This is a genomic window from Ciceribacter lividus, assembly GCF_003337715.1.
Classification (GTDB): Bacteria; Pseudomonadota; Alphaproteobacteria; order Rhizobiales; family Rhizobiaceae; genus Allorhizobium; species Allorhizobium lividum.
Genome location: NZ_QPIX01000015.1, coordinates 1 through 53,867 on the forward strand (window position 1 = coordinate 1; position 53,867 = coordinate 53,867).

The window sequence follows — 53,867 nt, forward strand, 5'->3', positions numbered from 1 at the left end:
CATCGAAGGCCACATCGCCGACGGCACCGCATCGCTGATGCTCAACACCACCACCCAGGGCGATACCCCGAGCCACTGGCTGGAGGTCAGGTGGCGACAGACCTTCTGAATACGGTCACTTCTTCATCCGAGGGGCACGGTGCACGGCCGTGCCCCCAGAACCGTCCGTCCTCATTCGCAACAAGGGCGGTGCCGACGGACTGCGGGACAATGTCCGCGGCGGCGGCGGCGTTCGACCCACCCTTCCCGCCTTGCGGCACGCAACCTAAGCTCTTCTCAAAGGAGTTCAGAGATGGAGTACCTGGAAATCGCAGCGGCGGCGTTTGTCTGCCTGCTGGCTCTCCTGACCATGGTCGGCGGCATCCTGCTTGCCATCAGTTTCGCGACGAAGCCTTGTCCGGCGACGCGTTATTCCAAAGGCCGCGAACGCCAGAAGCATTAGGGTCGTCCTGAACGACGCCTGTCGACGATTGCAGCTGGTCCGCCGGCCGAGACAGCCACATCCCCTCACCCCTTCACGACCGCCTGGAACACCTTTCTCACCGCCCTGGAAAGCCGCTTGATCTCGGCCTCCAGCGTCTTGATGTCCGGGCAGTCGCCGGCGCGGCAGACGAGGTCGATCAGCCCCGCCGGCACCGCGTCGGGCTTGAACGGCCCGTCGATGCAGAGCCGCGTCACCTGCGAGATCTCGCTGTAGAGCCTGATCGCCTCGAGGCAGAGATCAAGGTCGTTGACGTCCATCAGCGCGCCGCCCGCCGCCTTCAGCGCCTCCTCCGTGGTGAGGCCGTTCACCTTCACCGCGATGCCGCGCGCGGGCGCGACAAGCGTCAGGTATTGCGCGATGAACTCGATATCGATCAGCCCGCCGGGAATGAGCTTCAGGTCCCAGATGTCGCGCGGCGGCTTCTCCTCGTCGATCATCTTGCGCATCTCGGCGACGTCGCGGGCGGTCTTCGCCTCCTCGCGCGGTCGCTCCAGCACCTCGGCGATGATCCGTTCGGCATCGGCGATCAGCTCGGTGTCGCCGCAGATCAGCCGTGCGCGGGTGAGCGCCATGTGCTCCCAGGTCCAGGCCTCCTCCTTCTGGTACTTCTCGAAGGAGCGCAGTCTGGTCGCCACCGGCCCCTTGTTGCCGGAGGGGCGAAGCCGCATGTCGACCTCGTAGAGCACGCCTTCCGCCGTCGGGGCCGAGAGCGCCGAGATCAGCCGCTGCGTGAGCCGGGTGAAGTAGCGCACCGGATCGAGCGGCTTCGGCCCGTCGGATTCGCCCGCCTCGTCGTCGTAGTCATAGAGCAGGATCAGGTCGATGTCGGAGCCCGCCGTCAGCTCGAAGCTGCCGAGCTTGCCCATGCCGGCAATCGCCACCCTGCCGCCGGGGAAGCGGCCGTGATGGGCCTCGATCTCGCGCAGCACGGCGGCGAGCGCGGCCTCGAGGATGAGGGTCGCGAGATCGGTGAAGGCGCGCCCCGCCTGCATGCCGCCGATCGTTCCCGTCAGCAGCCGGATGCCGATCAGGAAGCGGTGCTCGGCGGCAAAGATGCGCAGCCGGTCGAGCAGGTCCTCGTAGTGTCGTGCACCGGCGAGGAAGCTTTCGAGACGGTCGGAAAGATAGTCGCGGGTCGGCAGTTCCACCATCAGCGACGGGTCGAGCATGCCGTCGAAGACGTGCGGCCTGGAGGCGATGATGTCGGCGAGCCGGGGCGCCGAGGACATGATGTTGACGATGAGTTCGAGCAGCGCCGGGTTCTGGCCGAGCAGCGAGAAGAGCTGGATGCCCGCCGGAAGCCCGGAGAGGAAGTTGTCGAAACGCAGCAGCGCCTCGTCGGCGCGGCGGCTCTCGCCGAAGGTCTTCAGGAGCTGCGGCATCAGCTCGGTCAGCCGCTCGCGCGCCTCGACGGACTGTGTCGCACGGTAGCGGCCGTAATGCCAGGTGCGGATGACGCGCGAGATGTCCTCCGGCCGTTCGAAGCCGAGCGCGACAAGCGTCTTCAGCGTATCCGGATCGTCGCGCTGGCCGGTGAAGACGAGGTTGCCGTGGGCGCCGGACAACTCTCCTTCGTGCTCGAAGAGCTTGGCATAGCGCCGCTCGACCGACTTCAGCACGCTTTCCAGCCGCGCGGAGAAGCTCGCCGTGTCGGCAAACCCGGCCATCAGCGCGATGCGCCTCAGCTCCGCCTCGGTTTGCGGCAGCACATGCGTCTGCTCGTCGTAGACCATCTGGATCCGGTGCTCGATATCGCGCAGGATCCAGTAGCACTCGGTGAGTTCGCTCCGTGTCGTCTCGTCGATCCAGCTGGCGTCGGTCAGCGCCTGCAGCGCTTCCTCGGTCGCCCTCACGCGCAGCTGCGGCATGCGGCCGCCGGCGATCAGCTGCTGGGTCTGGGCGAAGAATTCGATCTCGCGGATGCCGCCGCGGCCGAGCTTGACGTTGTGGCCCTTGACCGCGATCGCGCCGAAGCCCTTGTGGGCGTGGATCTGCCGCTTGATCGAGTGGATGTCGGCGATCGCCGCATAGTCGAGATATTTCCGGTAGACGAAGGGCACCAGCTCGCGCAGGAACCCCTCGCCGGCCGCCAGATCACCGCCGACCGGCCGCGCCTTGATGAAGGCGGCCCGCTCCCAGTTCTGCCCGCGTCCCTCGTAATAGAGGATCGCCGCCTCGACCGGCACGGCAAGCGGGGTCGAGCCGGGGTCGGGCCGCAGCCTGAGGTCGGTGCGGAAGACATAGCCGTCTGCGGTGCGCTCCTGCATGATCCGCACCAGCCTCCGCATCATCCGCCCGAAGGTCTCGGTCGCATCCTCGGGCGAGACGAGGATGCCGGCGAGCGGCTCGAAGAAGACGACGAGGTCGATGTCGGAGGAATAGTTGAGCTCGCGGGCGCCGAGCTTGCCCATGCCGAGCACGATGAGGCCACTGCCGGCCGACGGCGCCGAGCGGTCGGGAAGCTTCAGCTTGCCGGCATCCTCGCCCGCAAGCAGCAGGTGGTCGACGGCGGCCGCGACCGCCGCCTCCGCCATGGCGGTCAGCCAGCCCGTCGTCTGCCGGCCGTCGAAGAGGCGGGAGAGATCGGCGAGCGCCACCAGGAAGGAAAGCCTGCGCTTGGCGATCCGCAGCCGCGACATCACCTCGGCCTCGGTCGGCACCGCTCCGTCGCCATTGCCCTTCCAGGCGTCGCGGGCGCTCGCCACCAGCCCTTCGAGGAGCGGCTCCAGTGGCTCCGAAACCGCGCTTGCGAGCAGCGCCGGTTTCAGCGTGGCGGTTTCGCGCAGATAGGGCGAGAGGCTGATCACCGCCGTCACGAAGGATTTGAGCGGCGTCTCCTCCGCCATCAGTGCGGCAATCGCCGGCTCCTGCCGGCCGATCTCCTTCAGCGCCGCAACAGCCGCCTTGAGTTCGGTCTGGTTGAGCGGGCGGATGACGTCCGGCGCGACCGCGCGGAGCCAGGTGTTCGACTGATCAGCCATGGGGCCTCCTCCCTCGACCGCGGCGGTATCCGCGATTCTCGCCTTTGCCGGCGCAGATTAGAGGAGCGGAGGGGCAAAGGGAATCACATCCCTCGCTTCAGATCTTCTGTCCCGGAAAGACCATCGTCGCCGTCAGGCCGGGCTGTTCCCTGCCCGGCGCGGTATCGGAGAGTTCGAGCCGCCCGCCATGCAGCGCCATGATCGCCTCGACCAGGGACAAGCCCAGCCCGGTGCCGGGCTTCGAACGGCTTTCGTCGAGCCGCATGAAGCGCTTGACGACATCGGCGCGCTTTTCGGCGGGAACGCCCGGCCCGTGGTCGGAGACCGAGAGGCACAATTCGCCGCCGGCTTTCGCCACCGTGAGCGTGATCGTGCCGTCGCCGTCGCTTTCGGTTCCATACTTGATGGCGTTGTCGACGAGGTTCGAGATCGCCTGGCCGATCAGCTCGCGGTTGCCGCGCACCGAAAGCCCCGGCGCAATCTCGGTCGCAAGCTTCTGACCCGCCTCTTCGGCCACCGGCTCGTAGAGTTCGGCCGCGTCGGCGGCGATCGCCGACAGGTCGACGTCGGAAAGCTCGGCGGCGATCGAACCCGCCTCGACACGGCTGATCATCAGGAGCGCGTTGAAGGTGCGGATCAGCTGGTCGGATTCGGAGATGATGCCTTCGAGCGCGGCCCGCCTTGCCCCGTCGTCGTCCTCGGCGAGCGCATCCGCCGCCTTGTTGCGCAGCCGCGTCAGCGGCGTCTTCAGATCGTGCGCGATGTTGTCGGAAACCTGCCGCAGCCCCTCGTTCAGCCGCTCGATCCGCCCCAGCATGTCGTTCAGCGATTGCGACAGGCGGTCGAATTCGTCGCCCGAACCGCCGACCGGCAGGCGCTGGGAAAGGTCGCCCGCCATGATCTTGGTGCTTGCCGCCGACATCCGGTCGATCCGCTTCAGCGCGTTGCGGCCGATCGCAAACCAGATGATCAGCGCCCCGAAGCCCATGATTGCCAGCGCCACCATCAGCGCCTTGCGGACGAGAAGGCGGAATTTCGCCGGCTCGCCGAGGTCGCGGCCGATCAGCACGCGCAGCCCGTTGTCGAGAATGAAGACATGGGCGGTGGCGATGTGCTTTTTGCCGTCGCCGGTCTCGGAATAGCGCTCGTAGACGAAGGGGAAGTCGGTCCAGCCCTCCTTGTCGAATATGCCCGGCTGCAGCGAGCCGACATTGCCGGCGAGGATCTCGCCGTTCGGCCCGGCGATCACATAGAGGTTGGCGCCCGGCTGGCGGGCCCGTTGCTCCATGATCTTCAGCATCTGGTTCATGCCGCCGCTGCTGTAGGCGCGCTCGATGTCGGTCACTTCCTGCTGCAGGCTGTCGCGGGTCTGCTGGTTGAGCAGCCGCTCGGAAAGCGCCGTCACGTAGAAGACGAGGAAGGCCGCGCAGAGCGCAAAGAGCACGATATAGAGGGCGGAGAGCCGGACTGCCGTCGACTTGAAGAGCACACCGATGCGGGACATGGACGGGTTACCCTTCGTCCTTGATCATGTAGCCGGCGCCGCGCACCGTCTTCAGCAGCGGCTTGTCGAAATCCTTCTCGATCTTCGAGCGCAGCCGCGACACATGCACGTCGATGACGTTGGTCTGCGGGTCGAAGTGATAGTCCCAGACGTTTTCGAGCAGCATGGTGCGCGTCACCACCTGGCCTGCATTCTTCATCAGGTATTCGAGCAGGCGGTATTCCCGCGGCTGCAGCAGGAGTTCCCTGCCACCGCGGCGAACCTCGTGGGAGAGCCGGTCGAGTTCGAGGTCGCCGACGCGGTAGACCATGTCCTGCTCCGGCTTGCCCTTGCGGCGGCCGAGCACTTCGACGCGGGCGAGAAGCTCGCTGAAGGCGTAGGGTTTCGGAAGGTAGTCGTCACCACCGGCGCGAAGCCCCGTCACGCGGTCGTCCACCTGCCCGAGCGCGGAGAGGATCAGCACCGGCGTGTCGACGCCGCGCTTCCTCAGCTCGCTGATCACCGACAGGCCGTCGCGGCGCGGCAGCATCCGGTCGACGATGAGCACGTCGTAGCCGTTCTCGCTCGCCATGAAGAGGCCGCTCTCGCCGTCGCTCGCGTGGTCCGCGACGATACCCGCCTCGCGAAAACCCTTGACCATGTAGGCCGCGGCCTCGAGGTCGTCTTCGATCACCAGTATTTTCATGCGCGGGACATTAGCGCCGGCCGCGGCCTCCGCACAACCGGTTTCGCCCGTGCCAGGCGCTGTCTGCTGTGGGGAATTCATGCTGGCCTCCTTGCCTGAAAGGAAAGGGCGCCGCGCGGCCCGAAGCCGGTCCCGCGCGGCGCCCTGGATGTCGGCCTTCGGCCGGATCAGCCCTGGTCGATCGGCAGGGCGACGAAGCGGCTGCCGTTCTGCGATTCGACCTGGAACAGCGCCTTGGTGCGGCCGTCCTTCTTCGCCTGCTCGATCACCTTCATGACCTCGTCGGCGGTGGAGACGGCCTGGTTGTTGACCGAGACGATCTTCTCGCCGGCCTGCAGGCCCTTGTCGGCGGCATCCGAGTCCGGATCGACGTCAACGATGGTCAGGCCCTTGCCGTCTTCGGCCGGCTTGACGCTGATGCCCATGTTGGCGAGCGCCTGTTCGGTCGAGGGTGCGGCCTTGTCCGGCGTCGTTTCGCCGGCCGAGGCCTGCTGGTCCTTCGGCAGTTCGCCGAGTTCGACCTTCATCGCCATCGACTTGCCTTCGCGCCAGATCGAGACGTCGACGGTGGTTCCGGGCGCGAAGGCGGCAATGCGCCGGGCGAGGTCGCGCGGGTCCTTGACCGGCTCGCCATTGACGGCCGTCACGACGTCACCCTGCTTGATGCCCGCCTTCTCGCCCGGAGAACCGGCCTGCGGGGCGACGACGAGCGCGCCGCTTGCTTCCGAAAGGCCGAGCGAGTCGGCGATGTCCTTCGTCACCGGCTGGATCTGCACGCCGAGCCAGCCGCGTTCGACGGTGCCCGACTTGATGAGTTCGTCGACGACGCCCTTGGCGACGGAGGCCGGAATTGCGAACGCAATGCCGACATTGCCACCCGACGGCGAGAAGATCGCGGTGTTGATGCCCACCACTTCGCCGTTCAGGTTGAAGTCCGGACCACCGGAATTGCCGCGGTTCACCGCCGCGTCGATCTGGATGTAGTCGTCATAGGGGCCGGAGCCGATGTCGCGGCCGCGGGCCGAGATGATGCCGGCCGTCACCGTGCCACCGAGGCCGAAGGGGTTGCCGACGGCGACGACCCAGTCGCCCACGCGCATGTTCTCGTCAGCCGCGAACTGCACGTAGGTGAACTTCTGCTTCGGGTTCTCGACCTTCAGAACAGCGAGGTCGGTGCGCCGGTCGGTGCCGACGAGCTTCGCGTCGAGCTCGGTGCCGTCGTTCATGACGACCGTGTAGGCGGCGCCGTCCTCGACGACATGGTTGTTGGTGACGATGTAACCGTCGTCGGAAATGAAGAAGCCGGAGCCCTGCGAGGTCGGACGAAGGCGGCCTTCACCGCGCGGGCGGTTCGGCTTCTTGTCCGGACGGGCATCCGGGCCGGGCATGCCGAATTCCTTGAAGAAGCGCTTCAGCGGGTGGTCGTCCGGGAGATCTTCGAAACCGCGACCGCCGAAGCCGAACTGGAAGTTGCTTTCGTCCTGCGCCGTCTGGACGTTCGACTGAACGCGGACCGAAACGACGGCCGGGGAAACGGCCGAAACGACATCGGCGAAGCTCGGCACCTGCGGGGCTTCGACGCGGACGGCCTCGGCATAGGCCGGAACGATCATCGCCGGCACGGAGCCCGCAACGATCACCGCGGCAAGACCTGCCGCCGTCGAGTTGCGGAGCATCGTCTTGAGCTTGGAGCGTCCATTGCTGTTGAACATGTGACCTACCTTTTCTCTTTTCATCTGACTGTTGGCCGGGAAGCCGGCGTGAAGCGGTGGATGAGGAGAGATATAGGACGGCCCACGTTACTGCGAACTGTACGGCAGATGAAATCTTGGTAATCTTCGGGAAGGACCGGAGCGATCGGCCGCAGGACCACGCAGCCGCCGATCCGCCGCTCTCACGGACGGGAACGCGCAAAAGCCGGGAAATACCATCAAAACAAGATGATACGACGCCCTGCTCCGGCTGATGCGGAGGTGCAGCGGCTCAGTCCTCGATCAGCGCCTTCAGCCGCGCCTCTTCCTCGGGCGAAAGCCTTTCCGGTGCGGGACGATGGCGGCCGCGCGCGTAGACGAGCGCCGCAAACGCGCCGATCACCAGCAGCACGGCGGGTGCGCCCCACAACACGTAGGTCTTGGCCGAGACGCGCGGTTTCAGGAGCACGAACTCGCCGTAGCGCGACACCACGTAATCGATGACTTGCTCGTCGCTGTCGCCGTCAACGATGCGCTGGCGCACGATGAGCCTCAGGTCGCGGGCGAGATCGGCGTTCGAATCGTCGATCGACTGGTTCTGGCAGACGAGGCAGCGCAGCTGCGCGGACAGATTGCGCGCGCGCTGTTCCAGCGCCGGATCGGCCAGCACTTCGTCCGGATTGACGGCGAAGGCGGGCAGCGGCGCGAACACCGACAGTGCCAGGATGACGGCCATCAGCAAGCGTCGGAGCGTGTTGACGGGATACCCCCCTCTGTCACTTCGTGACATCTCCCCCACAAGAGGGGAGATCGCCGGGGCTCCAGCCTCGGCGTTCGCAGAAAAGGACGTGACGGCGCCGTCTGGCCGATCTCCCCCCTTGTGGGGGTTGAGGAGCGGCCGGCGGAGCCGGGCAATCGATCCAGTGAATCGATTGCAGCGACGAACGCCGGCAGGGCAGAGGGGGGTGAACCTCACAACAGGCTGATCCCTCATTCCGCCGCCTCCAGCGCCACCTTGACCGGCTTTGTCCGCCGGGTCGGGGCGCCGACGCGCAGCCGCCGGTCGGAGAGCGAGACGAAGCCGCCGGCCATCATGATGAGCCCGCCGATCCAGATGCAGAGGATGAAGGGTTTCCACCAGACGCGCACGACGATGCCGCCCTCGGCCATCGGGTCGCCGAGCGAGACATAGAGCTGGCTGACGCCGAAGCTGCGGATGCCCGCCTCGGTCGTCGGCATCCGCCGCGCCGTATAGAGGCGCTTGGACGACCACACCTCGCCCATGGCGACGCCACCCTTGCTCAGCGTGAAATGCGCCCGGTCTTCGGTGAAGTTCGGGCCCTTCGCCGCCATCATCCGGTCGAAGGTGACGGTATAGCCGCCCGCCTCGACCGTCATGCCGGGCTTCATCTCGGTGACCGTCTCCGTCTCGAAGGTCGTCACCGCGACGATGCCGAGCACCGTCACACCGAAGCCGAGATGGGCGAGCGCCGTGCCGAAGGCCGAGCGCGGCAGGCCGGCGAGCCGCTGGAAGGCCACCGACGCCGAGACCTTGTTGAAGCCGGCGCGGTACCAGAGGTCGGCGAGCGCGCCGAAGACGATGAAGAAGCCGGCGGCGAGCCCGAAGACGGCGAGCACCGGGCCGCCGTGCTGGACGTAGAAGAGGATGACGGCCGCGACGAGGGCAAGCCCCGCAGCCACGTAGAGGCGCTGGAACGCGCCGAGCAGGTCGCCGCGCTTCCAGGCGAGCATCGGCCCGAAGGGCACGGCGACGAGGAGCGGCGCCATCAGGAGACCGAAGGTCAGGTTGAAGAACGGCGGCCCGACCGAGATCTTGTCGCCGGTCAGCGTCTCGAGGAGCAGCGGATAGAGCGTGCCGACGAGCACGGTCGCGGCGGACACGGTCAGGATCAGGTTGTTGAGGACGAGCGCCCCTTCCCGCGAGATCGGCGCAAAGAGCCCGCCCGATTTCAGCGCCGGCGCCCGGAAGGCAAAGAGCGTGAACGCCCCGCCGATGAAGAGCGTCAGGATGCCGAGGATGAAGATGCCGCGGCTCGGGTCGGTCGCAAACGCATGCACCGAGGTCAGCACGCCGGAGCGTACGAGGAAGGTGCCGAGCAGCGACAGCGAGAAGGCGAGGATCGCAAGCAGAACCGTCCAGATCTTCAGCGCCTCGCGCTTTTCCATGACCAGCGCGGAATGCAGCAGCGCCGTGCCGGCGAGCCAGGGCATGAAGGAGGCATTCTCGACCGGGTCCCAGAACCACCAGCCGCCCCAGCCGAGCTCGTAATAGGCCCAGTAGGAGCCCATGGCGATGCCGGCGGTCAGGAAGGTCCAGGCGGCGAGCGTCCAGGGCCGCACCCAGCGGGCCCAAGCGGCGTCGATGCGCCCGTCAATGAGGGCTGCGATCGCGAAGGAGAAGCAGACGGAGAAGCCGACATAGCCGAGATAGAGGAGCGGCGGATGGATGGCGAGGCCGACGTCCTGCAGCACCGGATTGAGGTCCTTGCCCTCCGCCGGCGCCGGCGAGAGCCGGATGAACGGATTGGAGGTGAGCAGGATGAAGAGCGCGAAGGCGGTGGCGATCCAGGCCTGCACGGCGAGCACGTTCGCTTTGAGCCGCTGCGGCAGGTTGGCGCCGAAGAAGGCGACCATGGCGCTGAAGAACGTGAGGATCAGGAGCCACAGCATCATCGAGCCCTCGTGGTTCCCCCAGACGGCCGCGAAGCGGTAAACGTCGGGAAGCAGCGAGTGCGAGTTCTGCCAGACGTTCTGCACGGAGAAGTCGGAGACCATGTAGGCGTAGCTCAGCGCGCCGAACGAGAGCGAGACGAGTCCGAACATCGCAAGCGTGCCCGTCGTGGCGACGCCCATCAGCGCGGTGTCACCGCGCCTCGCGCCGATCACCGGCAGCACGGAGACGACGATCGCCGTCGCAAGCGTCAGCACCAGCGCGTAGTGTCCGAGTTCGATGATCATTTCACCGTCTCCTTGCCGCTCAGTTCGACGCCTTGGGCCTTCAGGCGGTCGGCGACGTCCTTTGGCATGTAGGTCTCGTCGTGCTTGGCGAGCACGGTGTCGGCGGCAAAAACCGGATCGCCGGCGACGAAGGCACCTTCGGCGACCACGCCCTGCCCTTCGCGGAAGAGGTCGGGCAGGATGCCGGTATAGGTGACGGGCACGGTGCCGATCGTGTCGGTGATGGTGAAGGTCACGGTCGATCCCTCGCCGCGCTTGACCGAACCCGCCTCGACGAGGCCGCCGAGCCGGATGCGCGTTCCCGGCGGCACCTTGACGGTGGCGAGATCGCCCGGCACGTAGAAATAGGCGACCGACTGGCTGAAGGCGAACATCACCAGCAGAACGGCGGCGATGATGAAGCTCACGCCGCCGGCAATCACGGCCAGTCTCTTCTGTTTGCGGGTCATTTCAGTGCTTCCTCCACCGGCAGGCCGAGCTCGCGGGCCATCGCGATCAGTTGCTGGCCTTCCTGCCCCTCCGCCGGGAAGGCCGCGAGCCCGGATTTCAGCGCCGCGACGGCGTTTTCCGGCTCCTTCAGCATCGCGTAGGACCGGACGAGACGCATCCAGCCTTCAAAATTGTTCGGGTTTTCCTTGAGCTTGGCATCGAGCCCGGCGACCATGCCGCGGATCATCTCCATGCGGTCGCCCGTCGACATGCCCTGGGCTGCGGCGACATCGGCCGCCGTCGGGTTGCCGGGCGCTTCCGGCTTCGCCGCGCCGCTGTTTGCCGCGATGTGCTCGTTGACGAGCGGCAGCCAGGGTGCGTCGGCCGGCGAGGCCTTGGCGAGCGCCTCGAAGGCCGCACGGGCCTCCTCGCGCTTGCCTTCCTGCTCGAGCGACAGCGCGATGTAGAAGGAGGCGCGCGGATTGGCGCTGCCGAGCTTCACCGCCTGTTCGAAGGCCGAGCGGGCATCTGCGGTGACGATACCGTCACTTTCCGCCGTCATTGTTTCGCCCAGCCCGATCATCCGCTCCGGGCTCTGCCCGAGCAGGCGGATCGCATTCCGATAGGCGAGCTCGGCATCGCCGTAGCGCGACATCTTGAAATAGATCGGTGCGAGCACGTCCCAGCCGGCGCCGTCGTCGGGGTTCTGGGCGAGGTGCCGTTCCACCTTGGCGACCAGCAGTTCGAGATTGTTGCCGGGGTTTTCGAGCCGCGCGGCGAGCGGCTCGGAGGGCATGCCGGGGCTGCCGGTCAGCATGTAGAGCCCGAGGCCGACTGCGGGAAGCGAGACGACGATGAAGGCCTGCGCCAAGAGGTGCCTGCCGGATTTCGGTTCCTTCGTGCCCTTCGCCTCGGCGGAGACGGCAAGGAGGCGCCGGCCGATCTCGGCGCGGGCGTAATCCGCTTCCTCGCCGCCGATCAGACCGAGCGTCTTGTCGCGTTCGAGTTCGCGCAGCTGGTCGCGGTAGACGGCGGCCTCCCCGACCGCGTCCTCGACAAGGACGGTACGGCCGCGAAAGAGCGGCCCGAGAAGGACGACGGCCGTGGCGGCCGTCAGCAAGGCAGTGGCGATCCAGAACAACATGAGAACCCAATTAATGTATGCCGGGAGACATTCCAACCGGCAAACGGTCGATGACGCGCTTTTGAGGCGTTTCGCCGCAAGGAATGCTCTACGGGATCGGAGGCGCTCCAGCCTTGACTTATGTCAAGGGCGTCCAGGTGCCGTTCGGGTTGCGGCAGGCCGCGCCGCGCACTTCCGTCTCGCTGCCCTTCACCCTCAGCTTGTGGGTGTACTGGCGACAGTTCTGCTGTCCGACCTGATAGGGTGCCGCAGCAACCACCTGGCCGGAGATATCGTTACCGTTCCAGGCCACCGGCTGGCCGCCGGGAGCGGCCTCCAGCGCGCGGTATTCGGCTTCGAGGGCACGCTGCGTCTGGCTGTCCGAAAGTTCGACGCCCGAGCGGGCGACGATGCCGCCCTGCAGCGCGGAGATATAGAGGGCGGATGCGGAGCTCTTGCCGCTCGTGGTTACGCAGGACGACAGCGCGAACACCGCAAGCGTCGCCGTCACCGCGATACGAAAGCGCGTATTTCCCATGTCCCCTGCCCGACCTCTTTCGACCACCCTCGATATGCTCCTTCTTAGCTGCGGCAGACACGTGGCATCATTGTGACAGCCTTCTTTTTTCACGGAAATTTGCCTCACGCAATGTCTCTCGTGACGGCCGGCAGCACCAATCGCGCCCGCAATCCGCCGCGCGCACCGCGCGAAAGCCCGAACGCCCCCTGATATTCGGAGGATATCTCGTTGACGATCGAAAGCCCGAGCCCGGTGCCCGGCTTGCTCTCGTCGAGCCGGCGACCGCGCTTCAGCGCCTCGACGATCTCGCCGGGTTCCAGCCCCGGCCCGTCGTCCTCCACCGTCACCTCGACCCAGTCGCGGCGCGTCACGCCCTCGCCCGGCTCGTGGCCCTCGGCCGGACCGGCGGTGACGACGACGCCGGTGGCGGCGAAGCGGGCGGCGTTTTCAAGGAGGTTGCCGACCGTCTCCTCGACATCCTGCTGCTCCATGGCGAGGACCAGCCCCGGCGCAAGTTTCAGTTCGAAGTGCGTCTCGGGGTTCAGCCGCCGCATCACGCGGATCAGCCGTTCCAGCGTCGGTTCGAGCTCGGTGCGTGCCAGCACCGATTCGCGCTGGGCGGCGATGCGGGCGCGGTTCAGGTAGGAGGAAACCTGGCTCTGCATCGCCTCGGCTTGGGTGGTGACGACGCTCGCCTGCGATTTCGGCAGCGCCCGCGCCTCGTTGAGCAGCACGGCGATCGGCGTCTTCAGCGAATGGGCGAGATTGCCGACCTGCATGCGCGCACGCTCGACGATGCGCCGGTTGCTGTCGATCAGCGCGTTGATCTCGTTTGCGAGCGGCTGGATCTCGCGGGGGAAGACGCCCTCGATGCGCTCCGCCTCGCCGGCACGGATCCGCTCCAGCGCCCGGCGGGCGCGTTCCAGCGGCTTCAGCCCGTAGAGAATGGCAAGGCCGTTGACGATCAGGCCCCCGAGGCCGATCAGGGCAAGCCCGGTATAAAGTCTCGTGGTGAAGAAGCGGACATCCTCCTCGACGACGTCGAGGTTACCCGAAACGCGAAAGCGCGCCGCGCGACCGTTGGCGTCGAGCACGACCTCCGTCTCGGCGACCCTCAGATGGTTTCCGTAGGGGTCGGTCATCGGATAGAAGCGCTCGTAATGGTCGTCGAAGGGGACGGTATTGATGTCCGGCACCGGCAGGTCGGTGAGGCCGAGCGAGGTGGAGGCGAGCGGAGCGGTGCTGAAGTTGCCGAGTGGCTCGACCAGCCAGTACCAGCCGGTCTTCGGCTGCGAGAAGCGCAGGTCGCCGAGTTCGGGACTGCCGGCAAGGCTGTCGCCGTCGCCGATCGAGACGGAATTGATGACGTTGTAGAGCTGGGCGCGCAGCAGGTTGTTGAAGCCGCGCTCCGTGCCCTGCCGGTAGAGCGCCGAGATCACCACCGCCATGGTCACGAGTGCAACTGCCGACCACGCCGTGGCCAGCAGCAGCACTCTTGCCGTCAGCGATCTAGTGCGCATCTTTGGGCGCTTGCATCCGGTAGCCGAGACCGCGCACCGTCTCGATCAGGTCGAGGCCGATCTTCTTGCGCAGGCGCCCGACAAAGACCTCGATGGTGTTGGAATCGCGATCGAAATCCTGATCGTAGAGGTGCTCGACGAGCTCCGAGCGCGATACCACCTCGCCCATGTGGTGCATGAGGTAGGAAAGCAGCCGGTATTCGTGGGAGGTGAGCTTCAGCTGCGTGCCCGACACACTCGCCTTCGACGCCTTGGTGTCGAGCCGCACAGGACCGCAGACGATCTCGGAAGAGGCATGACCCGCCGCGCGGCGGATCAGCGCGCGGATGCGCGCGAGCACCTCTTCCACGTGGAAGGGCTTGGCGACATAGTCGTCGGCGCCGGCGTCGATACCGGCCACCTTGTCGCTCCAGCGGTCGCGGGCCGTCAGGATCAGCACGGGCATCACCCGACCGGCAGCACGCCACTTTTCGAGCACGGTCAGGCCGTCCATTTCCGGCAGGCCGATGTCGAGGATCACCGCGTCATAGGGCTCCGTGTCGCCGAGGAAATGTCCCTCCTCGCCGTCGAACGCCTTGTCGACCACATAGCCCGCCTCTTCCAGGGCTTCGACGAGCTGCCGATTGAGATTAACGTCGTCCTCGACGACCAGAATGCGCATGCTGCCAGTCCCTCTCCGTCTTGTCCGGCCGGCCGCGTCCCCCGCGCCCGGCTCACGCCGTCGCCTGCCTCGTGCGCCTTACTGTGAAACCCGCATCGTGACCTTGCGCGGGCGCTCGTTGCCACTGCCCGGGATCAGCACCGTCACCACGCATGTGCCGCCGGAACTGCGCACCGACAGCACCTGCCCGCCGAGTTCCGCCGCAGCCTGGGCCGCCGCCCCGTAGCAGTCGGCGCCACCACGGCTGCTGCCGTTGTTGCCGTCGTTGCCGTTGCCCTGCGCCTGGGCGAGAACCACCGGCGCCGGGGCGGTCGCGACCGCCGCCGCCGGCGCGGATGTCGCCGCAATGCCGGAGGCCAGGCTCGCTATGATCAGGAATGATGCCATGGACTACTACTTCCGAAAGATATTCGTTGTTGTGAAGTATCTACCCGATGGCATCTGAATGGCAAATGAATGCGGCCGACAACTTCCGTTTATCACCCGCCAATCACCTTCTTCGCCGAGAGCCGGCCGTAGATCGCCAGCAGCCCGCCGAAGGAGCCGACCAGCGAGACGATCGCGTCGGCGAGCTCGCCCTGTTCGGCAAGGCCGACATCCACGCCCTTGACGCGCAGCACCGAGGCGCCGATCGCGATCAGCGCGCCCCACACGGTCTTCGACTGATACCACGGTTTGTATTCGATAATCTCGGACATCGTCTTCTCTCCTTCTTCGATGGTGTCGTTCAAAGCGAAAGGACTGTCTCGGCGGCGATGCCGTCGACCACGCGCCGGCCGAGCTGGCGCACCCTGACCGCGAGACTTTCGACCGGGCCGCCGAAATCGGCGATCTCGTCCGCGGCCGTGTAGGTGTGGCCCGGCGCCACCGTCTCGACCGTGCGCTTCACCGCGCCGCCGGCGAGGATCTCCAGCCGGTAGCGCTCCTCCGCCTCGTCGAGCGGGATTTCCGCCGCCTCCCAGTCGTCGGCATCGATCCGCCCGCGGCGGACCCAGGTGATCTCGATACCCCCGCCCACAAGCCTGCGGCCGGCAAGATGCACCGGCGCGAGCGGCGTCAGCGCCCTGCGTCCGCCGGCAAAGGAAAACGGACCGGCCGGCGCCGCGGCCATGCCGACCGCCTCCGCGATATAGTTGAGCGGTCGCCCCGCCTCGTCAGAGGCAAGCCCGACCGGCGGCACCACCGCGTCGAGCGCCACCACCCGCGCGCCCGCCGGAGCACCGGCGGCCGTCGCATCCTCGCTGCCGCCGAGCCCGCGCAACAGGCGCGTCAGTCGCCAGCGGCCGGGGGCGATCTCTTCCGCGCCGGCAAAGCCGATCACTTCCCACGCGCCGGACGCGGAGCGGACGGCGAGCCGGTTGGCGCCGTTCAGCACCGCGAGCGTCGAGGCCGAGGCGAAGCTGCCGTAGGTAAGGTCGAGGGTGATCGCGCGCGTCCTGTCGAAGCGGCCGGCAACACCGGCCTCCAGCGGTTCGGCAAGCCGGCCGAGCGTCGCCGGACGGTCGAGCACCACCCGAAGGGCGTAGCCCTCGTTCTCGACAGAGGACGAGATCGCGATCCGCCGCCACGGCCGCGCGAAGGCCGCGACGCGGACGAAATCCTCGTCCCCGCCCGCCGTGTAGCGCGGCAGATCGAGGAATTCGACGGCCGGCGCAAAGCCGTCCGAGGCCGGATTGGGAACGTCGCGGCCCGAACCCACGGCGACCGGCACGGACAATCCACCGTCGGCGAGTTCGCTCAGCGTCAGGCGCCGGGCCGCCCCGTCCTCGCATTCGGAAATCACGAAGCGGCCGTCGGGTCCCTCCGCAAAGGCCAGCACGTCCCCCGGCATGAAGGCGAGCGCGTTCGGGCCGAGCGCCGTTTCCAGTGACCGACGTTCGGCGCGGTGCTGGCGCAGCAGCGCCTCGGCGGCGGCAAGTGCGGTCTCCTCGGAAAATGCGGCGGAAAGGTCGAGCGACAGCACCCGGCTGGTCGCCGCCGGCGCCCGTCGCGAGCGGGCGCTCGCCTCGGCATAGTCGGCCGCCGCGTCGTAGAAGGTCAGGATCGCCTCGCCGGCGAAATCGCTGTCATGGCCGCGCCGCTCGCGCCAGAGCGGCTCGTCGTCGAGATCGGCAAGCACGTCCACGCGCACCGCCGGCAGGCTCGCCTCGTCGCGCGAACGGAAGCGCAGCACCCCGCCGTCCTCGATCACGTCGACGCGGAAGGCCTCGGTGAGCGGCTCGATCAGGCTGCGGGCGGACGCAACGTCCGCCTGCACATAACCGCCGAGATCGCCCGTCACCGCCGAGACGTCGTAGTCGGCAAAGCCGTGGTCCTTACAGATCGCCCCGATCACGTCGGCGACCGTCCCGGCCCCGAGCCGCCCGTTCAGCCAATGCCCGGTCCGCCAGTTGCCGCCATCCGACCAGAGGGACAGATTGGCGGGAAAGGCCGGATAGGGCCGCGCGTCCCAGGCCCAGTGATAGATGCGGGCCGGATCGACCATTCCGGCCGGCGCCGCGGCACTCCCCCAGTGGTCGTAATGGGCGGAGAGGAACCGCCGCTGCACGGCGTCGGCGCGCAGTCCGCGGGAATGATAGGGCAACCCGCCCTCGGCCGATTTCGGATCGCCGAAGACGTTCGGCTGGTTGGCACCGCGGTCGATCGCCGGGCAGCCGAGTTCCGTGAACCAGACCGGTTTTTCCCGCGGCGTCCAGGCGGTCGGCGTGGTTTTCTCCACTCCCGCCACCCGGTCGAAATGCCGGTTCGACCACCAGCCCTCGATATCCTTCACCCGGAACACCCAGGGCTTTGCCGCGGCCCCGTCGGTGATCGGCGTGCGGAGACGCGCTGCCCGGTCGGCCGCACTCGCATAGTACCAGTCGTAGCCTTCGCCGCCGGCGATCTGGCGGGCCATCGCCGCTGCATCCGCCGCCAGCCGGAAGCCGTCGGGGTTTTGCGCTACGAGGTCCTCGTCCCGCCAGTCGGAGAGCGGCATGTAATTGTCGATCCCGACGGCGTCGATTTCGGGCGAGGCCCAGAGCGGGTCGAGATGGAAGAAATGATCGCCGGAACCGTCCGCCGGATGGTAGCCTGAATATTCGCTCCAGTCGGCGCCGTAGGTGATCTTCGTCGCCGGCCCGAGGATCGCGCGCACGTCGCCGGCAAGGGCCGCGAGCGCCTCGACGAAGGGAAACGCATCGCTCTCGTCGCGGATCGTCGTCAGCCCCTTGAGCTCCGAGCCGATCAGGAAGGCGTCGACACCGCCCGCGGCCTTCGCGAGCAGCGCACAGTGCAGCACCATGCGGCGATAGCCCTCGTCGGCGCCGTGCCAGGTGACACTATCCCCGGAGACGGTGAAATCCGCCGCGGTCGCCGCGCCGCAGAAGGCCTCGACCGCCGTTCGTGCCGCCACCGTCCGGTCCGTCGCCGGTTCGCAGATGATCCGCCCGCGCCAGGGATAGGCCGCCTGCTCCGCCCCGCCGTGCGGGTCCGGCAGGCCGTTGCCGGCCGGAATGTCCATCATCATCAGCGGATAGAGCGTCACCTTCAGCCCGCGCGCCGCAAGGTCGCGGATCGCCTCGACGACGCTCTCGTCGCTCGGCGTGCCGCCATAGGCCGGGCCGCCGTCGTGGAGCGAAACGACATGCGCCGCGCTGCGACCGATGCCTGCGACCCGCCAGGGCCGGCTCTCGCCGCTTCGCGCGGCGACTTCCACGCCCGGCACCACCCGGCATTCGCCTGCCCGGAGGTCCGTGCCGAACCAGGTGACGACCAGCGCCACGCTTTCGAGATTGGGACAGAGCGCCTGCAATTCGTCGATCGAGGCCTGCCAGTCGGTCTCCGCCGTCAGCGTGTTGCGATTGAGGATGCGGGCGCTGCCCTCGCCGGTCGCCTCGCGGACCGCCACCCCCGCATAGCCGTGCTCGGTCGCGCCGGGGATCACATTCACCGCCCGGATACGGGTTTCGAGCGTGCCGACCGGCCGCATCACCTCGAACTGCAGCAGCGGAATACGGTTGCCGAAATCGTCGAGCGGCAGCCGCTCGAAGACGACATAGGCGAGCCCGCGATAGGCCGGCGCCCTGCCCTCGCCCTGCTTCGCCTCGATCAGCGGATCGGCAAGCTGTGTCGCGCTTCCCGTGTGGACGCGCATCTCGACCTCGCCAAGGTCGAGTTCCTGCCCGTCCGCCCAGACCCGCCGGATACCCGCGACCGGCCCTTCGCAGAGCCCGACCGCGACATTGGCGAAATAGCGATAGGTCTTCACCCGCGTGCCGCCGGCCTTGCCACCGGTCCGCTCGGTCACCGCCTCCTCCTCGAAGCGGGTCGCCCAGATCAGCGTGCCGCCGATCCGCGTCGTACCGTAGACGCGCGGGATCGCCGTGCCCTCGCTCGCGCCGGGAAGCCTTGCGGCCGAAAGCCGCGCCCCGCTGACCGTGCTCGTCCCCGAAAGCAGCGCCCGGTCGAGCGCATTGCCGGCAAGGGCACCGGCCGCCCGCCCGAGGACCGCCCCGAGCGGCCCGAAAATACCGCCGACGGCGGCACCCGCCGCCTGGAACAGAAGTGTGGCCATGCCTCACCTTTCCGGAAAACGATAGATGCCGGCGATCCGCCGTGCCCACGCAGGCGCAAGCGGCGAGCGCACCACGCCCGCCTGTTCGTAGGCGTGGATGAACCGACCGGCTTCGCCGAGAATGCCGGCATGCTTTGCCGAGAACTGCGGCCGGAAGCGGAAGAGCACGAGGTCACCCGGCGCCGCGCCGCCCAGCTCCGTCACGCCGCGGAAATACCGTTCGGCCGCCGCCGTCAGCCGGTCCTCGCCGCTCCGCTCCGCCCAGTCTGGCGCATAGGGCGGCGGCACCTCCGGCTCGTCGCCGTAGAGCTCGCGCCACACCCCGCGCACCAGCCCGAGACAGTCGCAGCCGACGCCGCGGAGCGACGCCTGGTGCCGGTAGGGCGTGCCGATCCAGCCCTCGGCGCAGGCGAGCGCCGCGTCGGTGATCGAAGACATGGAGCCTCTCCTTTGGGCTACTCGAACAGCGGCCCGCCGTCGTGCAGGCTCTCGCCGCTCACATAGGAATAGGCGAAGTCGCTGCCGGGCATGTGCGGGAAGCCCTGAAAATTCAGCGCGTTGGAGAACTTTTCTCGACAGGTCGAGAAAGCCTTGTCGCAGCCGACCGAAACCGCCACCGCGTCTCCCGCCGCGGGCAGCGTCTCGAGCGGCAGCCAGAGCGAAAGCGCCGTGCCACCTGCTGCCGCCCGGCTCTCCTCGACGAGGACCGTCGTCCCGTCGGCGAGCGTCAGGCTGCCTTGCCGGAAATGCCCGTCGGCGAAGGCTTCGAGCCCGCTCACCAGCAGCCGGTCGCGGGCGGGCACCCCCGTCACCACCGCGTCCGCCCGCCGTCCGGGCGCCGAGAGATCGACGCCGCAGCGCCGGTCGCCGAGGGTCGCGTCGCAACGGCGGTTGTAGATCCGCCCCGTCTCCTGCGAGAGCCGATGGGCGAAGCTTCGGAGTTCCGCGGTAAACGCGCCCGCCGCCCGCGAGACCTCGCCGATCTCCTGCACTTTCAGGAGCAGCGCCCCCTCCGGCGCCTGCCAGTTCACCCTGAAGACCTCGACGCGCGCGCCGTCATAGCGCCCGGCGGCGAGATCCGCCTCCGTCACCGCCTCGCTCGAAAAGCCGCCGGTCACCTCGCTCGCGGGTGCCGCCAGCCCCTTTTCCTCGCGCATCTCGCTCGCCTCAAATCCGCTCGCCGCGCGGTATCGCGTGCCGCCGAAGTCGAGCGCCTCGTCATGGTCGGTGAAGCCGAGCACCACGCCGTCGCGCCGCGTCACCCGCCAGCAATGGCAGAGCGTCGTCGCGTCGCCTGCAAGATGCGCGGCAAGGGCCGGCGAAATCGTCCTCATGGCAGCACCTCGACCAGCGGGATCGCCGGAATGCGCCCGGCATTGAAGGCCTCGAGATTGACCTCGATCCGGTCGATGTCGAAGCGCACCGGCACGTCGAATTCGAAGCCGGCCGTCACCCGCACACCGGCGGCGGGCGCGGTCTCGAAAGTCACGATCCCGGTCGCCGCATCGCAGGCGACGCCCGCCTCCGCTTGCGCCCCGCCGATGCCCACGAGAACGGTGCCGGCGACCGGCTTTTCGATCCGCCGCCGCCATTCCCCGCCCGCGTCGCCATAGGTCTTCCGAAGCGGAAAGTCCCGTGTCTCGCCGTCGCCCGTGCCGATCTCCTGGTCGAAGGCGGTGACTACCGCACCCGGCGGGCCGGAGCGGTGGTCGAGCGGATCGCGGAAGCGGAAACCGTAGAGCGCACCGCTGCGTGCCTCGAAGAAGGCGAGCACGTCGTAGAGATCGCCGACCGAGCGTATGCCGGAGCCGGCGTCGTAGCGCCGTCGCGAATTGCGCCAGCGGGCGTTCCGCGCCTCGCGCCCGTTGGAAAGGCTGGTGATGTCGACGCGCCTCTCCGGCCCGCCGCTCGTCGAAAGCGAAAGCCGCATCGGGAAGCGCACCTCGTGAAATCCGCCGGCCATGCTCTCCTCCCTGTCATATCATCGAGACTTGGTATCAGAGGTTCCGCCGGCCGCGCGCCACACTGCGCGCCAGCATGGCGGTCACCTGTCCCTCGCTCTTGCGGAAGCTCTCGGCGTCGCTCGCCGTCACGTTGAAGACGATCTGCGTCGTGCCGCCGCCGCCCGAAACGCCGAGCGTGCCGTCGGCACCGCGTTTCAGCGGCAGCACCGCCTCCGTGCCCGCCTCGCCCATCAGCCCGAGGTCGCCGCCCATCCGAAAATAGGTCGGCGCCGAAACCACCCCGCCTGCGGCAAAGGGCGTCACCCGCCCCGGCACGCCGCCGTCGGCAAAGGCGAAGAGCGAGCCGAGCCCGTTTGCAAGCCCCGCCGTCAGCGACGACACGAGCGTGTCGAGCGGCTTCAGCCCGGCCGAAAGCGCGACCCCCGCCAGCCGTTCACCGACGGCCTTGAGCGTGTCCTCGAGCCCCTTGCCGCCGAGCGTCGCGCTCTTCAGCGCCCCGGTCAGCGCTGCGCCGAAACCCTGCGAGCGTCGCTCCAGCTCGTCCAGCACGCCGATCGCCGCCGACGCATCGAGCGAAAGCCCGAAGGTCACCGTCTCGTCCTCGTTCATCACCTGATCTCCTCATCGGGAAAGCGGCGCATCAGCGCCTCCAGCCCGGCGCGTACGAGCCGGGGTGCGGCCGGCGCGAAGGCGCCGGTCATGGCCGCGAACTCGCGGGGCGAGAGCCGCCAGAAACGGTCGGGATCGAGCCGCAGGAGGCCGAGGCCGGCATGCATCGCCGCCCGCCAGGGAAAGGCGGTGGTCGTCGCCGTTTCCGTCCCCTCGCCTGCAGCTCTCAGCGCTCCGGGCGGGTGTCCTCCTCGTCGAGGAAGGTCGCCGCCAGCAGGTCGCGGACAAGCGCCGCCGTCGCGCTCACACCGCCGTCGATCGCCATCTCGGCCACCTCCTCGTCGGAGAAGCGATTGCCGCCGCCGCGAAGCCCCGCGCCGATGATCCGGATCAGGTCCTCCGCCTTCAGTTTCCCCTCGGAAAACCGCCCGGCGAGGCCCGCGAGGCTCTCGGCCCTGAAGGCCGTCTCCAGCTCCGCGAGCGCGCCGAGCGTCAGGCAGAGAATGCGCCTTTCGCCGTCGATCGTCGCCTCGACCTCGCCACGCCGGCGGTTCGCCCGCCGGACCGTCACGCCCCCACCCATCGAAGCCCCCATCAGAGCGCCCCGAAGGAAAGCTGCCCCGCCGATTCGAGCGCCAGATCGAAGGTCAGCTCCCCGTCATGGGCGCCGGAATATTCGAGCGCGGTGATCTGGAAGGGGCCGGAAACCGTCCCGAAATCGGGGATCACCACCTGCCAGGCGAGGATCGTGCCGTCGAAGAAGGCCGTCCGCACCAGCGCGTCGGACGACTGGTCCTTGAAGAGCCCGCTGCCCGACAGCGACGCCCTCTGCACGCCCGCACCGCCGAGCAGCTCGCGCCAGCGCCCCGCACTCTCGGCATCGGTCACATCGACGGTCTCGGCGTTGAAGGCGAGCGTCTTCGACCGCAACCCCGCCACCGTCGCATACCCGCCGCCGTCCTGGACCTTCAGCAGCAGGTCCTTGCCCTTCTGTGCCACCATGGCCTCGTTCCTTTCGGTTGTTCGATTGTGCGGGGGGGCACCGCGGGTTGCCCCTCCTCTCCCCCGGTGGGAGAGGAAGCGATTTCGGCATCTTAGGCCGAAGGCGTAAGTGCCAGAAATCGCAGGTGAGGGGGAGACGCAGCGGCTCGACATCGCCCCCCTCACTTGGAATTTCTAACACTTAGCTTTCAGCTAAGATGTTGAAATTCCATTCTCCCCCACCAAGGGGGAGAAAAAACCTCGTCCGCCGTCATGCCGGGCCTGACCCGGCATCCAGTCGCTCGATGTCCATCGCGCGGGAAGACTCTTTCGATTTCAGCGGACATGCACTCTTTCGGCTCGCCGACGCTCGCCGGCTGGATGCCGGATCAGGTCCGGCATGACGGAGGCGATGTATGGGCCGCCCGATCTCCCCCTTGTGGGGGGGAGGAGCGGTCGGCGTAGCCGAGCAATCGATCCGGTGAATCGATTGCAGTGACGAACGCCTTGAGCTCGAGCGAAAGGCCGGCCGTCCCTCTCCCCCCTTGTGGGGGAGATGTCACGAAGTGACAGAGGGGGGTGACCTCCAATCTCGGCGCCTGAGATACCCCCTCTGCCCTGCCGGGCATCTCCCCCACAAGGGGGGAGATCGACCCGCGGCCAGTGCCCCGCCCGATCGGTCCTCGAGCGAGGACCCGTGGCGGCGGCTGCACCCTCCCCTTGAGGGGGAGGGTCGGACCGCAGGTCCGGGGTGGGGTGATCCGTGCAATGGTCAGGCCGTCCCCGGCGAGGACCAGGGCAAACCCCGCATCCCCCGCCAATTACATCTTCCGCTTGCACCGCCCGTCCTCTATGGTCGCGGCAGTCTTCCCGCCCTCCGGTTCTCCATGTCCCTTTCCGCCTCGCTCCGTTCGCCCCGCACCGGGCTCGTCGCCCTGCTGTCGGTCACCCAGATCGTCGGCTGGGGCACCAGTTTCGAAATGCCGGGCGTGCTCGGACGCCCGATCGCCGCGGGCCTCGGGCTTGCGAACGAGGTCGTCTTCCTCGGCCTCACCGTGATGATGCTGACCATGGCCGCCGCCGGGCCCTGGACGGGCCGGCTCATCGAGCGCCATGGCGCGGCGCGCATCCTTGCCGCCGGCTCCGCACTCCTCGGTCTCGGCCTCCTCGGCCTCAGCCTCTGCCAGGGTGTCACCGCCTATTTCGCCGCCTGGCTTGTGCTCGGTCTCGGTGGCGCCTTCGGCCTTTCGGTGCCGACCTATGCCGCCGTCGTCGAGCGGGAGGGCGCAAACGCCAAGCGCAGCATCGCCGTGCTGATGATCTTCACCGGCCTCTCGTCGGCCGTCTGCTGGCCGCTCCTCGGCCTCCTCGAACAGCAATACGGCTGGCGGATCACCCTGCAGCTTGCCGCCGCCTTCCATCTTCTCGTCTGCCTGCCGGCGCATCTCTTCCTGCTGCCACCCCCCGCCGCCCGCAGCGCTGCCGAGGCCGCCGCCGCGCGGGCCGAACCGCTGCCGCTCGGAGAGCGCGAGGCGCGGCTCGCCTTCCTGCTGATTGCGCTTGCAATCACCCTCGTTACCCTCGTCAGCTTCGGGGTGTCGCCGTCGCTGATCCGCATGCTCGAACTCTCCGGGGCCTCGCCGTTGCTCGCTTTGCAGCTCGGGTCGCTCCGCTCGGTCTTCGGCATCACCGCCCGCGTGGTCGATCTCCTGCTCGGGCAGCGCAGCTCGCCGCCTACGACCTTCCTCGCCGGCCTCGGCCTGATTGCCGTGTCCATGGTTGTCCTGCTTCTCTTCGGCGGTGCGGGTGCGGCGATCGTCTTCGTCGTCCTCTACGGCTTCGGCACCGGCGTCGTCACCGTCGCCCGGGCGCTGATGCCGCTCGTCTTCTTCTCGCCGGACCGCTTCGCCCGCCAGTCGGCCCGGCTGTCCCTGCCGCAGAACCTTGCGAGCGCCGCGGCCCCGGTGCTGATGACCGCCGTCCTCGACCGGCAGGGGCTCACCGCCGTCATCCTTCTCTGCCTCGGGCTCTCCGTCGCCGCCCTCCTCGCCGTCGCGCTGCTCGCCCGCATCGCCCACCGGGCACGTCAGGCAAGGTGAGGGACGTACCCCTCCCAACCGCCGTCATGCCGGGCCCGGCCCGGCATCCAGTCGCGCGATGTCCATCGCGCGGGGAGACTCTTTCGATTTCAGCGGACATGCACTCTTTCGGCTCGCCGACGCTCGCCGGCTGGATGCCGGATCAAGTCCGGCATGACGACGGGGCAGCCCTGTTAGGGACAGACGACGCCGGCCTCCCCCTCTCTCCCGCAAGCGGGGCGAGGGAACGGTCGCGGCAGTGCCACGAGTCCCTTCTCCCCGCCCGCGGGGAGAAGGTGGCGGCAGCCGGATGAGGGGCGCCCCCCTCACTCCAGCACGGCACGAAACCGCATCTCCGCGACGTAGAACCTTGTGCCCGCCGCCCGCCGGCTTGCCGTGCGGCGATGGGCGAGCGAGACGAGCCGCGCACTGGCAAGCGCGAGATCGGCGTCGTCGAGCAGTGCCCGCACATGAGCCGCGATTTCCTCCGCCTCGCGCCGGCCGGTCGCCGACCAGGCCTCGAAATCGAGGAGGCATTCGAGCCCGTCCTCGCTCGCCGTGCCGTAGGCGCGCGTCTCGACCGCACCCGTCACCAGACGGGGCAGCGTGCCCGCATCTCGTCGCCGGTCGACGATGCCGTCCGGTCCGAGAAGCGCGGCAAGCGCCGCGTCACCCGAAAGCCGCCCATGCACCGCCTGCAGCAGGTCATTGACCGGTGCCATCGCCGCCCTCCCCGTCCTTGCCGGCGTCCGCCGTCTCTCGCGCCTTCTCGGCCCGTGCGGCGATCGCCGCGGCGAGCGCCCGCGTCAGCGCCTCCCTGAAATCCCGGTGGGTCGTCTGCAGCGCGAGCTTCATCGCCCCTCCTCCCGGCAGCGGCAGAGGAGATAGCGGCCGCTCTCGTCCGGATCATGCGCCGTCTCCACGATAAAGACGCGCCCGCCCTTGACGAGCCGCATGCCGGCAGAAACGTCGCTGCGATAACGCATCCAGATCGCATGGGTGATGGTCACCCGGCCGCCGCCCGCCTCCTCGCCGGGCGAGGCCGTCACCGGCTCGATCCGCGCCCAGAGGCTCGCGACCGCGCTCCACGTGACGGTTGCGCCGCCCTGCCCGTCGGGGCTTTCCACGGGCGCTTCCAGCGTCAGCCGGGCCGTCAGCCCGCCGGGGTCGAAGGCCGCCGTCGCCATCAGAGCCTCCGTCGGGCAAACGGCGCCACCAGCCGGTCGTAGCCGGCCGGGATCGCCGCCGGCTGGTCGGCCGGGGCGACCGCGCCGCGATAGGAAAACATCAGCGCCACATGCATCAGCATGACGCGCTTCAGCGTGTCCGGCACCTCTGCCCCGGTGTCGCCGAAGCCGGCGGCAAAATCGATCTCGATGCCGTTGAGTGCGCGTCCCGGCGCCGGCGGATCGCGCAGCCAGAGCCGCGCCGGCCGGCTCTCGCCGTCGAGCAGGTGGTCTTGAAGCGATACGTGAAGCGGGTTCCCGTCGCCGTCGTAGACGGTCACGTTTTCAATGCGTTGCACCGGTCCCCTGTCAATCTGAATCACGCCGCCCGCCGGCCAGTCGTCGCGGTAGAGCCGGTGTGTCTGGGTGATCAGCATCAGGCCGGTCTGGCGTTCGAGATGCTCCCGCGCCACCGTCACGAGGTCGGCGAGCAGGCCGTCCTCGTCGGCGCCATCGAGGCGCAGATGCGCCTTCACCTCGGCAAGCGTCAGCGGCTCCGCCGCCGGCGGAGTGATCAGGGCATAGGTCATGGTGGCTCCGTTCTGGGGCGAATAGGGAATAGGCAGTGGGCAGTGGCGAATAGGCAGTAGGCGGGCCGCGGGCAGGACAGGGTGAAGGGTAAGGGCAAGTGATCGACGCACGATGCTAACCGCCGTCATGCCGGGCTCGACCCGGCATCCAGTTGCGCGATGTCCATCGCGCGGGGAGGCTCCTTCACCTTCATCAAAATGCATTCTTTCGGCTCGCCGACGCTCGCCGGCTGGATCCCGGATCAGGTCCGGCATGACGGAGACCTATTTGGCTGCGTCAGATCCGCCTGCGGCCCCTTCTTCTGCCCCTCATCCGCCTGCCGGCACCTTCTCCCCGCTCGCGGGGAGAAGGGACAAGCGGCACCGCGTTGGCCGTCCCTCTCCCCGTCCTTACGGGGAGAGGGTCAGGGTGAGGGGCAATCGTGAGAGAGGCACCGCCGCCGGCGTAATGACGACGCAGCTCACGGCGTCTTCGGGAAACAGCGAGTAGGGAATAGGCAGCGGGCAGTGGCGGAACGCGTCCGTCCGATCTCCCCCCTCGAGGGGGGAGATCGACCCGTGGCCCGCAGCCCGCCCACTGCCCACTGCCCACTGCCCTCATTCACTACCCGAACTTCACGAGCTTGATCGCCTCGAAATTCTGCACCCCGCCGCCGACGCGCTTGGTCGTGTAGAAGAGCACGTAGGGCTTGGCCGAATAGGGGTCGCGCAGGATGCGCACCCCGGTGCGGTCGACAACGAGGTAGCCGGCACGGAAGTCGCCGAAGGCGATCGAAAGCGCGTCCGCCGCGATGTCCGGCATGTCCTCGGCCTCCGTCACCGGAAAGCCCATCAGCGCCGCCGCCTGGCCGGCCGCCGCCGGCGGCTGCCAGAGATAGTTGCCGTCGGCGTCCTTGAACTTGCGGATCTCGCCCTGGGTGCGGCGGTTCATGACGAAATGGGCGTTCTGCCGGTGGCCGGCCTTCAGCGCGTAGATCGCCGTAATCAAGACGTCGGAGGCGCCGCTTGCGGCAAAGCCGCCCGCCACCCCGGTTCCGACATGGCCGAGGCTGCCCCAGGCCCAGTTCGCATCGGCGACGGTCGGGTAACTCAGGAATCCCTTCGGCCGGTTCACCCCGTCGCCGGAAACGAAGGCCGCGCCCTCCTGCTCGGCAAAGGCGATATCCACCTCGCCGGAGATCCAGGCCTCGATGTCGACTGCAGCGTCGTCGAGGAGCGCTTGCGTCGCCGCCGGCATGGCATAGAGCTCCATGGTCGGGAAGGTGAGTTCGGCGAGCTCCGGCGTCGCCGTCTGCGGTCGTGCCGCCGTCTCCGCCACCCAGCCGGACGCCATGCCCGCCGGCGCGAACGGCTTCTTCAGCACCGCGCCGGAGACCTGCCGGACGGTCGCAAGCGCCCGGATCGGCGAGACGGAGGCGAGCCGGCGGCCGATCTCGCTGTCGGTTTCCGGCGGCACCAGATAGCCGCCGTCACCCGGCACACCGGCGGAAAGCGCCTTGGCCTCCAGCTCGCGCAGCCCCGTCTCGTCGCCGCGGCGGATATAGCTCTCGAAGGCCGCCTTCAGCTCTGCCGCTTCCGCGCCGCCCATTCCACCGGCCGTACTACCGCCCGCCCTTTCGAGCGGCGGGCGCAGCTTCTTGATGGTGAGCTGGTCGAGAAGCCGTCCCTGCTCGTCCATCGCCCGGTTGATGCGCTCCACCTTGTCGCGGGTGACCGTGTCGGCGGCAAGCTTGCGCTCGACCTCCGAAAGCCGCTCGTCATTCGCTTCCTTGAAGGCCTCGAAGGCCTGCATGAAATCCTCGAAGGCCGCCGAGACCGTGTCCGGCACCGCCTTCACCTCCGGGGCCGCCCGCCCCGGCACGCCACCCGTCTCTTCCGCACCCGTCCCGTTCGCCTGGTTCTCGCTCATCGCCTCTCATCCTTCGTTCACGTTGCTGGATCTGAAATTGCCGGCCGCCATCCGCCGGGCCGCCCGCCGCATCAGGCGGACGAGTTCGGTTTCCCTGTCGCGGAAGAACCGCGCATTCTTGACGTTCGAAACCCGCGCCGAGGGCTGCATCGGAAAGGTCACGACGGAGATCTCCCAGAGGTCCGCCTCGAGGATGCGGCGGATGCCGCTTGCCCGGTCCGCCTTCGCCCGCACGGTGCGAAAGCCGATCGACAGCCCGTCGAGCGCCCCGCTCGTGAGCAGCGCATGCACCTCGCGGGCGCGCGCCACGCCCTTCGCCAGCTCGCCCTCGACATAGAGGCCGCGGGCGTCCTCGCGGATCACCCGCCAGGCGCCGATCGGCTCGGCCGGATCGTGCTGGTAGAGCATCCGCACGCCGCCCGGCCCCCGCGCCGCAAGCGAGTGGCCGAACGCGCCCGGCATCACCACGTCGCGGCCGAGGTCCACCTCGCCGAACACGCTGGCATAGCCGGAAAAGACGCCGTCGCCGGTCACGCCGGCCAGCGTCAGGCTCGCGAATTTCTGGGTGAGCGACACCGGGCCACGATAGGCCGGGCCGCGATAGGCCTGCCCGCGATAGGCACGCATCGGCATTCTCCTTCGATCGATGGAATGGGTAGGGAAGGTCCGGCCGCTACCGGTTCGGCCGGCCGTAGCGGTCGAGGAAGCGGACCAGCAGGCCGAGGCTCCACCAGGCGAGAAGGCTCGCGGCGGTTGCACCGGCCAGCACGATGTCCTCCGGCGAAAGGCTCGCCACCAGCCCGAGCTTCTGGGCGAGCCAGAGGCCCGCCGGATCGCCGAAGATCAGCCCGCAGGCGAGCCCGGTGAGAAAGCGGCCGGCCGCCTCCTGCCTGCCCTTCGGCAGCATGTAGACGAGCGAGATCGCCGACCCGGCGAAGGCGCCGAGCACCTTCGCGGTGAATTGCGCGCCGTCCTGGCTCCAGTCGGTCATTTTATTAACCTCTTCTAATTAAACTGAAATCCGCGTCGCCTCGGCCCCCCGCGGGCGCGAAAGCGCCCCTCGTGCGCGGCATGAAGCGAGCGCGAATTGCCGAGCCGGATGAATCCCTTGGCGGACGTTCCTGCGATTTCGATTCCGCTTCTTCAGAGACCGATTCAAGCTCTTCGCAGATCGCTGGAGGTCACTGCCCGAGACGCATCAGTCCGTCTCCGGTCCGTAGCCGACCTCCGCCCGCTTCTCCGCATCGGACAGGAAGTCCGCACCGCCGAGCCGCGCCCAGAGCGCGTCGCGTTCGGCGGCGAGCCCCGCCACCTGGTCGAGGTCGGGGGCAAGCGTCAGCGCCTCGCCGAAGAGGCCGGAGAGGAAGCCGGAGACGCTCTTCGCCGTGCGGTTGACGAGCGGCAGCACGGTCAGCCGGAAGAAGGCGCGGTTCGCCTCCTGGTAGTTGGCATAGGTGTTGTCGCCGGGAATGCCGAGCAGCATCGGCGGCACGCCGAAGGCGAGCGCCACGTCGCGCGCCGCCCCGTTCCGCGCCTCGACGAAATCCATGTCGCGGGGCGAGAGCCCCATCGATTTCCAGTCGAGCCCGCCTTCGAGCAGCAGCGGCCGCCCGGCCCGCATCGGCCCGGAATAGCCGTCGTCCAGCTCCCGCTTCAGCCGTTCGTACTGGTCGGGCGCGAGATTGCCGCCCTCCTTCGGTTGGTAGACGAGCGCGCCTGAGGGCCGCGCGGAATTGTCGAGCAGCGCCTTGTTCCAGCGCGCCGCGGCATTGTGGAGGTCGAGCGCGACCTGGGCGGCGGCAAGTGGCGGAAAGCCGAGATGGTCGTCGAGCGGATGGAAGAGCTTGAGATGCAGAAGCGCCCCCTCGCCTTCCGCCGCAATCCGCCGGACCGCGCTCCCGGCGCGGTATTCGTAGGCCTCCGGCCAGCCGTCGCGGCCGGCGACCACGCTTACCCGGTCGGGCCGGAGCAGATGCAGTTCGGCCACCCGCCCGCCGAGGATCAACGGTTCGACGAAGGCGTTGCCGGCAAGCAGGAGGTGGCCGTAGAGCGCTTCCAGAAAATCCGCCCCGCCGGTGCGCCCGTTCGGCCGCGCCATCAGCGTCAGCGCCGGATGCTCGCCGACCTCGCTCTCGCCGTCATAGAGCAGCCACGGCACGGCGGCGGCGGCTTCCGAAATCAGCCGCACCGTGCGGTGGGCGACCGGGTTTTTCATGAAGCCCTCGCGGGCGAGCGTGCCGTAGGAGCGCCCGCTCCACAGTGCCCGCCCCTCGCCGGCAACCAGCGCCAGCCCGCCGCCGGCGGCCTTCCGTTCGGCCACGGCTCCCTCACCCGCCGCGGCTCCCCACGGCAGTCGAAACGGCAATCTCATCGGATTTTTCCTGTTGTTTCGAGGTTGGCTCCACGCAGGGTGCGCCTCTTCTCCCTTGGAGGGAGAAGAAGCGAAATCCGCATCTTAGCGAAAGCTAAGTGCCAGATTTCGCAGATGAGGGGGTCCGGACCACCGCGAGCAATCTGCAACGTCCTTTGCACCGGTCGCATCCCCGGCTCTCCGGGAAGGAGCCATCGCATCGATTCACCCCCTCACCAACAAAATCTGAGGTTTAGCCTTCGGCTAAGCCCTCGATTTTGTATCCTCTCCCTCGTTGGGGAGAGGAGTGGCGCCGCCTTGCGTGGTCTGCGGTGAAACGGCATGATTTGGCGTTTTCCGGAGAGCCTCTATGGGCAGAGAGTTTCCCGAATTGGCCCGAAGGCGGGCAAGGCAAATGCGGGTCGATGCAACCGATCCAGAGGCGATCTTTTGGTCACATGTCCGCAACCGGTTGTTGAACGGCCACAAGTTCAGACGTCAGGTCCCGATTGGCCCATACATTGTCGATTTTCTTTGTGCGGACAGGAAACTGATCGTCGAGCTCGACGGCTTTCAGCATGCCGAAGACCCTCGCGACGAAAACCGCGACCGTTATCTGTCCTCGCTTGGTTATCGCATTCTCCGCTTCTGGAACCACGAGATCTACGCGGATGTCGGCCAGGTCCTCGTCCATGTCGTCGAGGTTCTGGAGGGCCGAGCGTGACGCCACTCCTCTCCCCTGCGAGGGAGAGGATACAAAATCGAGATCTTAGCTGAAGGCTAAGTCTCAGATTTTGTTGGTGAGGGGGACGACGCCTCCCGCACCGCATCCTCCACCACGTAATCCGCCGCAAAGCGCCTGCCGCGCAGCGGCTTCACCCTGTCGATCGAGGTCTGGTAGAGCGGATGCGCGTGGTAGGCGGCCAGCGCCGCCTCGTCCTCGAACTCGCCGTAGACCACGACGTCGATGCCGTCGTCGAAGCGGTCGGCCTTCATGTTGGTCGCGATCTCCAGCCGCGTCGCCGCCGGAATGCCGGTCAGGATCGACAGGCCGTCGAGCACGGCGTCGAGGTCTTCGTGCTTCGGCACGGTGAAGAGGACGATATGGCGGATCACGGGCCTTCGCTCCGGCTTGGTTGACGGCGGGCGCCTCTCTATTCGGGCAGCCGCCGGATAGCATGGCCGCCCGCCCCGCTCAATTGCCTTCCACCCACGTTCTCGACCAGCGTCAGGCGAGCGCCTTCATGAAGGCGCGGCCGTAGCCGGCAACGAGCGCCGCTCGGTCGAGGCCGTTGACGATGCGCCGCGCACCGATCCAGTCCTCTCTCGCCGCCGAAAAGACGTCGGCGAGCGCGACGCCGGTGAAGAGCCCGCGCATCATGCCGCTCACCAGCACGCTTGCCGCAACCTCCATCTCCATCGCCCGGGCCGGATCGCTCACGAGGTCGATGCCGAGCGCCTCGGAGAGCCGCCGGTAGTTCCGCCGGTGGGTGATCTGCACGAAGCCGCGGCCGAGAAAGCTCCGCCCCTCGGCGTCGCGCCGCCAGTAGGGGCGGCGAACCTGCGGCAGGCGGCCTGCGGCATAGGCCCGGTCGAGGATTTCGATCGCCCTGTCGTCGGTCGAGGCGAGCGTCTCGCGCACTGGCCGCATGGTCCGCGCCGTCTCGTGGAAGGCGGTCGCCAGCATGTAAGCGAGATGGCGCGGATCGCCGCCCGGCGCCGCCTTCATCCATTCGCCGCGGATCGCCGCAATCCCCCGCACCTGCCCGTCGGTCAGGCGCCCGCCGAAGGGGTCGGCCCGGATCGCCCGGTAGAAATCGCGTTCATCGGCCATCGTCGATTCGTCCCTCGTCTCCGCCTCCCTCGCTCACGGCAACAGCCGGCCGCCCCCGTTTTCGGTGGGTTCCGAAGGGGTGCGACAAAATTGCAGTGAGAAACCGGGAAACTCTAATCGTTTTAAAGAATTTCAATCGTTTAGAGCACCCGAAGGGAGTATTTACAAAGATTTAACACTGTGAAAATTGGACCCGTCCCATGTCGGACGCGCCCGCTCATTGAGGAGAGATCCGGATGCAAGTGAAGCCCACTCAGCCCCAGACCCCTGCCCAGATTCAGGCCCAGTCAATCCCGGCCCATGTTCTCGAACGCATGGAAAACGAATGGCGCCAGATGCGCCAGGGCGCCGGCCAGCCGTCCACCTCCACGAAGTAAGCCCATCACACATGCCTGACGCGCGGTTCGCCCGCGCGTTCCAGCATCAGCGCCGTCAGCGCCCAGACCAGCGCATCCAGCCGGTCGGGCGAGCGGCCTGACGAGAGCCCGTCGGGGCCGAAATCGCACATCTGGTCTTCGAGAGCCGAAAAGCGGCCGGCATGCACCACCCGGCCCTGCTCGTAGAGTGCGGCCACCGGCTCGGCCCGCAGATATTTCCCGCGCGTCGCGCGCACCAGCGTCAGCGGCAGGCCGGCATCGATGCTGCGCAGCACCGCCGCCACCATCTCGCCGCCCTGGTTCGCCTCCGCCACCACCCGGTCCGCCTCGAAGCGCCGGTAGGCGCGCACCACCGCCTGCGCCCATTGCGCCGGGCTTGCCGCCTCCACCGAACAATCGGCGAGCACCGCGGCCCGGCCGTTCTCCTCGAGCCCGGCCACCACGATGCCGCAGCAGCTTTCGCGCCCGGTGCCCGCCGGCGGGTCGACCGCCACGACGATGCGCCGGAGCGGCCCCGTCAGCTTCACCGTCACCGCCTCGATCCGCTCGCGCTTCCACAGCGCGTCCTCGCGGTCCTCGATCAGCTCGCCGTCGAGTTCCTGCCGGCCGAGCCGCGTGCCGCCGTAGCGGTCCTGAAGCGCTGCGATGAAGCCGGGCGCGAGGTTTTTGGCATTGTCGGCGGTCGAAAGCCGGCTCACTCGCGTTCCCTTGCCGGCGATCAGCCGTTTCAAAAGCGGCAGCGGCCGCGGCGTCGTGGTCACCAGCTCCCGCGGCGCAGTGCCGAGCCGCAGCGCAAACTGCAGCATGTCATAGGTCTCGTCGGGATATTTCCATTTCGCCAGCTCGTCGCACCAGGCGAAGTGAAACTGCGGCCCGCGCAGGCTCTCCGGGTCCTCGGAGGAGAAGAACTGCGCGATCGCGCCGTTCGGCCAGACGAGCCGCCGGCGCGAGATTTCGACCTCCGGCCGCATCCGCCGGGCGATCCGCCAGATGCCGGAGGCACCGTCGACCATCACCTCGCGGGCGTCGCCCAGCGTTTCGGCGACGAGCGCGATGCGCAGATCGGAGCGCGCGCCGGCGGCGAGCGCCAGCGCATGCACCCATTCCGCGCCGGTGCGGGTCTTGCCCGAGCCGCGCCCGCCGATCACCAGCCAGGAGCGCCAGTCGCCTTCGGGCGGCTTCTGCTCCGGCCGGCCGGTGAACTCCCAGCTCCGGCCGATCCTTTTCAGCACCGCCGGATCGCAGAGCGCCAGCCGCGCGAGCACGTCGCCGACATCCGGATCGGCGACGGTGCTTTCCGTGGGCCGTGTTTCCACCGTCTGCGGCGGCAGGCTTGCGGCGATATCGCCCGCCAACTCGTCCGACGAAGCCGTGTTTCGCGCCCTCGCCGCGCCGATGCTGTCGAGCCCCTTGCGGTTGTCGTCGAGTGCCTGCACGACCCAGCCCCTGCCCTTCCTCACCGCGCGCCTGTCATCCGCTTTCTGCGCCCGGCGCGCTTTCCGGTTCACCGGGATCGCCGGGCCTTTCCCCGGCCGTGGCGGGAGCGCCGTCGCGGGCCGCGGTCCAGCTTTGGAGAAGACGTCTTGCACGCGCATCGGCCTGGGCCTCGATGATCGCCCGAAGTTCCGCCCGGATTGCCGCATCGCCACCCTCTTCCTCGGCCTCCAGTTCCGCCGCCTCGCGGTCGCGCACGATCTGCCGCTGCAGGCCGTCGATCTTTTCGAGCGTCCGGACGAGAAGCGCCATGGCATCGGTCGCCGCCTTCGCGTCGGCGCGCGCGGCCTTCGCCGCCGCCTCGTCCTCGCCGGAAATCAACGCCTCGGCCGAGGCCCGCAGCCGGCGGAAGAGCTCGAACTGGTCGCGCATCTCCGCCGTCAGGTCGTTCAGAAGCATCTGGAATTCGTCGACGGGTGACGGCCGGTCGGCCGACTTCAGTTCGAGGAACAGCCGCCCGACCGCCCGGCGCACCCGTGGCGCCTCCGCAGGCTCCGCGCCCGCCCCGCCCGGCGGCCAGAGGCCGAAGACCGAGATGTCGAATTCGTCTGCCTCGTCCATCGCCTGATCTCCCTGCCGGCCCGCGCCGACGAAAAAGGCCCGGGGCGAACCCCGAGCCTCGAATGTTTGACAGTGCCTGGCGGTACCGCGGTTCGATCTCCCCCCTTGTGGGGGTTGAGGAGCGGCCGGCGAAGCTGGGCAACCGATCCAGTGAATCGATTGCGGCGACGAACGCCGGCAGGTCAGAGGGGGGTATCACCGAGAGCGCCGAGGCCGGAGGTTCACCCCCCTCTGTCGGCTCCGCCGACATCTCCCCCTCATGGGGGGAGATCGGTGCCCGAACCCACCGGGCCACCCCGGCCGCACCTCTTCGACCATGACAAAAGACTAGCAAACGACCGTCACGCCGTCAAGGATTATTTTCCTATCCATTGTCCTGCCCACCGCTCTCCCCTATCCTCACGCGGGGAGGAAGGAGCCAGTCATGACCGAGGACGAGGTTGCCGCTCTCGCATTGTCGTTGCCCGAGGCGGAGGAGAGCGCCCATTTCGGCAAGCGCGATTTTCGCTTGCGGGACAAGGTCTTCGCCACCCTGCCGCGGCCGGACGAGCTGGTGCTGAAGCTTACCCCCGACCGGCAGGCGCTTGCCGTCGCGGCAGCACCCGACCTGCTTTCGCCGGTGCCCGGCGCCTGGGGCCTGAAGGGCTGGACGGTGTTGCGCTATGCCGCCGCCGATCCCACCGACGTCGCAGACCTCCTGCGCAGAGCGTGGGAGACCGTCGCCCCGAAGCGGCTACGCGGCTGAGGTTCGACCGGCGCGCGCCGCCCCTCGCCTATCCCTCGCCGCCGGCGATGGGCAGCACGCCGTCGAGGTCATCGGTTTCGAGTTCCACCACCCAGTAATCGGGGTCGAAGCGGCCCTCGCGCGCAAGCAGCGCGTCGACCTCGCCCGCCTCCACGCGCGTCAGCCGCACCTCGAAGCCGCGGTCGTCACGCCCCTCCTCGGCCATCAGGCTCTGCGGAACCGGACCGTAGAGCGTTTCGAGCCCGTCGCGAAAGCGCTGGCGCACATAGATCGCCCCCGCCTCCTCGGCGCCCTTGCGGGCGACGGCGGCAAACCCGCCGGACGAAAACACGCGGCGGACGAGCGCGGAAACGAAGATGTCGGAACGAAGACGCATCCGCGCGTCATAGGGCAAGCGGGGGCCGAAGGGAATGGGGGTGGAGGAGGTGGCTGCGTGCGTCAAACCATGCTCCGGAAACTTGGTGAAGAATGCTCGGACCAACACGAGCGGAGCGTGACACACAGAGCTCTACCCTTGACTGCAATCTTGCGTTGCGCAACCATCTCAAACATTGGCCACGCAGCCACCGATTTGAATATTTCTGAAACTTGTCCCATAGGAACAGGCACCATATGCGACTATATTTCAGTTGCACTGCCGCATCGAAACGGCGTAAAATTTCGGCGAGAAGACATGTCGCGCGGAGATAGGCTTGTCGAGGACTTCAAGGCGTGCCGAGGACCGTTTCCTTACAGGGAGCTTGTACGGATGCTCGCAAATCTCGGCTTCGAGGAAAAAGACGCCGGCGGAGGATCGAGACGGAAGTTCGTCCATTCCTCCACGAAACAGATCATCCGCCTGCATGAACCCCACCCCGGAAACGAGGTGAAGCCGTATATGGTCAGGCAGATACGCGATCAACTGATCGAGCAGGGTTTGATATGAAAACAATCACTTACAAGGGCTATCAGGCGTCCGTCGAATTCGATGACGGCGCGCTTTTCGTCAAGGTACTTCATATCGACGACGTGCTGGTCGCCGAATGCGACCGGGCCAGCGAAGCCGAGGCCGTCGCCCGTGACCTGATCGACGCCTACCTCGCCGACTGCAAGGAGGAGGGCCGCGAACCGGCGAAGCCCTACAGGGGCAGCTTCAACGTGCGGGTCACGCCCGACTTGCACAAGCGTGCAGCGATGAACGCCGCGGAAGAAGGCATATCGCTCAACAGCTGGATCGGTGACGCCATCCAGCAAAAGCTCGAGCACGCCGGGCGGCCTGATCGCGCCGAAGGCACCGCCTCCGGGAGACGGCACGCCTTGCGGGCCTGACCCCTCACACCCTGACCGCCAGCCTCAACCCGCCCCAGTGGCGGCCGGAGACGGTGATCGGGGCGGAGATGTCCTTCATCACGACGAAATTGCCGCCGCCCATGTCGCGGCGGTAGGTCTGGACGAGGAAGGGTGCCGTCGAGCGGCCGGCGGCAAGGCCGACGCGGTCGGCGAAGATGCGGCGGTTGCGGCAGTTGGCGGTGTTCCACACCGCATCGCCCGGCCGCTGCGGCTCGGAGAATTTGCGGTTGTGGGTCGGCAGGTAGCCGTTGACGTCGACGGCGGCGCAGAAGCCGACGCGGTCGCTCAAGGAGAGCACCGGTTCGAGGATCGGCGGCAGCACCCTGTCGGTGAATTCGGTGAAGCGGGCCATCATCTGCACCGGGTCGGTGCCGGGGATCGGCCGGTACTGGCGGTCGAAGAGCGCGTCCATGGCGATGCGGCCGGCGCGCACGCCCTCCTCGAAGACCGCCGAGATGTTTTCGGCGACATCGCGGGCGGTGCGAATCCAGGCGCTGTCGACGGTCTCGATGCCGGCGCTGGCGGTCAGCTGGATCAGCGTCTCGGAGAGGTTCACCACCTTGTCGACGCGGGCGGCCGCATTTTGCAGCGCGCCGTCGGAGCTTCTCACTTCGCCGGCCATCTCGCCGAGCGTGACGACGAAGGCGGAGCACTGGCCGTTCACCGTCTCGGTGGTCTTCGCCATCACCGAGGCGCTGTCGAGGATGCGGGTGATCACCCCTTCCATGGTGCCGAAGGACTGGTTCATCGCCTGCGAGGTTTCGCGCACGTCGAGCGCGCTCTCGCTCGCACCCTTGCCGGCGGTGGCGAGCTTCTCGATCTTGCTGCGGATGTCGTCGAGGATCGCCTGGATCGAGGCGGTCGCCTGCGAGGTCTGCAAGGACAGCGCCCGGATTTCCGCCGCGACGACGGCAAAGCCCTTGCCGGCCTCGCCGGCACGCGCCGCCTCGATCGCGGCGTTGAGCGCCAAGAGGTTGGTCTGGCGGGCGATGGTGCCGATCTCGGTCGCCACCTTGTCGACGTCGGAAAGCGAGCGCGAGAAGGTGCCGATCTCGCTGCTGATCTCCATCGAGGCATTGACCATCTGGTCGATCTTGCCGACCGCGCCGGTCATCCGGCCTGCCGAGTCCGACAGCATGCGGCGCGCCTCGCCGGCGGTGGCGTCGGTCTCGCCGAGCGCGGAGGCCACCGCACTGTTGGTTTCGGCGATCGAAAGGGCGGTGCGGGTGATGTCGTCGAAGGTCACGGCATGGCGCTTCGACATCGCCGCGACATCGGTGATCGCGCCGGCGATGTCGACGAGGTCGATGCCGAGCTCGGAGGCCTCGCGGGCCATTTCGGAGACGATCCGCTTCAGGAGGGCGGCATCCGCCGCAGCCTCGTCGGGCACGTCATGCTCTTCACTCACGGCGAGCGCATTCGACATGGTCATCGCAAACCCCTCCCAAGATTCGGAGGATCATCGCCGATCGTGGTTAAGGCTTTGCAAATATTCAGATATAGACGAAAGTCTAATACTTCCGGGCGAGATCAGAGCGCGCCGATGTCCTTGAGCTTCTTCAGCACGGCCGGGTTCGGCTCGCCGGTCTCCGGCAGGCGGTAGTGACGTTCGAAATGGCGGATCGCCGACCGCGTCTCTTCGCCTGCGATGCCGTCGACCTTGACCTCGCTGTAGGCGATGTTGCTTAAGCCCTGCTGGATCGCCATCACCAGGTTCGGGTCCGCCCCACCGGCAATCGCCTGCGGGATGTCCTTTGCCGGACGCAACGCCACCTCGACGGCGCGCTCGGCCGTCTGCGCCTTGCGCCGCTTGTCCGAGATGGTGGCAATCGTCCGGTCGGCGTTGCGGATCGCGGCGGCCACCGGGTCCTCGCCAGCGGCAGGCGAGATGTCGCCGGCCGGGCGCGGCACCGGACGAACGGCGACGGCGCCGCTTTCGACGGTGAGAGCGGCGAGCAGTTCCGGGCTCGGCCGGCCGTCCGCCGGCATGGCGACGGATTTCTGGAAGGCGGTGATCGCCGCTTCGGTGCGCGGGCCGGTGACGCCGTCGACGGTGCCTTCATAGAAGCCACGGCGGGCGAGCTGCTGCTGCACGGAACGCACGAGCTCCGCATCGGCGCCGGCGGTCGGCAGGGCCGCGGTCGTCTCGTTCGCTGAAACCGTTCCGTCCGTCGGCCGCGCGGCATCGGCCGTCGCGTCGGGATCGCCCTCTTGCGGCGCCTCCACCCGCGCGATGCGGAAGGTCGTGACCCTCGACGGGTCTTCCATCAGCGGATTGCGGGCAAGTCCGGCAAGCGCGTTGAAATCGCTCCGGTCGCGGGTGCGCCAGAAGGGAGAGGGATGAACGCCCGGCTGGTACCAGAGCGCATTGGCGGCAATCATGCCGAACACGACGCAGAAGGCCGCCGCCCCGCCGAGGCCGACGGGATGGCGAGCCGCGATACCGGCGAGCGCGCCGGCAGCCCGCAACGCGAGGCCCGGCGCGCGGCGCGCGGGCTTGCGTTCAGGCGATTTTCGCTTTCGCTTCGTCATGCACCCATTCGTCCTTCGTTCGCGCGGCGCAAGCGTCGTCCGCCTTCAGCCGCGGCGGGAAGTCCACCCTGTTGTCCGGCCCGGCCATATCGGCCGCGGCAATGATACCGGAACCGTCCGCCGGCAGTGTGACGGTCACCACGGTGCCCTCGCCCGGCCGGCTCGTCATTTCGAAACGGCCGCCGTGCAGCGCCGTCAGGCCCTTCACCAGCGACAGCCCGAGCCCCGATCCCTCGTAGCGGCGGTTGAGCTCGCCGTGGATCTGGGTGAACGGCTTGCCGATCAGCGACAGCTTTTCCGGCGCGATGCCGATGCCGGTGTCGCTGACGACGATCTTCAGCTCGCCGCCCTCGACGCCAGCGTCGATCGTGATCGCACCGCCGGCTTCGGTGAACTTGATGGCATTGCCGACCAGATTGATCAAGACCTGGCGAACGGCACGCTCGTCGGCGACGACCTCGCCGAGGTTGCGGCCGAGCCTGCTCGTCAGCGTTACGCCGCGGGTCTTCGCCTGCAGCGACAGCATGTTCTCGCAATGGCTGATCGTCTCGGCGATGGCGAAGGGTTCGAGCGTCAGTTCGTAACGGCCGGCCTCGATCTTCGACATGTCGAGCATGGCGTTGACGACCGAAAGCAGGTGGGCGCCCGACTGGTGGATGAGCCCGACATATTCGCGCTGGCGGTCGTTCTCGAGCTTGCCGAAATACTCGCCCGCGAGGATGTCGGAAAAACCGAGGATGGCGTTGAGCGGCGTCCTGAGTTCGTGGCTGACGGCAGCGAGGAAGCGCGACTTGGTCTCGTGCGCGTCGACCGCCTCGCCGGCCATGCGGCGGGCCTCGTCACGGATGCGCATCTCGCCGGCAATGTCGAGGATCTGGGCGTGGACGGCGGAAAGTGCGCCATCGGCGCCGCGCACCGCGGTCATGTCCATGCGGACGTTCATGAATTGCGACTGTTCCAGCCCGAGCATCGGCCGGTCGAGGCGAAGATCGATTGCCACCGCATCGACGCCGGCGCGCAGGTCCGCGAGCGCCTCGACGAAGCCGAGCCGGTCGGAGACATGCACATGCTCGACGAAGGGGCGGTCGATCGGATCGCGCAGGAAGGAGAAGAAGACTTCGCGGTCGCGGCCGCCGGCGGCGCGCACCAGACCCTTGGCATCGAGCCGGAGGAGAAGGCCGGGGCAGGCATCGACGGAGAAGCCGTCCGCGGACGTCTCGGCGACCTCGCCCGAACGGGCGGGCGCGCGGGCGAAGGCAAAGGCGGCGACGCTTGCGACGAGGAAGAGCGAAAGGACGAGCGCAAAGCCGAGCGGCAGCGCGACGGCGGGGCCGGCGACAAGCAGCAGCGCCGCGGGAACGGTGGGAACGAGCGGCAGGAAGACCTGCATCACGCGGCGCAAGAGCACCACGTCGGCGGTTGCGACGGCCCGTCCGGCACCGGCGCGCGCAAGGCAGGACCTTGCCACATCATCCAGGACCGCCGCCGTCATGTCAGCCATTTTACTCAATACCAGCACGCCAGACTTCCGCGAACGCTTGCACCTCAAGAACGGTCCGACCATAGGCCCCGCGCGCTTAAGGAAAAGATAAAGAAAGGGGTCGCAAGCCCCCTCGGAAGCCCCGGTTTGCGCCATTCCGGAACAAGCCGGCCAAGCTTTCTCATTCATGGTTAACGGGGCGTAAGCGACGGAAATTACGGCATTTTCCGGGCCGCGTTAACTTTTGTCCGGAGGCGCCGCGGCAAATCGCCGGGATTTCGGGGAACCACCCCCTGTTTATGCTTAACGGCGATTGCTAAAATTTGACGCAAATGGCGCGAGAGAGGCCGATCGTTCGCATTTTAATCAATTTCGCCGAAAACCCGAGCGAGTTTTGCAAAGCGAAATTTCCACCCCGCGAATAGGCTCCCCTCACACGCCGGGACGACCCGGCAACCGGCATCGGCCGGTGGTGCTCGGATGGATGAACGCAATGTGGTTTCTGATCAAAGGAACGTTCTGGTTCTCGATGGTGCTGGTGCTGCTCTCCTATTTCGGGAGCCGCCCGCAGACCGAGGACGCCGGCTCGGCGCTCAACGTCGCCGACGCGATTTCGGCGGCCACCGACGCCTATGCCTATGTGAGCGAGATCTGCAGCGTGAAGCCGGATGTCTGCGTCAAGGGTGCGGAAACCTTCGCGGCACTCGGCGAGCGGGCCCGTGAAGGCGCCCTCGTCGCCTACCAGCTTCTCGACCGCCAGTTCGGCGACGACGCCAAGGACAAGGCCGCCGCGGCCGGCGAGGCCGCCGACGCCATCTCGGACGTCATCGTGACCGGCACCGTCAATGCCCCGCAGGGCACCGTGCCGACGCCGCGCGCCAAGCCCGCCTCCTGATTTTAAAGCTTGCCCCGGAGCCTTCGAGGTTCCGGAGCCCCATGACTGCCATACTGCCACACTGTCGACTTGTGCCCCTTTCGGCCGACGCGGTGCCTTTTTAAAAGGTGCCGCGTTTTCTTTTCCCGCAGTGCAACAGTTCAATTCACCGCCAAGATCGCCTATATCGGAGAAGAGACAACGCACGGAGCCGGGAATGACCACCCTGCAGGACATGATCGACGATTTTGCCTTCCTCGACGACTGGGAGGACCGCTATCGTTACGTCATCGAACTCGGCAAGGCACTGCCCGACATGCCGGAGGCGGAAAAGACCGCCGAGCGCAAGGTGAAGGGCTGCGCGAGCCAGGTATGGCTCGCAAGCAGGGTCGGCGAAGGCGACGACCCGGTGATCGAGTTCTCAGGTGATTCGGACGCCCATATCGTGCGCGGGCTGGTGGCGATCGTGCTCGCCGCCTATTCCGGCAAGCGCGCCTCCGAGATCGTCAAGTTCGACGCGATCGAGCTCTTCGGCAAGATCGGCCTCATCGAGCACCTCTCCGCCCAGCGGGCGAACGGGCTGCGCTCGATGATCCAGCGCATCCGCGAGGAAGCCGCCCAGGCGCTGGTGGAAAGCGCGCCCGGACGCTGATCGCCGGCCCTGCCGCCGCTCGTCTGCTTCGACGGTTTGCGTTTCTGCCCTCAGGTCACCCCCCTCTGCCCTGCCGGGCATCTCCCCCACAAGGGGGGAGATCGGACGGAGAGAACTCGCCGTGCCATCTCCGGCATCGGAATCTGCGGAAAGGAAGGCTGTAGACGCGGCACTGGACGAGCCCGGGGACGCTTGCCGCGAGTCGATCTCCCCCCTTGTGGGGGAGATGCCCGGCAGGGCAGAGGGGGGTGAAGGCCTCGTTCAACGATGGCCGACCCCGCCGCCCCGAACAGAACCACGCCTCAGCCGATCTCGGGACGATAATCCTCCGCCCCCCAGTGGCGGGTGTGCCGCGCCGCCCCCGCCGGCGGGGCGTAATGGCGGGCGAGCGCCATCAGCGCGGCGCGCAGCATCAGCTTTGCCGAGCGCACCGGCCATTGCCGTTCGCGCTCCACCGTTTCCAGCCCCTTCATGAAGCAGCAGACATCGAGCGCCACGCCGGCGAGCTCCGGCCCCATGGCCTCCACCGCCGCCGTCACTCGGCGGCGGGCGGCAAGGGCGCTGTCGCCGAGCTCCGCGGCGCCGCCGGCCGCTCCCTTGACGCGGCTCGAAAGCCGCGGCTCCCAGGAGGCGGTGATGCGCGGCTGGAGACCCGCGTGCAGGAAATCGGCGGCGAGCCGCTCGCCCGCCTCGATCGCCTGTGTGTCGAGGAAAGGCTTGCCGTCGCGCGCCTTGAGGCGGGCGAGCGGACCGAGCGGCGATTCGGCGAGATTGCGCCGCACGGTGGCGGCCGGCGTCCCCGCCTCCCCTTCCCCGCTCTCCTCGCCCGGCAGCGCGCAGACTTCGATCTCGCGGTGCTGGTCGGCGAAGCCGCTCGCCTCGGGATCGGCGAGCGCCCGCCTGAGATAGGCGCGCGCCTCCTTGCCCGCGACGATCGCCCGGCCGCGCCGCTTCAGGAGACCGCGGGCGACGGTGAGGCGCAGCAGCCGTTCGGCAAGCGCGATCTCGCCGCCGCTGCCGGAAAGACGGCAGATGCCGCCCTCCTCGCCCGCGATCCGCATCGGCCCGGAAAGGGCAAGCCGCATCAGCCGCAGGAGCGCCTTGCGCTCTGCCGGCACCAGATTGCCGTCAGCCATGCAGGTGGCCTCCGGGCGTCAGGAAAAAGCTTGCCGTCAGGCGCTCGGCGGCGCCGACGAAATCGTCATAGGCGCGGTTCTCGCGCCGCTCCTCGACGATGCGGCAGGCATGCGAGACGGTGGTGCGGTCTGCGCCGAAGGCGACGGCGACATGCTGCATCGGGATCTGCAGGACGACATGGCTGACATACATCGAGATCTGGCGGATGTGCTGGACCGAGCGGCGGCGGTCGCGGCCGGCCCTGCCCTCGTAGCCGGCGAAGGCGAGAAGCTCCGCCACCACCTGCCGGACCATCATGCAGCGGAAGCGCAAGTCCTGCCGTTCGGCGGAAGACAGCATCGCCGCCGGGTCCGGCGGCCGCGGCACCTTCTGGTACTCGACGGGAACGGCTTCCTGTGACAGCATGGGGCTCTCCTCGGATGTAGGTTTTTATTCCTATATCCTTTTAGCCCAACTGCCGGACGAGAAAACCACAGGAATTGGGGGGAGGCGTGTTTTCTTGGGGGTGTGGGGTGGAGGGGGACGAGCGGGTTGAGGGGCGGATGGGGAGTGGCGGCTTTGCGCCTCAGTTTCGGACGCTCCGACAGCTTTGGCATCCGCCCGAAAGCGGACATCGGGTTGAAGGCATCTTGGCAACTAAACGATGGGGAGCGGTCGTCGCCAAGCTGATCGCCGAATGACGTGTTCGGGCCGCGTTCCGGCCCGGCAGAGTCTTGCTTGACCATGAGGATCGCAGACGTTCAACTGCGTTCGAGGTGGTGAACCGACCGAAGCTGAAACTGCTTACCCCGCTACATTGTGTATATCTCGGCAAGGTCGCATAGATCCCAGTTCCCGCCGGACAACACCGCACAGACTTTTTCATCGGGCTCGACGTCTATGCTGCCCGCCAACAGTGCTCCGATGCCAATCGAGGCGGCAGGTTCAGCGATCAACTTCGCATCCTTGGCAAGAGCACGCATCCCGGCGATGATGTGCTCGTCTTCAACAAGAACAATCTCGTCCACATATTTTTCGATGATCGGATACGGGTTTTGACCCGGAACGCTTATCCTCAAGCCATCAGCAATGGTGTTCTTCAAGGGAAGCGAAGTGCGCTCCTTGTTGAGCCGGCTGTAAAAATACTTCGGTGTCAAGGCAGGCTCTGCGCCGATGACGCGAACCGAGGGTTTCGTTTCCTTTATGGCGGTCGCGATTCCCGAGATCAGGCCTCCGCCGCCGACGGGAACGATGACCGTATCTACATCGTCCAGGTCCTGCAGTATTTCAGATCCGATCGTTCCCTGACCGGCCATCACGATGGGGTCTTCAAAAGCGTGAACAGCCGCGTATTTGTTTTCTTCCGCGATTTCATACACCCTTTTCCATCTGGCGGCGGTATCGCCGTCGAAAAGAACGACTTCCGCCCCGAGGGCTTTTGTATTTTCGATCTTGATCTTTGGCGTGGTGACCGGAAGAACCAATATCGCTCTTACGCCCAGCATTCTGGCGGCATAAGCGAGCCCCTGGGCATGGTTGCCTGACGAGGTCGCAATGATGCCGTTTGCGATCTCTTCTCTCGAGAGCGAGAGAGCCTTGTTCAGCGCGCCGCGGATTTTGAAGGCACCAGTGATCTGCAGGGTTTCGGGTTTGAGATAGAGCTGACAGCCGGCGGCTTTCTCGATTTTGTCCGCACGCAATAGCGGCGTATGCCTGACGTGCGGTTTCAGCCGTTCTTGAGCTTCACGGATGTCCTGGATGGTTGGGTAATTGCGCATAGTAATCACTCAAAGAACTGAAAGAACGTGCCGACGTTATTGGCTACTGCATTCTGATAGATTTTGCTGGCTGTGGTATTGTCTTGTATGGCCATCCCCGTGGAATCGAAAATCGTGATTTCGTCATCACTTTCTCGTCCCGGCTTCCTTCCCAACAGTACCTCGCCGATTTCGCCATGGATGTCGTCTTTGGCGATGATGTTTTCATTCAGCGGGTGCCAGGTCTCGCCCTTTTCTGTGCATTGCGAGATCGAGTCGACGATGATTTTCGCGTTCCTGAAGAGTTCCGGGTCCAGCTCCTGTTTGCCGCGCTGATCTGTGCCGATGGCAACGATGTGTGTGCCGGGCTTCACCCAATCCGCTTCCACAAGCGACCCTTTCCCGCGGGTCGTCGTAATCAAGATGTCGGCCTGCTCAACGGCTTCCTTTTTGGAGCTTGCGACGGTGACGGGAATGCCGAACTCGCTTTCGATATCGGTCTTGTATCGGGAAAGCGTGTCCGGGTTACTGTCCCAAGCGTGGATCTCTTCAATTTTCATGATCTCGTTGATCGCCCGGATTTGCATTCTTGCCTGATTTCCTGTGCCGATCGATGCGATCGTTCCGGCGTTCTTCCTAGCCAGGGCTTTGACGGAGACGGCTCCAGCCGCCCCCGTTCTGAGGCCGGTGATCAAGCTCCCATCCATGACGCAAATCAACGCACAGCTCCTAGCATCAAACAGCAGAATGGTCCCCATGCCACTCGGCACGCCGTGTGCTGTCGGGTTATCAATGAACCCTCCGGAAGATGCTTTCATGGAGAGCACTTCATCGGCTTTGTGGTAACCAATCTTGAAGTCAATTTCCCCACGGGGCGATGGGAGATGCATCCCTATGTAATCAGGTTGTTCCACCTGATCGCTGTTAAAGGCTTTGTATGCCTCTTCCACAGCGCCGATGACTTCCGTCATACCGATCAGCCGCCTTACTTCATCTTTCTTAAGCAGCAGCGTTTTCATGCATGACCCCTCGATTTTTGGCTTCATGGGATGCATCGGCACGGCACACCCTGTACCGCAATCACCGTAGTGGGAGAGCAGGGGGACTAGTGGCCGCATTCGCCGCGACCTGAAGCAGATTGTTCTGTATCGCATAGGGGCTTTGGCAGTGAGTTGCGGCAGGCGTCTTTCCGAGCCTGGGCGTCAGCGCGCAGGCTTCGCCACGCACGACGAGGGATAAGTTCGAAGGCTGGAGCATTTCCCCTCCCCCCCTCACCCACCGCACAAAAAACCCGGCCCCGCGCGCGGCGGGAACCGGGTTCTCGAAAAAAAGAGCCTCCGGCCACCCCTTCGGGACCGGAAAGGTCTTCCTGTGATCGCGGCGGGGCTTAGCGGCCGCGCTTGCGGCGCTGGCCGAGGCCCATTTCCTTGGCGAGGCGCGAGCGGGCTTCCGCATAGGCCGGGGCCACCATCGGGTAGTCGACCGGCAGGTCCCACTTCTCGCGGTATTCTTCCGGCGAAAGATTGTGATGGGTCATCAGGTGCCGCTTCAGCGACTTGAAGGCGCCGCCGCATTCCAGGCAGATGATCTGGTCGTCCTGCACGGACTTGCGCACCGAAACCGCCGGCTTCGGCTTTTCGACGACGACAGCAGCAGGCGCCGGGGCGGTCGTGTTGCTGAGCGCCGCATGCACGTCGGCGATCAGGTTCGGGAGGTCGCCGACGGGGACCACGTGATTGCTTACGTAGGCCGCGACGATGTCGGCCGTCAATTCCACGAAAAGGTCATGGCCGGAGCCATGGGCGGAATCACTCATTGTCATTCTCCTGTTCAACATGTCTTGCCAAGCGCCGCCCAGATGGCCGGCCGCCACTCACCCAGCAAACCAGAACATGACCTACGCCGCCGCCCTGTTGAAACAACATGAAACCCACCCCTAGATTTCGAGTGGCAACGTCGGTCCCGCCTGTCTGGAAATGATGATCCAGCATAGAGGCTGCATTAGAAAATCGACCTATTGCAGTATTCCTGCAAAAATAACTTGCGGAAGATTTCCGGCACAACCTCGAAACGCCAGTTCTCAAGACCAGTGCTCCACTTCAGCGATTATCATTGTTTGGCCGAATATCCAATTACTATTTTTACCGGATCGACGCAGTGGAAATTCCGCATTATTTCGCGAGAAATGCGACGCCTGTGCTTTCGCACTGCAAATGGAACCGCAAATCCGGCGGTGGAAAATGCGTCAGGAACCATCTTTCTTCAGATCATCGCAGACGGACATCCGCGTCAAAGGATAGCCGACCTTGTGGGCCGCGCGCGCCAGCAGATGCGCGGAGACCGGCGCCGTCAGGATGAAGAAGAAGAAGGCGGCGAGCGCGCGGGCGAGTGTTGCGACGTCGCCTGCATGCACGCCGACGGCGAGCAGCAGCAGGCCGGAGCCGACGGTGCCCGCCTTCGAGGCAGCGTGCATCCGGGTGTAGAGATCCGGCAGGCGGTTGATGCCGATGGCCGCGACCAGCGCGAAGAGCGAGCCGCCGACGATCAGCGCCGCAGTGACGAGGGCAAACAGCACGCTCATGACTTTGCTCCCTTCACCGATGTTTTCTTCTTCCTGTTCTTGCCCGCCTTGGCGCCGCCCTTCGGGGTTGCGGCGGCCGCCTCGCCCACCAGCCCGCGGGCGAGGATGAAGCGGGCAAAGGCCACCGTCGTCAGGAAGCCGACGAGGCCGAGCGAAATCGCGATGTCGATATAGAGCGTGTAGCCGGTGCGGATCGCAAAGGCGGCGATGAAGCCGAGCACGATGCCGACCAGCATGTCGAGCGCCAGCACCCGGTCGGGCAGCGTCGGGCCGACGACCACGCGGAAGACGGTGAGCATGAAAGCGACGCCGAGCACGATCAGCGCGAAGGTGCAGGCCGCCTGGATGATGGCTTCGGGTGCCGTCATTCGAAAGCCTCCCTGATCTTGCGTTCGAAGCCCTCGGCAATGTCGCGGCGGGCCGCCTCCGGGTCGGAACAGTCGATGGCGTGGACGTAGAGCGTCTTGCGGTCGTCGGAGACGTCGACCGACAGCGTGCCCGGCGTCAGCGTGATGAGGTTCGCAAGCAGCGTGATCTCGAAGTCGCGCGTCACCGTCAGCGGATAGGCGAAGATGCCGGGCTTGATGTCGACCTTCGGCGAAACGACCATGACCGCCACCTTCCAGGCCGATTTGGCAAGCTCGACGAAGAACAGCCAGGCGAGCGAGGCGACGCGGAAGGAACGGGTGAGATAGCCGGTGCCGTTGACCTGCTCGCGGATGAGACCGAGCGTGAAGGTCGACAGCACGAAACCGAAGATGAGGTTGAGCAGCGTCGCGCTGCCGGTGACCGCCGCCCAGACGATCGCCATCAGGAGGTTGATCGCATAGAGGATCATTGCGCGCCTCCTTCGGGGAAGACCGACTGGAAATAGGCGGCGGGGTTCAAAAGCCCCTCGGCGGCGATCCGGGTCCAGCCGATCAGCTGTTCCGGGAAGAGGCCGAACCAGACGACCAGTGCGGACAAGAGAAGGATCGGCGCGAGCGCGGAAAGCCGGACCGTCCCGGCCGGCGCCGGTGAAAGCGCAGCCGTCTCCATCGTCACCGGCACGGCTTGCGGCACCGGGCGCCAGTAGGCGAGCAGGAAGACCCGCCCGAAGGCGATGGTGGTGAGGAAGCCCGAAAGGAGGATCGCGCCGGCGAGCCACCAGGCGCCGATATCGATCGCCGACTTGACCAGCATCGCCTTCGGCCAGAAGCCGGACAGCGGCGGCAGGCCACTCGCGGCGAAGAAGAGCGCGAGCGACAGCGCGGCGAAGCCCGGTGCCCGCGCATAGAGGCCGCTGAGGCCCGCGAGCGAGAAGCTGCCGCCGATCCGCGCGGCCTCGCCGGCCAGGAGGTAGAGTGCGGTCATCAGCACGATCGAATGCAGCGCATAGAAGATCGCCGCCGAAAGGCCGGGGCTGCCGCCGATCGCGACACCGGCCAGCATGTTGCCGATGCCGGCGATGACGACGAAGCCGAGCAGGCGGCGGATGTCGGCCTGGGCGAGCGCGCCCATGGCGCCGAGCACCATCGTCGCGGCGGCGGCAATGCCGATCACCAGACTGAGCGCCTCGGCCTCGACGGGGAAGAGCATGACCATGGTGCGCAGCAGCGCATAGACGCCGACCTTGGTGAGCAGGCCGGCGAAGAGCGCCGAAACCACGATGCGCGGCGTGTGATAGGAGGCGGGTAGCCAGAAGTTGACCGGGAAGGCCGCCGCCTTCATGCCGAAGGCGAGCACGAAGAGCGCGCCGAGCGTCATCAGCGGCGCGGTGCCGCGGTGCTCGACGGCCTTGCGGGCGATGTCGGCCATGTTGAGCGTGCCGAAGATCGCATAGAGATAGCCGACCGCGATCAGGAAGAGCGTCGTGCCGACAAGGTTCAGCACCGAATACTTGAGCGCGCCGTCGATCTGCTCGCGCTCGGAGCCGAGGATCAGGAGGCCGAAGGACGAGATCAGCAGCACCTCGAACCAGACATAGAGGTTGAAGATGTCGCCGGTGAGGAAGGCGCCGGAGACGCCGGCCATCAGCACCATCAGGAAGGGATAGAAGCCGTAGCGCCGGCCGCTGACATTGATGTCCTTGGTCGCGTAGATGGCGCCGGCGAGCGCCACCACCGCGGCGGTGAGCGCAAAGAGCGCGCCGGCGACGTCGACGGTGAACGCGATGCCGAAGGGCGGTAGCCAGCGCCCCATCATCATCGTCACCGGGCCGGCGGCGAGCACCCTGCCGAGCAGCAGAAGATCGACGGCGACGAGGATCGAAAGGCCGATGATCGCGACAATCGCGTGGAGCCGGATCGAATGGCGCATCATCATCAGCGCCGCACCGAAGCCGAGCGACAGCGCGACCGGCAGGATGACGAGCCACTGGTCCGCCGTAGCGGGCGCCATGATCCAGGCCTTGGCGAGTTCGACGGAGGAGGACGCGGCCATCAGCGACGCCCCCCGTGCGGCCACTTGCGCTGCCCCTCATCCGCCTGCCGGCACCTTCTCCCCGTCAAGACGGGGAGAAGGGACAAGCGGCGGACGCAGGGTCGAAGCGGCACACGTCCCCTCTCCCCGCGAGCGGGGAGAGGGTCAGGGTGAGGGGCAAACGTCATCGGCAGCATCATCACACTCAATATCCCATCGGCGGCAGCGGCTGGTCTTCCGGCTCGGCCACCCGCATCTCGTCGGTGTCGTCCGTCCCGAGGTCCTGGTAGGCGCGGTAGGTGAGCACCAGCAGGAAGCAGAAGAAGGAGAAGGAAATCACGATCGCCGTCAGGATGAGCGCCTGCGGCAGCGGATTGGCGGCACCGTCGGCAAGCGTTTCGGCGCCCTTCGGGATGATCGGCGGCACCGCGGCGGTGAGCCGCCCGGTGGTGAAGAGCAAGAGGTTGACCGCATTGCCGAGGATGGCGATGCCGAGCAGCACGCGCACGATGCGCTTCGACATCATCAGATAGAGGGCGACGGCGAAGAAGATGCCGACGAGGCCGGAAAACAGCGCTTCCATCAGTCGTTTTCCCTTTCCTCGAGCGCCAGCGCGATCGAAGTGATCGCCCCCACCACGACGAGATAGACGCCGACGTCGAAGGACATGACGGTGGCGAGCGGCACCTCGACCCCGAAGACGTTCGGATAGATCCAGAGCCCGGTCATGAAGGGCACGCCGAAGGCCGCCGAAACGAGCCCCGAGAGGCAGGAGAGCATCAGCCCGGCGCCGGCGATCGACATCGGATGGAACCAGAGCGCCCGGCGCACCGCCTGCACCCCGAAGGCGATACCGTAGATGGCGAAGGCGGAAGCCGCGATCAGCCCGCCGATGAAGCCGCCGCCCGGCTCGTTGTGGCCGCGCAGCAGCACGAAGATCGAGAAGAGGATCATCAGCGCGGTGAGGAACGGCGCGACGGTGCGGAAGATCAGCGTGTTCATGGACGTCCCCCTTCACGGCCGGTCTCGCGCAAGAGCGCCCCCCTCTGCCCTGCCGGGCATCTCCCCCACACGGGGGGAGAGCGATCCTCGGAAACCGCTCGTGTCTTTCCGTACTCGGTCCACACGTTCCTCTCGGCCGTCGGCTCAGGAGATGAACGGCCGGATAGAGGCGCGGCGTGGCCACAAGCCGGTCTCCCCCCTTGTGGGGGAGATGTCGGCGCAGCCGACAGAGGGGGGTGAAGCACAGTCGTCATGCCTTGCCCTCCTTCGCGGCGCGTTTCTTCGACGGCGGCTTCGCCGGCTCGACGGGCGGGACGATGGCCGGCGAGACGGGTGCGATGCGGATACGGATCAAGGCCAGGATCGCGAGCCCGGTGATCATCACCACGGAAATCTCGCCGAGCGTGTCGGTGCCGCGGAAGTCGACGATGATGACGTTCACGACGTTGGCGCCGTGGGCGATCACCTTGGAATAGGCGTTGAAGAAATCGGTGAGAGCGCCATTGAAGGGAAGCTGCGTCGTCTTCAGGAGCATCAGCGCGAAGCCGAGGCCGCCGGCGGCGGCGATCGTGCCGTCGACCACGAGCTCACGGAGCGTCCGGTGGTCGGAGGGCGAGAGCCTGAGCCGCGTCATGACCAGCGCCAGGATGACGACCGAGAGCGTCTCCACCATGAACTGGGTGAAGGATAGGTCCGGCGCGCCGAAGAGCAGGAAGATGACGGCGACGGCAAACCCCTGGATGCCGAGCGAGACGATGGCCGTCAGCCGGTCGCCGGCCGTCAGCACCGCGACGAGGCCGATGATCGCGATTACGAAGAAGGTGAGCTGGTGGAAGCCGACATCCGCAGGCCAGGCGGGCATCGCCGGAAGCTCGCCGTAAACGAAGGGCGGCACCAGCAGCACGACGGCGAGCAGCACGAAGGTCACGGTGACGTAGACGTCGAGCCGGCCGTCCTGGATCACCCGCGTCACCCGGACGGAAAGCCGCACGAGGCCGCGAATGAAGGCGTCGAAGCCGCGATCCGGCCCCGGCCCGAGGAGCTCGAGCAGGCGCGCCATGCCGCCGCGGACGGTGGACAGCGACAGGTAGAGGCCGACGCCGATCGCGATCGTCAGCACGGAAAGCGCAAGCGGCACGCCGATATGCGGCATCAGACTGATGGTGACCGTCTCCGCCTCGCCGGCGACGGCGCTCGCCATCGGCGAGGAGATGTAAGCGTGCGACAGCCCGGACAACGCGGCGGCGGCAAGGCCGGAAAGCGCAAGCACCGCCGGTCCGAGCCAGAGCAGTACCGGGCCTTCATGGGCGTGTTTCGGCGTCTTGACCTCGGGTCCGAGGAAAGGCTTGAGCGCCACCGCGAAGGCGATCGCGAACATCAGCGCATTGCCGGCGACGGCAACGGCCGTGAAGAGGATGGCGCGCGGATCGCCGCCGGCGAGCGCTGCATAGATCTCCTCCTTGGCGAGGAAGCCGAAGAAGGGCGGCAGGCCGGCCATCGAGAGTGCGGCAAGCACGGCGGCGGAGAAGGTGAGCGGCATCGCTTTCCTCAAGCCACCGAGTTTCGTCACGTCGCGGGTGCCCGATTCGTGGTCGATCAGGCCAGCGACCATGAAGAGCGCGCCCTTGAACATCGAATGGGCGACGAGATAGAGCACCGCCGCCTCGACGGCATAGGGCGAGCCGAAGCCGGTCAGCATCACGAGAAGGCCGAGGGAAGCGGCGGTCGTATAGGCGAGCATCAACTTGAGGTCGGTCTGGCGGACCGCAAGCAGCCCACCGACGAGGAGCGTCACGCCGCCGAAGAGCGGCAGCAGGAATTCCCATGCGGGCGTTGCCCCCATCACCGGGTTGAGCCGCATCAGGAGATAGACGCCGGCCTTCACCATGGTCGCCGAATGCAGGTAGGCCGAGACCGGGGTCGGTGCCTCCATGGCGTTCGGCAGCCAGAAATGGAAGGGAAACTGCGCCGACTTGGTGAAGGCGCCGCCGAGGACGAGAAGGAGCGCCGCCCAATAAAACGGGCTTTCGCGCAGCACGTCGCCGCCATGGACGAGCAGCGAGAGCTGGGTGACGCCGGACATGTCCCAGAGGAAGATGAGGCCCGCGAGCAGCAGCAGTCCGCCGCCGCCCGTCACCACCAATGCCTGGAGGGCCGCCCGGCGCGAGGCCTCGCGGGCATGGTCGAAGCCGATCAGCAGGAAGGAGGTGATCGAGGTCAGCTCCCAGAAGACGAAGAGCATCAGCAGGCTGTCGGAGACGACGACGCCGAGCATCGAGCCCATGAACATCAGAATGAAGGAGAAGAAGCGCCCCTGCTGGGGGTGGCCCTTCATGTAGCCGCCGGAATAGAGC

General features: G+C 67.1%; 57 protein-coding genes (1 of these 57 running past the window's edge). 8 read left to right on the forward strand and 49 right to left on the reverse strand.

Annotated elements, in window-relative coordinates:
- Positions 1-292 precede the first annotated feature (292 nt).
- On the forward strand, positions 293-442 hold the full coding sequence (locus DFR48_RS22035; protein ID WP_170141946.1) for a hypothetical protein: 150 nt from the start codon (positions 293-295) through the stop codon (positions 440-442).
- A gap of 65 nt (positions 443-507) precedes the next feature.
- Here the strand turns inward: DFR48_RS22035 and DFR48_RS20065 are convergent, their stop codons facing one another.
- The 21 genes from DFR48_RS20065 to DFR48_RS20165 all read right to left on the reverse strand — a co-directional run bounded on the left by DFR48_RS20065 (position 508) and on the right by DFR48_RS20165 (position 22,707).
- Positions 508-3,465: a bifunctional [glutamine synthetase] adenylyltransferase/[glutamine synthetase]-adenylyl-L-tyrosine phosphorylase gene (locus DFR48_RS20065; RefSeq protein ID WP_114364999.1), complete on the reverse strand. Its 2,958-nt coding sequence runs from the start codon at positions 3,463-3,465 to the stop codon at positions 508-510.
- Between the two features lie 97 nt (positions 3,466-3,562).
- Positions 3,563-4,969: a sensor histidine kinase gene (locus DFR48_RS20070; protein ID WP_114365000.1), complete on the reverse strand. Its 1,407-nt coding sequence runs from the start codon at positions 4,967-4,969 to the stop codon at positions 3,563-3,565.
- Positions 4,970-4,976: 7 nt separating this feature from the next.
- Positions 4,977-5,735 (reverse strand): response regulator transcription factor, encoded by a 759-nt coding sequence (locus DFR48_RS20075; protein ID WP_114365001.1) that lies wholly within the window; start codon positions 5,733-5,735, stop codon positions 4,977-4,979.
- Positions 5,736-5,821: 86 nt separating this feature from the next.
- On the reverse strand, positions 5,822-7,390 hold the full coding sequence (locus tag DFR48_RS20080; RefSeq protein ID WP_170141947.1) for a Do family serine endopeptidase: 1,569 nt from the start codon (positions 7,388-7,390) through the stop codon (positions 5,822-5,824).
- Positions 7,391-7,637: 247 nt separating this feature from the next.
- Positions 7,638-8,081, reverse strand: a complete 444-nt coding sequence (locus DFR48_RS20085) for a cytochrome c-type biogenesis protein (RefSeq protein ID WP_245415675.1) — start codon at positions 8,079-8,081, stop codon at positions 7,638-7,640.
- A 254-nt stretch (positions 8,082-8,335) separates the two neighbouring features.
- Positions 8,336-10,324, reverse strand: coding sequence for a heme lyase CcmF/NrfE family subunit (locus DFR48_RS20090; RefSeq protein WP_114365003.1), 1,989 nt, complete (start codon positions 10,322-10,324; stop codon positions 8,336-8,338).
- Entirely contained in the window at positions 10,321-10,773 is a 453-nt protein-coding gene (gene ccmE, locus DFR48_RS20095) for a cytochrome c maturation protein CcmE (RefSeq protein WP_114365004.1), read from the reverse strand. Before ccmE ends, DFR48_RS20090 begins: the two co-directional genes overlap by 4 nt.
- On the reverse strand, positions 10,770-11,897 hold the full coding sequence (gene ccmI / locus DFR48_RS20100) for a c-type cytochrome biogenesis protein CcmI (protein ID WP_114365005.1): 1,128 nt from the start codon (positions 11,895-11,897) through the stop codon (positions 10,770-10,772). Before ccmI ends, ccmE begins: the two co-directional genes overlap by 4 nt.
- A 118-nt stretch (positions 11,898-12,015) precedes the next feature.
- Positions 12,016-12,414: a hypothetical protein gene (locus DFR48_RS20105; RefSeq protein ID WP_114365006.1), complete on the reverse strand. Its 399-nt coding sequence runs from the start codon at positions 12,412-12,414 to the stop codon at positions 12,016-12,018.
- Positions 12,415-12,518: 104 nt separating this feature from the next.
- Positions 12,519-13,916 carry a sensor histidine kinase gene (locus DFR48_RS20110; protein WP_114365007.1) on the reverse strand — a complete coding sequence of 466 codons (1,398 nt, stop codon included), beginning with the start codon at positions 13,914-13,916 and terminating at the stop codon, positions 12,519-12,521.
- Positions 13,906-14,577, reverse strand: a complete 672-nt coding sequence (locus DFR48_RS20115; RefSeq protein WP_112691040.1) for a response regulator transcription factor — start codon at positions 14,575-14,577, stop codon at positions 13,906-13,908. The genes DFR48_RS20110 and DFR48_RS20115 overlap by 11 nt, the downstream gene beginning before the upstream one ends.
- 78 nt (positions 14,578-14,655) lie before the next feature.
- Entirely contained in the window at positions 14,656-14,964 is a 309-nt protein-coding gene (locus tag DFR48_RS20120) for a hypothetical protein (protein WP_114365008.1), read from the reverse strand.
- A gap of 92 nt (positions 14,965-15,056) precedes the next feature.
- Positions 15,057-15,275: a hypothetical protein gene (locus tag DFR48_RS20125; protein ID WP_254007826.1), complete on the reverse strand. Its 219-nt coding sequence runs from the start codon at positions 15,273-15,275 to the stop codon at positions 15,057-15,059.
- Between the two features lie 29 nt (positions 15,276-15,304).
- Positions 15,305-19,132 (reverse strand): baseplate multidomain protein megatron, encoded by a 3,828-nt coding sequence (locus DFR48_RS20130; protein WP_114365009.1) that lies wholly within the window; start codon positions 19,130-19,132, stop codon positions 15,305-15,307.
- Between the two features lie 3 nt (positions 19,133-19,135).
- Positions 19,136-19,570, reverse strand: coding sequence for an NlpC/P60 family protein (locus tag DFR48_RS20135; protein WP_114365010.1), 435 nt, complete (start codon positions 19,568-19,570; stop codon positions 19,136-19,138).
- A 17-nt stretch (positions 19,571-19,587) separates the two neighbouring features.
- Positions 19,588-20,466, reverse strand: a complete 879-nt coding sequence (locus DFR48_RS20140; protein ID WP_114365011.1) for a DUF2163 domain-containing protein — start codon at positions 20,464-20,466, stop codon at positions 19,588-19,590.
- Positions 20,463-21,095, reverse strand: a complete 633-nt coding sequence (locus tag DFR48_RS20145; protein WP_114365012.1) for a DUF2460 domain-containing protein — start codon at positions 21,093-21,095, stop codon at positions 20,463-20,465. Before DFR48_RS20145 ends, DFR48_RS20140 begins: the two co-directional genes overlap by 4 nt.
- A gap of 34 nt (positions 21,096-21,129) precedes the next feature.
- Positions 21,130-21,705, reverse strand: a complete 576-nt coding sequence (locus DFR48_RS20150; protein ID WP_114365013.1) for a phage tail tape measure protein — start codon at positions 21,703-21,705, stop codon at positions 21,130-21,132.
- On the reverse strand, positions 21,705-21,935 hold the full coding sequence (locus DFR48_RS20155; RefSeq protein WP_280956441.1) for a rcc01693 family protein: 231 nt from the start codon (positions 21,933-21,935) through the stop codon (positions 21,705-21,707). The genes DFR48_RS20150 and DFR48_RS20155 overlap by 1 nt, the downstream gene beginning before the upstream one ends.
- The gene (locus tag DFR48_RS20160; protein ID WP_114365097.1) at positions 21,932-22,288 is read right to left on the reverse strand and encodes a gene transfer agent family protein; all 357 of its coding nucleotides are present in this window, start codon (positions 22,286-22,288) and stop codon (positions 21,932-21,934) included. Before DFR48_RS20160 ends, DFR48_RS20155 begins: the two co-directional genes overlap by 4 nt.
- 11 nt (positions 22,289-22,299) lie before the next feature.
- Positions 22,300-22,707 (reverse strand): phage major tail protein, TP901-1 family, encoded by a 408-nt coding sequence (locus DFR48_RS20165; protein WP_114365015.1) that lies wholly within the window; start codon positions 22,705-22,707, stop codon positions 22,300-22,302.
- Positions 22,708-23,573: 866 nt separating this feature from the next.
- Here DFR48_RS20165 and DFR48_RS20170 point away from each other — a divergent pair.
- Positions 23,574-24,785 (forward strand): MFS transporter, encoded by a 1,212-nt coding sequence (locus DFR48_RS20170; protein WP_114365016.1) that lies wholly within the window; start codon positions 23,574-23,576, stop codon positions 24,783-24,785.
- 305 nt (positions 24,786-25,090) lie between these two features.
- Here the strand turns inward: DFR48_RS20170 and DFR48_RS20180 are convergent, their stop codons facing one another.
- From DFR48_RS20180 to DFR48_RS20215, 8 genes are all read right to left on the reverse strand, one after another.
- Positions 25,091-25,486 carry a DUF3168 domain-containing protein gene (locus DFR48_RS20180; protein ID WP_114365018.1) on the reverse strand — a complete coding sequence of 132 codons (396 nt, stop codon included), beginning with the start codon at positions 25,484-25,486 and terminating at the stop codon, positions 25,091-25,093.
- Positions 25,470-25,619 (reverse strand): hypothetical protein, encoded by a 150-nt coding sequence (locus DFR48_RS22040; RefSeq protein ID WP_170141948.1) that lies wholly within the window; start codon positions 25,617-25,619, stop codon positions 25,470-25,472. Before DFR48_RS22040 ends, DFR48_RS20180 begins: the two co-directional genes overlap by 17 nt.
- On the reverse strand, positions 25,616-25,951 hold the full coding sequence (locus DFR48_RS20185) for a phage head closure protein (protein WP_114365019.1): 336 nt from the start codon (positions 25,949-25,951) through the stop codon (positions 25,616-25,618). The genes DFR48_RS22040 and DFR48_RS20185 overlap by 4 nt, the downstream gene beginning before the upstream one ends.
- Complete coding sequence (locus tag DFR48_RS20190) at positions 25,951-26,520, reverse strand: head-tail connector protein (protein ID WP_114365020.1); 570 nt, start codon at positions 26,518-26,520, stop codon at positions 25,951-25,953. Before DFR48_RS20190 ends, DFR48_RS20185 begins: the two co-directional genes overlap by 1 nt.
- A gap of 604 nt (positions 26,521-27,124) precedes the next feature.
- Positions 27,125-28,429, reverse strand: coding sequence for a phage major capsid protein (locus DFR48_RS20200; RefSeq protein ID WP_114365021.1), 1,305 nt, complete (start codon positions 28,427-28,429; stop codon positions 27,125-27,127).
- Between the two features lie 6 nt (positions 28,430-28,435).
- A complete protein-coding gene (locus DFR48_RS20205) occupies positions 28,436-29,056 on the reverse strand; it encodes an HK97 family phage prohead protease (protein ID WP_114365022.1) in 621 nt (206 codons plus the stop codon).
- Between the two features lie 46 nt (positions 29,057-29,102).
- Entirely contained in the window at positions 29,103-29,420 is a 318-nt protein-coding gene (locus DFR48_RS20210; RefSeq protein ID WP_114365023.1) for a DUF6107 family protein, read from the reverse strand.
- A gap of 207 nt (positions 29,421-29,627) precedes the next feature.
- Positions 29,628-30,800: a phage portal protein gene (locus DFR48_RS20215; protein ID WP_114365024.1), complete on the reverse strand. Its 1,173-nt coding sequence runs from the start codon at positions 30,798-30,800 to the stop codon at positions 29,628-29,630.
- Positions 30,801-31,149: 349 nt separating this feature from the next.
- Here DFR48_RS20215 and DFR48_RS20220 point away from each other — a divergent pair, with 349 nt between their 5' ends.
- Positions 31,150-31,503: an endonuclease domain-containing protein gene (locus DFR48_RS20220; protein WP_114365025.1), complete on the forward strand. Its 354-nt coding sequence runs from the start codon at positions 31,150-31,152 to the stop codon at positions 31,501-31,503.
- A 56-nt stretch (positions 31,504-31,559) separates the two neighbouring features.
- On the opposite strand, the gene DFR48_RS20225 is transcribed toward DFR48_RS20220, so the two are convergent.
- From DFR48_RS20225 to DFR48_RS22315, 4 genes are all read right to left on the reverse strand, one after another.
- Entirely contained in the window at positions 31,560-31,895 is a 336-nt protein-coding gene (locus DFR48_RS20225) for a Dabb family protein (RefSeq protein WP_114365026.1), read from the reverse strand.
- A gap of 112 nt (positions 31,896-32,007) precedes the next feature.
- Positions 32,008-32,613 (reverse strand): hypothetical protein, encoded by a 606-nt coding sequence (locus DFR48_RS20230; protein ID WP_114365027.1) that lies wholly within the window; start codon positions 32,611-32,613, stop codon positions 32,008-32,010.
- Between the two features lie 382 nt (positions 32,614-32,995).
- Positions 32,996-34,243 carry a DNA-packaging protein gene (locus DFR48_RS20235; protein WP_425359272.1) on the reverse strand — a complete coding sequence of 416 codons (1,248 nt, stop codon included), beginning with the start codon at positions 34,241-34,243 and terminating at the stop codon, positions 32,996-32,998.
- Positions 34,244-34,460: 217 nt separating this feature from the next.
- Positions 34,461-35,045, reverse strand: coding sequence for a hypothetical protein (locus DFR48_RS22315; protein ID WP_245415677.1), 585 nt, complete (start codon positions 35,043-35,045; stop codon positions 34,461-34,463).
- A 424-nt stretch (positions 35,046-35,469) separates the two neighbouring features.
- Here DFR48_RS22315 and DFR48_RS20245 point away from each other — a divergent pair, with 424 nt between their 5' ends.
- Positions 35,470-35,790, forward strand: coding sequence for an MmcQ/YjbR family DNA-binding protein (locus DFR48_RS20245; protein WP_114365029.1), 321 nt, complete (start codon positions 35,470-35,472; stop codon positions 35,788-35,790).
- 28 nt (positions 35,791-35,818) lie between these two features.
- On the opposite strand, the gene DFR48_RS20250 is transcribed toward DFR48_RS20245, so the two are convergent.
- Positions 35,819-36,166 carry a DUF1491 family protein gene (locus DFR48_RS20250; protein WP_114365098.1) on the reverse strand — a complete coding sequence of 116 codons (348 nt, stop codon included), beginning with the start codon at positions 36,164-36,166 and terminating at the stop codon, positions 35,819-35,821.
- A 297-nt stretch (positions 36,167-36,463) separates the two neighbouring features.
- Between DFR48_RS20250 and DFR48_RS22050 the strand changes: the two genes are divergently transcribed.
- Complete coding sequence (locus DFR48_RS22050) at positions 36,464-36,715, forward strand: type II toxin-antitoxin system HicA family toxin (protein WP_280956442.1); 252 nt, start codon at positions 36,464-36,466, stop codon at positions 36,713-36,715.
- A complete protein-coding gene (locus DFR48_RS20260; RefSeq protein WP_114365031.1) occupies positions 36,712-37,098 on the forward strand; it encodes a type II toxin-antitoxin system HicB family antitoxin in 387 nt (128 codons plus the stop codon). The genes DFR48_RS22050 and DFR48_RS20260 overlap by 4 nt, the downstream gene beginning before the upstream one ends.
- Before the next feature lie 4 nt (positions 37,099-37,102).
- On the opposite strand, the gene DFR48_RS20265 is transcribed toward DFR48_RS20260, so the two are convergent.
- From DFR48_RS20265 to DFR48_RS20275, 3 genes are all read right to left on the reverse strand, one after another.
- Complete coding sequence (locus DFR48_RS20265; RefSeq protein WP_114365099.1) at positions 37,103-38,545, reverse strand: methyl-accepting chemotaxis protein; 1,443 nt, start codon at positions 38,543-38,545, stop codon at positions 37,103-37,105.
- 104 nt (positions 38,546-38,649) lie between these two features.
- Positions 38,650-39,651 carry a peptidoglycan-binding domain-containing protein gene (locus DFR48_RS20270; RefSeq protein ID WP_114365032.1) on the reverse strand — a complete coding sequence of 334 codons (1,002 nt, stop codon included), beginning with the start codon at positions 39,649-39,651 and terminating at the stop codon, positions 38,650-38,652.
- Positions 39,623-41,152, reverse strand: a complete 1,530-nt coding sequence (locus DFR48_RS20275) for a sensor histidine kinase (RefSeq protein WP_114365033.1) — start codon at positions 41,150-41,152, stop codon at positions 39,623-39,625. The genes DFR48_RS20270 and DFR48_RS20275 overlap by 29 nt, the downstream gene beginning before the upstream one ends.
- A gap of 472 nt (positions 41,153-41,624) precedes the next feature.
- On the opposite strand from DFR48_RS20275, the gene DFR48_RS20280 reads away from it, so the two are divergent.
- Both DFR48_RS20280 and DFR48_RS20285 read left to right on the forward strand, forming a co-directional pair.
- Positions 41,625-42,026: a DUF5330 domain-containing protein gene (locus DFR48_RS20280; RefSeq protein ID WP_114365034.1), complete on the forward strand. Its 402-nt coding sequence runs from the start codon at positions 41,625-41,627 to the stop codon at positions 42,024-42,026.
- A 196-nt stretch (positions 42,027-42,222) separates the two neighbouring features.
- Entirely contained in the window at positions 42,223-42,657 is a 435-nt protein-coding gene (locus DFR48_RS20285; RefSeq protein ID WP_114365035.1) for a SufE family protein, read from the forward strand.
- 302 nt (positions 42,658-42,959) lie between these two features.
- Here DFR48_RS20285 and DFR48_RS20295 read toward each other — a convergent pair whose 3' ends face one another.
- The 12 genes from DFR48_RS20295 to DFR48_RS20360 all read right to left on the reverse strand — a co-directional run.
- The gene (locus tag DFR48_RS20295) at positions 42,960-43,793 is read right to left on the reverse strand and encodes a DUF6456 domain-containing protein (protein WP_170141951.1); all 834 of its coding nucleotides are present in this window, start codon (positions 43,791-43,793) and stop codon (positions 42,960-42,962) included.
- Positions 43,786-44,199 carry a helix-turn-helix domain-containing protein gene (locus DFR48_RS20300; protein WP_114365036.1) on the reverse strand — a complete coding sequence of 138 codons (414 nt, stop codon included), beginning with the start codon at positions 44,197-44,199 and terminating at the stop codon, positions 43,786-43,788. Before DFR48_RS20300 ends, DFR48_RS20295 begins: the two co-directional genes overlap by 8 nt.
- 386 nt (positions 44,200-44,585) lie before the next feature.
- Positions 44,586-45,551 (reverse strand): threonine/serine dehydratase family protein, encoded by a 966-nt coding sequence (locus DFR48_RS20305; protein WP_114365037.1) that lies wholly within the window; start codon positions 45,549-45,551, stop codon positions 44,586-44,588.
- Between the two features lie 5 nt (positions 45,552-45,556).
- On the reverse strand, positions 45,557-46,549 hold the full coding sequence (locus tag DFR48_RS20310; protein ID WP_114365038.1) for an ornithine cyclodeaminase family protein: 993 nt from the start codon (positions 46,547-46,549) through the stop codon (positions 45,557-45,559).
- 368 nt (positions 46,550-46,917) lie between these two features.
- A complete protein-coding gene (locus DFR48_RS20320) occupies positions 46,918-47,346 on the reverse strand; it encodes a Ros/MucR family transcriptional regulator (RefSeq protein WP_114365039.1) in 429 nt (142 codons plus the stop codon).
- Positions 47,347-47,775: 429 nt separating this feature from the next.
- The gene (gene mnhG, locus DFR48_RS20325; protein WP_114365040.1) at positions 47,776-48,111 is read right to left on the reverse strand and encodes a monovalent cation/H(+) antiporter subunit G; all 336 of its coding nucleotides are present in this window, start codon (positions 48,109-48,111) and stop codon (positions 47,776-47,778) included.
- Positions 48,108-48,479 carry a cation:proton antiporter gene (locus DFR48_RS20330; protein WP_114365041.1) on the reverse strand — a complete coding sequence of 124 codons (372 nt, stop codon included), beginning with the start codon at positions 48,477-48,479 and terminating at the stop codon, positions 48,108-48,110. The genes mnhG and DFR48_RS20330 overlap by 4 nt, the downstream gene beginning before the upstream one ends.
- The gene (locus tag DFR48_RS20335; RefSeq protein WP_114365042.1) at positions 48,476-48,949 is read right to left on the reverse strand and encodes a Na+/H+ antiporter subunit E; all 474 of its coding nucleotides are present in this window, start codon (positions 48,947-48,949) and stop codon (positions 48,476-48,478) included. The genes DFR48_RS20330 and DFR48_RS20335 overlap by 4 nt, the downstream gene beginning before the upstream one ends.
- Positions 48,946-50,532, reverse strand: coding sequence for a Na+/H+ antiporter subunit D (locus DFR48_RS20340; protein ID WP_114365101.1), 1,587 nt, complete (start codon positions 50,530-50,532; stop codon positions 48,946-48,948). The genes DFR48_RS20335 and DFR48_RS20340 overlap by 4 nt, the downstream gene beginning before the upstream one ends.
- Before the next feature lie 184 nt (positions 50,533-50,716).
- Positions 50,717-51,094, reverse strand: coding sequence for a Na+/H+ antiporter subunit C (locus tag DFR48_RS20350; RefSeq protein ID WP_114365044.1), 378 nt, complete (start codon positions 51,092-51,094; stop codon positions 50,717-50,719).
- Complete coding sequence (locus DFR48_RS20355; RefSeq protein ID WP_114365045.1) at positions 51,094-51,513, reverse strand: Na+/H+ antiporter subunit B; 420 nt, start codon at positions 51,511-51,513, stop codon at positions 51,094-51,096. Before DFR48_RS20355 ends, DFR48_RS20350 begins: the two co-directional genes overlap by 1 nt.
- A gap of 250 nt (positions 51,514-51,763) precedes the next feature.
- Positions 51,764-53,867: the 3' portion of a putative monovalent cation/H+ antiporter subunit A gene (locus tag DFR48_RS20360; protein ID WP_114365046.1), read on the reverse strand. The gene runs 296 nt beyond the window's last position; the window shows 2,104 of its 2,400 coding nt (coding positions 297-2,400); its start codon lies beyond the right edge, outside the window; its stop codon occupies positions 51,764-51,766.

Bases quoted from the DNA above. Each gene is read 5' to 3' on its own strand.
- DFR48_RS20105 (WP_114365006.1), bottom strand. From the start codon at position 12,414: ATGGGAAATACGCGCTTTCGTATCGCGGTGACGGCGACGCTTGCGGTG.
- ccmI (WP_114365005.1), bottom strand. From the start codon at position 11,897: ATGTTGTTCTGGATCGCCACTGCCTTGCTGACGGCCGCCACGGCCGTC.
- DFR48_RS20285 (WP_114365035.1), top strand. From the start codon at position 42,223: ATGACCACCCTGCAGGACATGATCGACGATTTTGCCTTCCTCGACGAC.
- ccmE (WP_114365004.1), bottom strand. From the start codon at position 10,773: ATGACCCGCAAACAGAAGAGACTGGCCGTGATTGCCGGCGGCGTGAGC.
- DFR48_RS20090 (WP_114365003.1), bottom strand. From the start codon at position 10,324: ATGATCATCGAACTCGGACACTACGCGCTGGTGCTGACGCTTGCGACG.
- DFR48_RS20265 (WP_114365099.1), bottom strand. From the start codon at position 38,545: ATGTCGAATGCGCTCGCCGTGAGTGAAGAGCATGACGTGCCCGACGAG.
- DFR48_RS22315 (WP_245415677.1), bottom strand. From the start codon at position 35,045: ATGGACGAGGCAGACGAATTCGACATCTCGGTCTTCGGCCTCTGGCCG.
- DFR48_RS20200 (WP_114365021.1), bottom strand. From the start codon at position 28,429: ATGAGCGAGAACCAGGCGAACGGGACGGGTGCGGAAGAGACGGGTGGC.
- DFR48_RS20130 (WP_114365009.1), bottom strand. From the start codon at position 19,132: ATGGCCACACTTCTGTTCCAGGCGGCGGGTGCCGCCGTCGGCGGTATT.
- DFR48_RS20270 (WP_114365032.1), bottom strand. From the start codon at position 39,651: ATGACGAAGCGAAAGCGAAAATCGCCTGAACGCAAGCCCGCGCGCCGC.
- DFR48_RS20310 (WP_114365038.1), bottom strand. From the start codon at position 46,549: ATGAAAACGCTGCTGCTTAAGAAAGATGAAGTAAGGCGGCTGATCGGT.
- DFR48_RS20300 (WP_114365036.1), bottom strand. From the start codon at position 44,199: ATGCTGTCACAGGAAGCCGTTCCCGTCGAGTACCAGAAGGTGCCGCGG.
- DFR48_RS20115 (WP_112691040.1), bottom strand. From the start codon at position 14,577: ATGCGCATTCTGGTCGTCGAGGACGACGTTAATCTCAATCGGCAGCTC.
- DFR48_RS20330 (WP_114365041.1), bottom strand. From the start codon at position 48,479: ATGACGGCACCCGAAGCCATCATCCAGGCGGCCTGCACCTTCGCGCTG.
- DFR48_RS20170 (WP_114365016.1), top strand. From the start codon at position 23,574: ATGTCCCTTTCCGCCTCGCTCCGTTCGCCCCGCACCGGGCTCGTCGCC.
- DFR48_RS20355 (WP_114365045.1), bottom strand. From the start codon at position 51,513: ATGAACACGCTGATCTTCCGCACCGTCGCGCCGTTCCTCACCGCGCTG.
- DFR48_RS20340 (WP_114365101.1), bottom strand. From the start codon at position 50,532: ATGGCCGCGTCCTCCTCCGTCGAACTCGCCAAGGCCTGGATCATGGCG.
- DFR48_RS22050 (WP_280956442.1), top strand. From the start codon at position 36,464: ATGTCGCGCGGAGATAGGCTTGTCGAGGACTTCAAGGCGTGCCGAGGA.
- DFR48_RS22035 (WP_170141946.1), top strand. From the start codon at position 293: ATGGAGTACCTGGAAATCGCAGCGGCGGCGTTTGTCTGCCTGCTGGCT.
- DFR48_RS20230 (WP_114365027.1), bottom strand. From the start codon at position 32,613: ATGGCCGATGAACGCGATTTCTACCGGGCGATCCGGGCCGACCCCTTC.
- DFR48_RS20075 (WP_114365001.1), bottom strand. From the start codon at position 5,735: ATGAATTCCCCACAGCAGACAGCGCCTGGCACGGGCGAAACCGGTTGT.
- DFR48_RS20135 (WP_114365010.1), bottom strand. From the start codon at position 19,570: ATGTCTTCGATCACCGACGCGGCGCTCGCCTGCGCCGAGGGCTGGATC.
- DFR48_RS20215 (WP_114365024.1), bottom strand. From the start codon at position 30,800: ATGAGATTGCCGTTTCGACTGCCGTGGGGAGCCGCGGCGGGTGAGGGA.
- DFR48_RS20150 (WP_114365013.1), bottom strand. From the start codon at position 21,705: ATGAACGAGGACGAGACGGTGACCTTCGGGCTTTCGCTCGATGCGTCG.
- DFR48_RS20280 (WP_114365034.1), top strand. From the start codon at position 41,625: ATGTGGTTTCTGATCAAAGGAACGTTCTGGTTCTCGATGGTGCTGGTG.
- DFR48_RS20080 (WP_170141947.1), bottom strand. From the start codon at position 7,390: ATGAAAAGAGAAAAGGTAGGTCACATGTTCAACAGCAATGGACGCTCC.
- DFR48_RS20065 (WP_114364999.1), bottom strand. From the start codon at position 3,465: ATGGCTGATCAGTCGAACACCTGGCTCCGCGCGGTCGCGCCGGACGTC.
- DFR48_RS20260 (WP_114365031.1), top strand. From the start codon at position 36,712: ATGAAAACAATCACTTACAAGGGCTATCAGGCGTCCGTCGAATTCGAT.
- DFR48_RS20205 (WP_114365022.1), bottom strand. From the start codon at position 29,056: ATGCGTGCCTATCGCGGGCAGGCCTATCGCGGCCCGGCCTATCGTGGC.
- DFR48_RS20220 (WP_114365025.1), top strand. From the start codon at position 31,150: ATGGGCAGAGAGTTTCCCGAATTGGCCCGAAGGCGGGCAAGGCAAATG.
- DFR48_RS22040 (WP_170141948.1), bottom strand. From the start codon at position 25,619: ATGAAGCTCGCGCTGCAGACGACCCACCGGGATTTCAGGGAGGCGCTG.
- DFR48_RS20140 (WP_114365011.1), bottom strand. From the start codon at position 20,466: ATGAGGACGATTTCGCCGGCCCTTGCCGCGCATCTTGCAGGCGACGCG.
- DFR48_RS20120 (WP_114365008.1), bottom strand. From the start codon at position 14,964: ATGGCATCATTCCTGATCATAGCGAGCCTGGCCTCCGGCATTGCGGCG.
- DFR48_RS20070 (WP_114365000.1), bottom strand. From the start codon at position 4,969: ATGTCCCGCATCGGTGTGCTCTTCAAGTCGACGGCAGTCCGGCTCTCC.
- DFR48_RS20085 (WP_245415675.1), bottom strand. From the start codon at position 8,081: ATGGCCGTCATCCTGGCACTGTCGGTGTTCGCGCCGCTGCCCGCCTTC.
- DFR48_RS20305 (WP_114365037.1), bottom strand. From the start codon at position 45,551: ATGCGCAATTACCCAACCATCCAGGACATCCGTGAAGCTCAAGAACGG.
- DFR48_RS20160 (WP_114365097.1), bottom strand. From the start codon at position 22,288: ATGGGTGGGGGCGTGACGGTCCGGCGGGCGAACCGCCGGCGTGGCGAG.
- DFR48_RS20335 (WP_114365042.1), bottom strand. From the start codon at position 48,949: ATGATCCTCTATGCGATCAACCTCCTGATGGCGATCGTCTGGGCGGCG.
- DFR48_RS20190 (WP_114365020.1), bottom strand. From the start codon at position 26,520: ATGACCTATGCCCTGATCACTCCGCCGGCGGCGGAGCCGCTGACGCTT.
- DFR48_RS20110 (WP_114365007.1), bottom strand. From the start codon at position 13,916: ATGCGCACTAGATCGCTGACGGCAAGAGTGCTGCTGCTGGCCACGGCG.
- DFR48_RS20275 (WP_114365033.1), bottom strand. From the start codon at position 41,152: ATGGCTGACATGACGGCGGCGGTCCTGGATGATGTGGCAAGGTCCTGC.
- mnhG (WP_114365040.1), bottom strand. From the start codon at position 48,111: ATGAGCGTGCTGTTTGCCCTCGTCACTGCGGCGCTGATCGTCGGCGGC.
- DFR48_RS20245 (WP_114365029.1), top strand. From the start codon at position 35,470: ATGACCGAGGACGAGGTTGCCGCTCTCGCATTGTCGTTGCCCGAGGCG.
- DFR48_RS20250 (WP_114365098.1), bottom strand. From the start codon at position 36,166: ATGCGTCTTCGTTCCGACATCTTCGTTTCCGCGCTCGTCCGCCGCGTG.
- DFR48_RS20180 (WP_114365018.1), bottom strand. From the start codon at position 25,486: ATGGCACCGGTCAATGACCTGCTGCAGGCGGTGCATGGGCGGCTTTCG.
- DFR48_RS20350 (WP_114365044.1), bottom strand. From the start codon at position 51,094: ATGGAAGCGCTGTTTTCCGGCCTCGTCGGCATCTTCTTCGCCGTCGCC.
- DFR48_RS20185 (WP_114365019.1), bottom strand. From the start codon at position 25,951: ATGGCGACGGCGGCCTTCGACCCCGGCGGGCTGACGGCCCGGCTGACG.
- DFR48_RS20165 (WP_114365015.1), bottom strand. From the start codon at position 22,707: ATGGTGGCACAGAAGGGCAAGGACCTGCTGCTGAAGGTCCAGGACGGC.
- DFR48_RS20210 (WP_114365023.1), bottom strand. From the start codon at position 29,420: ATGACCGACTGGAGCCAGGACGGCGCGCAATTCACCGCGAAGGTGCTC.
- DFR48_RS20145 (WP_114365012.1), bottom strand. From the start codon at position 21,095: ATGGCCGGCGGATTTCACGAGGTGCGCTTCCCGATGCGGCTTTCGCTT.
- DFR48_RS20125 (WP_254007826.1), bottom strand. From the start codon at position 15,275: ATGTCCGAGATTATCGAATACAAACCGTGGTATCAGTCGAAGACCGTG.
- DFR48_RS20320 (WP_114365039.1), bottom strand. From the start codon at position 47,346: ATGAGTGATTCCGCCCATGGCTCCGGCCATGACCTTTTCGTGGAATTG.
- DFR48_RS20295 (WP_170141951.1), bottom strand. From the start codon at position 43,793: ATGGCTGACGGCAATCTGGTGCCGGCAGAGCGCAAGGCGCTCCTGCGG.